Origin of the sequence: Pseudomonas sp. KCJK8993, assembly GCF_046230915.1 — a bacterium.
GTDB lineage: Bacteria > Pseudomonadota > Gammaproteobacteria > Pseudomonadales > Pseudomonadaceae > Aquipseudomonas > Aquipseudomonas piscis.
The window spans coordinates 1-57,671 of record NZ_JBJJLO010000023.1; the positions used below are offsets into that span (position 1 = coordinate 1).

Below are 57,671 nucleotides of genomic sequence, written 5' to 3' on the forward strand. Positions count from 1 at the left end.
GTGGACCAGAAGCCCATCGGGCGTACTCCGCGCTCCAACCTGGCGACCTACACCGGCTTGTTCGACCAGGTGCGCAAGCTGTTCGCCGCCACCCCCGAGGCCCGGGCCCGGGGTTATGACGCCGGGCAGTTTTCCTTCAACGTCGCCAAGGGCCGCTGTCCGGCCTGCGAGGGCGAGGGTTTCGTCAGCGTCGAGCTGCTGTTCATGCCCAGCGTCTTCGCGCCATGCCCGACCTGCCATGGTGCGCGTTATCACCCGCAGACCCTGGAAGTGACCTGGCAGGGCCTGAACATCGCCCAGGTCCTGCAATTGAACGTCGAGCAGGCCTTGCCGGTCTTCGCCGGGCAGCCGGCGATCCTGCGGGCTCTGCAGGTACTGAGCGACATCGGCCTGGACTACCTGCGCCTGGGCCAGCCGGCCACCGAGCTGTCCGGTGGCGAGGCGCAGCGCATCAAGCTGGCCACCGAGCTGCAACGCAATGCCCGTGGCGCCACCCTCTATGTGCTGGACGAGCCCACCACGGGCCTGCACCCAAGGGACGTGGACCGGCTGCTGGAGCAGTTGGACAAGCTGGTGGCCGCCGGACACAGCGTGGTGGTGGTCGAGCACGAAATGCGCGTGGTGGCGAGGGCCGACTGGGTCATCGATATCGGCCCGGGCGCGGGCGAGCAGGGCGGTCGCCTAGTGGCCTGCGGCACTGCGCAGCAGGTGGCCAGGCAGGGTGAAGGCCGTACCGCGCCGTTCCTGGCGGCGGCCCTGGGCGGGAATTGATCCAGGGCAGCCGGCGGCGACGAACGGTTACCGCTGGTCTGATTGGCGGTCGACAGACCCGGGGAGCCAAGGCCATGCTGATGGCTGGCAGGGGCGTGAGGACGCCCCTGCTGCCGATCAACCACGGAGGTGTTCCATGCCGGTGACCCACGATCTTTACCAGGACCTGAGCTGCAGCAAAGAAGACATTCAACAGCGTCGGGCCAAGGATCCCCACCTCAATGCACTGTTCGACAAGTACAACAGTATCGACGACCAGGTGCTCAAGGCCGAAGCAGCGGCCGCCGCAGACGATGAAGTAAGGAAGCTCAAGGAAAAACGCCTGCTGATCAAGGATGAGATCTCCCAGAAACTCACCGCCCGTTCCTGACCTCCCGCCCTTGGCGCCTGTGGCTCGACCACAGGCCGCCGGTAACCGACCTCGATTCCCTTGTGTTCTTGCGGCAACGGCGAGACGAAGCGTGCCTGTAGCCGTCGCCGAGCCTGCGGGGCCGGACCAGGGGCCGCAGGACCGCAGTTCAGCGCGTCCGGCTAGCCGTGCACAACCTGCGGCGCGACCCCACGGGGGGGCTCCAGGCCTCAGTGCTCCAACGCCTGCTGCAATGGCAAGCGCGCCATGTGCCGGGCACTCAGGGAGCCCAGGTACAACGCATCGCCGTACTCGCGCACCGTGGTAATCGGCGAATAGTTGCCGCTGCTGCCATCCTGCAGGTTGGCGATCACCCGGCCCTGGGTGTCCAGGCCCAGCACGAAGCCGCGCTTTTCCACCGGCTTGGGTAATACCTGCATGGCCCGCACCAGCATCTTGCGCACGAAAGGGTAGGCGGCGGTGCCGTCCAGCAGGGCATTGCGCGGTGCATACAGGGCCACCCAGAAGCGATCACGGCCATTGAAGCTGAGGTTGTCCGGCAGCCCCGGCAGGTTGTCGATGAACAGGTCGTGCTGGCCGGTCTTGTCGCCCTTGAGCCAATAGCGGCTGATGCGATAGGCGCCGGTCTCGTTGACCAGAACGAAGGCCTCGTCCGGGCCCAGGGCGATGCCATTGGCGAACTCCAGGCCGTCGAGCAGGAGCTCGGTCCGGCCACTCTGGAAGTCGTAGCGCAACAGGCGGCCATCGCCACCGTGTTCGATCACCGCCTCGCCGTCTTGGCCATAACCCCAACGGCTGCTGGCGTCGCTGAAATAGGCGTAGCGACCGGCGGCATCCACCGCAACATCGTCGGTGAAGCCGAATTTCAGGCCATTGGCCGTGTCGCTCAAGACCTGGATCTGGCCCTGCCCGTCCAGGGCCAGCAGGCCCTTGATGGCGTCGGCGATGATCAGGCGGCCGTCCGGATGCCGGGCCACGCCCAGGGGCCGGCCACCGGTATTGGCCAGTACCTTGAGGGCCGTGCCGTCGAGGCTGGTCTGGATCACCCGGCCATCATGCAGGCCGGTGAGCAACTGGTCGTTTTCCAGCAGTAGCGCCTCGGGGCCGGCGATATCCCGGGCACCGACCGCCTGCACGGCCTTGAGCTTCTGGTTCTCGGCGTAAGGGCCCTGGCTCATCGATGGCGCAGGCGAGGGCTGCCAGGCCACCGGCTGGACCTTGGTCGGCGCCAGCAGCAGGAAGGCCAGGATGGCGATGACCAGCAGCAGGATGATCCGGCCGAGGCCGAAGCGGCGAGGGGCGATTTGGTTCATGCAGTGACTCCTGTCGGTGTGCGGTTCAGGACGGGCTGGCAGCCGGCGCGGCGGGCTGCGCTGCGATGGTTTGTTGGGCCATCTTGCACAATGCCTGCATCGAGGCCGCGGACTCCCGTTCTATCCGTCGTTTGAATAGCAGTCGATTACCCAAGCGCATCAGCAGGTTGTCGAAGCCATATTCCAGGGTGCGCACGAAACGGGTGTGTCCGTCTGCCAGGGGCTGGCATTGGTAAGTGACCTGCAACCATAGACCATGATCGCCCCGGGCCGTGGCGCGCCAGCGCTGCCCCGCCAGGTACTCCTCGACCCGCCAGCTCAGGTGGCCGCTGCGCCCGCCGGCGTGGATGTCCTCCTCGAAGCCCTGGCCGCCGGCCAGGGGGCCATCGGCGCCTTCGACCTTGAGCGACGATGGATGCCATTGCGGCCAGCACCGTGGGCTGGCGGCGTAGGCCAGGGTGCTGGCGCTGCTGCGGGGGATGTCGACCTGATGCTGCATGCGGGTCAGGGACGTGGGCCTGGTCGCGCAGTGGGACTGCTCCGGGGGTTGCTCCGGCTGCCAGTACAGGGTGCCGAACAGCCAGTCCATCAAGGGCAGGACGATATTGAAGTTGCGTTCCTGCATCAGCTCGCGGCGGTGATGCAGTTCGTGCAGGCGCCGCATCTGGCGGATCCAGGGCAGGCGCGCCAGGGGATGGCCGGCCGGCAAGTGTTCGCAGGCATGGAAGATCTCGTAGGCCAGGTAGCCGATCAGCGTGCAGCTGGCGAACAAGGCCGCGACATTGGCGTTCCACAGGCGCAGCAGCCCCCACAGGGGCAGGGCGAACAGCAGGCTGTGGAGCACGATCAGCCAGGCCGGGAACAGGATCACCCGCCAATCCCGCAAGCCTTCGTAAGCCATCAGCCCCGGGGTGAAGAAACTGTGGTGATCGCCGGTATGCCGGGCATAGAACAGGCGTCCCAGGCGCCGCTTGTGGTGTCCCAGCCAGCGGTGCACCCCGTAGATGCACAGGTTGAAGAACAGCAGCGCCAGCGGTATCGCCAGCCATTCCAGCGGCTGTACCCGGTCCAGGGTGCTCCACAGCAGGCCGATGCACAGCAGGCCGTAGGCCAGGACGAAGCCGCCGTGCAGCCATGGGTTGTAGCGCGGGCTGACCGCGGCCCGGTATTGCTGGCGAAAGTGCTGGGTGGTGTCGCGCATGGCGCTGCTCCCGTTGTTGTTTTTATTGACCGCAGCCTAGCTCCCGGAGAATTATCCATCCAATGGATAGTAGGAATGAGCATTATTCATGAAGCTGAATATCCAGCGCCTGGACCTCAACCTGCTGCGGGTGTTCGATGCCTTGATGCAGGAGCAGAACCTGTCCCGGGCCGCCTTGCGGCTCAATCTCAGCCAACCGGCGGTGAGCAATGCCCTGGCGCGCCTGCGCCGACACCTGGACGAGCCGTTGTTCGTCCGCACGGCCCGGGGCATGCAACCGACTTCCCGGGCCCAGGGCCTGCATGTGTTGGTGCGCCAGGCCCTGCACTTGCTGCAACAGGGCCTGGACCCGGCTGGCGAGTTCGATCCTGCGGCGGCCGACCAGTTGTTCACCCTGTCGATGAACGACTACGCCCAGGCCCGCCTGTTACCGGCGCTATCGCGGCGCTTGCAGCAGGTGGCGCCGCAGGTACGGCTGGCGGTGCGCAGCGACAGCGCCGACTCGCTGGCGGCCTGGCTCAGTGCGGGCATGCTCGACCTGGCGGTGGACTACCTGTATTTCGACAACCCGGACCTGTGCTACCAGCCATTGCTGGAGGAACAACTGGTGGTGATCGGTCGCGCCGGACACCCGGCTTTCGTTCCCGAGCTGGACCTGGCGGCCTACCAGGGTTGCCAGCATGTGGCGATTCCCGATCGTGGCGGGCGTGGGTCGCCGCTGGAGATCGTGCTGGGTTCGGCGCGGGTCAGGCGCCAGGTGCAGCTGTTCGTACCCAACTACCTGAGCATCCCGCTGATCGTGGCGCAATCCGATCTTCTGGGCACGGTGCCGAGGCACCTGGCGGAGCATTTCGCCGCGTTGCTGCCGATCCGCATCGCCAGCTTGCCGTTGCTGGCAGCGCCGGTGCAGGTCAGCCTGATCTGGCATCGCCAGCAGCAACAGGCGCCGGGGCTGCAATGGTTGCGTGGCGAGATCGGGGCTCTGGCGAGCCAGGGGCCTGGCAGCTAGCGTCGCCCTCTACGGGGCTTACCTGTGCAGTCCAGGCCAGAGATTTTTCCTACTTCTATTCAGGATGTATCTTGAATTCAGCTCCAGGGCGCTTTGGCTAGCATGGGTTTTTGCCCGGAGCCGCAGTCCATGAAGACCCTGAGCGTATTGCTGTTGTGTTCGAACACCTTCAGGGCCCGGCGCTTTACCCGGATCCTGGACAGCACCGCCTTCGTCCAGCTCCAGGTGGTCTGTAGCGACGACGATTGGACCTGCTTTCCCCCCTGCACCCAGGCCCCGGACCTGGTGATCTGCGACTCCCTGGCATCCCCTGCGGCGATCCATTACCTGCGCCGGCTCTGCGAGTACTATCCCTTCTTCTCGATGATCGCGAGTACGACCCTGAAGGCCCCGTTCCGCTGGGGCCTGGCGAATTTCCTTGAGTATTCGGGCAAGCACGACCTGGGCAGCTTCGAAGAGCTGGATGCCCCCCTGCTGGGCGAGCTGCTGCTCAAGGCCCTGGCCCTCAAGTCCAGGAGGGCCGGCCAGGGCCACGGGCAGTCGGCGCCGCCCCCGCCGCTCACGCAAGAGCAGGCGTTGCTGGCCCTGGAACAACGGCAGATCGTGGCTTTTTTCCAGCCGCAGGTGTGCCTCAAGACCCGGCGCATCACCGGGGCCGAGACCCTGGTGCGCTGGCTGCATCCGAGTCGGGGTGTGTTGGGGCCTGGTGCTTTTCTCGCTCTGTTCGAGCGACCCGAACAACAGCGCCAGCTGTTCCACAGCCTGTTGCAACAGGGGTTGGACTTGCAGCGCCGGTTGCCGGCCGGCCATGGGGCTGGGCTGGTGTTTTCCTACAACCTCGAGGCCAGCCAGTTACGCGAGCCAGGACTCGCCCGGCAGATTCTGCAACGGATCGAGGCCGCCGCGGTGCCGGCCAGCCAGGTGACCCTGGAGATCACCGAGCGCGTGGCCCTGGTCCTGGATATGCCGGCTATCGAAAACATCAGCCTCTTGGTGAAAGGCGGGGTACGCCTGTCCCTCGATGATTTTGGCTGCGGGTATTCCTCGCTGACCCGCCTGGCGGACATTCCCTTCAGCCAGGTCAAGCTCGATGCAGGGCTCATCGGCAACGCCCATGGGCCCAAGGCAAGCCTGATCATCGAGGCTGTGGTCAGCTTGGCCCGATCCCTCGAGCTGGAGCTGGTGGCCGAAGGGGTCGAGACCCCAAGGCAGCGGGCACACTTGCGGCGCCTGGGGGTTGGCGCGGCCCAGGGCTACCTGTTCCACAAGCCCATGGATGGCGCCAGCCTGCTGCGCTTGCTGGCCGTGGAAGAGCCGGATCCTCGGTTATCGCCAGGACCCGGCGGCCGCTTGCTCAAGGCGCCTTGAGCATCACATAGGCTTCGCCGCCACGCCGATCGTGCATCAACAGGAACACCTTGCCGTCGATAGTGAGCTTGGCGGGCAGGCTCTGCTCCACCGGCGTGCTGGAGAACTTGCCGGCAACGCTGAGAAATTGCCGGGTCAGGGAGCTGTCGTTCTGGTTCGGGGTGGTGACGGCGCATTCCTGGTTGGCCCGCACCTGGACCCCAAGGGTCTGGTCCTGGTTCATGCCCATCCTGGCGAACCCCGCGTCGTTCAACTCCCCGATACCATGCTCGCGAGCAGCGGTGGCGGCGCCGTTGAAGGACGGAGCGGATTTCAGGCAGATATCGCGAAAGGCCAGGATCCCGGCGGAGGTGACCGTGGGCTCCGGATCGAGCTGGCGGGTGATGCTGCTACAAGCGCCAAGCTGTGCCAGGACGGCGAACAGCGTGGCAAGCAGGGCGGTGCGGGGCAGGGGGGGCATGGTCGGTCCTCGGGCGCGGCAGGGCTGTCTAGCAGGGTAGGCAGCGCAGGCCGGTAGATCAATGTTTGCGGCGTGACTCTCACTGGTAACAACGCCTTGGCTACCCGCGCTGGCGCAGTATTTGCCTGTTTCCCAATCCGTTCAGCGACAGGGATCGACAGCCATGCAATTACGCGCGTTGCGTTACTTTCACGAGGTGGCCCGGTGCGCTTCCTTGCGCCAGGCGGCGGAGCGCCTGTACGTGACTCCCACGGCCGTGAGCCGGCAGATCGAGCAGCTGGAACACTTCTTCGGCAGCGCCCTGATCGAGCGCGGCCCCCGGGGGATTCGCCTGACGGTGGAGGGCGAGTGCCTGGCCGAGCAAGTGGCCTCGACCTTGCGCGGCTTCGACCAGGTCCGCGATGTAATTGCCAGTCGGCAAAGCCAGGTCGCCGGTAACGTCAGTATCCATGTGTCGGAAAGTATCGTTTCCAGTGTGCTGGCTCCGGTGCTGGCGGCGTTCTATCGCAATCACCCCAAGGTGACCTTCAATATCGTGATCGCCAGTGCCGGTGCCACCCTCGATGCCCTGTGCAGTGGCGAGGCCGACCTGGGCCTGGCCTTTTACCTACAGGAACGTGCCGAGGTGGAGGTGACCGCCCAGTGCCAGTTGTGGCACCGGGTGCTGGTCAGCGCCGAGCACCCCTTCGCCCAGCGCCCAAGCATTCGCCTGGAGGATCTTGAAGACCAGCCCCTGGCGATTCCCGGCTCGGCCTATGGTGTGCGCCAGGCACTGGAAGGGGCGGCGAAGAAGCGTGGGCTGAACATCCTGCCGGTTTTCACCACCAGCTCCCTGGAAGTGCAAAAAAGCCTGGCGCGCCAGCGTGCAGCGGTGCTGATCCTGCCCCAGGTGGACGCCGAGGCTCGCGACCTGGGGGATGGCCTGGTGGCTGTGCCGATCGACGATGAGCACCTGGAGCGCATCCGTGTCGATCTGTGCGTGTATCGCAATCGCCCGTTGTCGGTGGCCACTCTCCAGTGCCAGGCGATGCTCGCCCGGGCCATGCAGCATCACGCCCTGGCCGACTGACCGGACAACCTGCTGTGCGTTGCCTTGCGGGGCGGTCGCGACCCTAGAACAGGTTGAACGGAAAGTTGCCCACCAGGCGCAGCTCGTCGTAGCTGCCGTCGATCTGCCCACCGCTGGCGCGATGGTTGTAGACGATGGTTCGCAGTACCGCGTCCTTGAACCTGCCGGACTGCACCACATAGGCCAGCGTCAGGCCGTTTTCGTCATGCTGGGCGCCGTCCAGGCCACGCACGTTGTAGCCTCGGTTGCGAGCGTTGCGGTCGCCACGGTAGTGCGTGCCGTCGATGTTCCAGCCCTTGGCATGCCACAGGCTGGCGCTCAGGCCCGGTACGCCGAAGGCTGCCAGGTCCAGGTCGTAGCGCAGTTGCCAGGATTTCTCGTTGGGGCCGTTGTAGTCCGAGTACAACGAGTTGGCCATGTAGTTGCCCGTGGATTCCCATACATAGTCGAAGTACTCGTCGCCGAACACCTGTTGCCAGGCCAGGGTCAGGCCGTGGGCCTGGTGGCTGGCGGTCAGTGCGAGGCTGAAGGCGTCGTTGGCGATGTAACCCAGGCGCTGCTGGCCCTGGTCCCGGGTGTGGTAGTAGTTGAACGCGGTCTTCAATGCCAGGTGGCTCTTATCGCCAGCGCGCTGGGTCAGCCCCAGGTAGTACTGGTCCCACATATTCTCGAAGCGCGAGGCATAGAGACTGCCTTCCAGGCCCAGCCCCGGCTTGAGTGTCGCCCCCAGGTAGCTGATGCGCTCGCCACTGTAGGCTCGATTGCCGAACGTGGTGGTCAAGCGCTCGGTGCCGGTGCCGGTCCGCGGGATCGCCCGGTCGAAGCTGCCGGCTTGCGGCGCCAGCCAGTCGGTTTCATTGCTGTACAGGCCCACGCCCTGGAAACTCGAAGGCAGGGCACGGTTGTCCTTGTAGCGCAGCACCGGGTTGTCGGTCATCAGGCGTCCGGCCTTGAGTTCGGTATTGGACAGGCGCAGGCGCACATCGCCGATCCCCAGGCGGCTCCAGGTCGGCAGGGCATCACCGGCACTGTCCACCAGCACCCGATCGCCGCCATTGGCCACCCGGCCGTGGCCGCGTTCCAGGTTGACCGCGCTGAACAGCCCGGCGTCGACACCGAAGCCGACCAGGCCTTGGGTGTAGCCCGAGCTGTACTTGAGCATGCCGGTCTGGACCCAGGTCTGTCGGGTACGGGTGCGTTCGAGACCCTCGGCTTTCTTGATCCAAAGGTAGGTATCACGCCGGGTGTGCTGGTTGGAGTAGTAGTGACGCAGATTCAGATCCAGGTGGCTGCCCTCGAGGAATCCCGGGGCTTGGGCCTGTGGGTTGTCCTGGGCCCAGGAGGGCGCGCTGGCGAACAGGGCCAGGCTGCAGAGTGCGAAGGGTTTCATGTGGCTTCCCTGAAAACGAAGGCGATGTCGGGCCGTCCGTGACCGCCAGGGCGGCACGGTAGCGAAAAGATCGTCGAGTGCAAAGCGGTCGGTTAGCGGGCTCGTGCCAGTCCTGCTTCCGGGTTGTCGCGCCCTGGAGTTTCGGGGCGGGTTTCCTTGGCGAACCAGGCCGCGGCCAGGCAGACCAGGTTGGCCAGCAACAGGTAGCCCACGGGGGACATGGGGTTGCCGGTGGTACCGATCAGCCAGGTGATGATGATCTGCGCCGTGCCGCCGAAAGCCGCCACGCCGAAGGCGTAGACGATGGAGAAACCCGTGGAGCGCACGGCCTTGGGGAAACTCTCCACCAAGAGCACGATCAACGCCGCGCCACTCATGCCATGCAGGCCCGATAGCACGGCCAGGGCGGTGAGAAAGGTGGTGGGGCTGGGGTGTTCGGTCATCAGTTGCAGGGCCGGGAACAGCACCAGTAGCAGCACTACCCTGGGGGCCATGAGGATGGTGCGCCGGCCGTAGCGGTCGCAGAGCATGCCACCGGCGATGGCGCACACCGCCATCGCCGCTCCGGCCACCAGGGTGGAGAGCATCGAGATGCTGGTGGGCAGCTTCAGCTCGGTGAGGGCGAAGGTGGTCATGTAGTTGATGAAGTACTGGGTGATGGTGCTCCCGGAGAGAATCAGCAAGCCCAGTACCAGTGCCCGGCGATGGGCACCGAAGACCTGGCGCACCAGGCTGCCGGTACTGGCCTGTTCGCCCTGGCCATGGAAGGTCTCCGCCAGGTTGCGCCGGATATAGATGCCGATGGGCAGCACCAGCAGGCCGAACACGAAGGGCACGCGCCAGCCCCAGCGGTTGAGGTCTTCGGCGGACAGCAGCTGGGTCAGGATATAGCCCACGGTGCCCGCGGCCATGGCGGCGACACCCTGGGCCACCACCTGCCAGCAGGCATAGGTGCCACGCTTGTGTGCCGGTGCGGCTTCGAGAATGTAGGTGGTGGCCGGGCCGGCCTCGCCACCCCAGGCCAGGCCCTGGATCAACCGGGTGAGCACCAGCAGGATCGGCGCGGCGATCCCGATACTCTCGTAGCCCGGCAGGATGGCGATGCTGCCGGTGCCCACGGCCATCATCACCAGGGTTAGCAGCATGGCGGGCTTGCGCCCGACGCGGTCGGCATAGGCACCGATCAGCACCGCCCCCAGGGGCCGCACGATAAAACCGACGCCAAAGGCCGTGACCGACAGCAGCAGGCTGACGAAGGCGCTGTCGGAGGGAAAGAAGGTATGCCCGATCATCACCGCGAAGGTGGCGTAGACCCCGAAGTCGAAGAATTCCACGGCATTGCCGAGGATCACCGCGAACACGCTGCGCTTGCCTCCCGGTGCATTCGGCGCTGGCGCATCATGGGGTAGGGAATGGGTGTGGTGGTGATTGTGCATACTGGCCCCTCGAATTTTTATTCATAGGTTGCCCAGGCTCCGGGCGGCAAGGCCCGGGGCTTGGGGTGAAGGTGGCAGTTACGGCTTGGCTGGTCAGTGCGACGGCGGGCTTGGCCAACGGTGGATCGCTCCACGCCAGCTCTCGTAGGTCTTGGCCACTTGCAGCAGCCATTGGTCGGCAAAGCGCGGGGCGATCATCTGCAAGCCGATGGGCAAGCCATCGGCACTCAAGCCACAGTTGATCGACAGCGCCGGTTGTTCGCCCATGTTCCAGGGCAGGGTGAAGACGATGTGTTCGAATGGCCGTTGCGGATCGTTGCTCGGCGATGGCCAGTGGGCGGGAAAGCTGTTGACCTGGTTGGTGGGCGACAGCACCAGGTCGAACTCGCTGAATACCTGTGCTGCGCGACGGCGCATCTCGAACGTCTGGTTGAAGCCTTGTACGGCCTCGACCCCGGACAGGTCGGCTCCAGGGGCGGCCCATTCGCGGATGTAGGGCAGCACCTTGGCGAACTGTTCGCTGCCCAGGGCCGAGAGTTCGGCCCACTGTCGGGCGCGCCAGAAGCGGTCCAGGCCATCCAGCAAGGGCCGGTCCATGATCGGCGCCAGGGCTTGTACCCGGGCACCGTGGCTTTCGAACAGGCGTGCGGCACGTTCCACGGCCTCGCAGACAAAACCCTCGGGTTGCAGACCGGCACCGGGTTGCAGCATCAGCCCGATCTTCAGGCCATTGACCGAGAGCGGTTGCTCGCTCCAGTCGCTGGTCAGCGGCGGCAGGCTGGTGGCATCGCGGGCATCGGGCCGTGCCAGGTGGCGCATCAGCAGGATCGTATCCTCGACGCTACGAGTCATCGGTCCGGCACAGCGCCCGGTGTAGTAAGGGTCGATGGGAACCCGCCCGAGGGTCGGCTTGAAGCCCACCAGGCCGCACCAGGCCGCTGGCAGGCGTATCGAGCCGCCGATGTCGGTGCCGATGTGCAGTGGACCATAACCGGCCGCTGCGGCAGCGCCGGCTCCGGAACTGGAGCCACCGGTATTGCGTTGCAGGTTCCAGGGGTTGCGGGTGAGGCCGTGGAAGCTCGACAACCCTGAGGACAACATGCCGAAATCCGGCACCGTGGTCTTGGCCAGGATGATCGCCCCGGCCTCGCGCATGCGTGCCGCTGGCGGTGCATCCTGGGTTGCCGGCGTGAGGGCGGTGGCAGCGCAACCCAGGGGAATCGGCGTGCCGCGGGTGGCGATCAGTTCCTTGATTGTCACCGGTATCCCGTCCAGCGGGCCGCAGGGGGTGCCCTTGTTCCAACGCTCGGTGGCAGCCCTGGCCTGCTGGCGCACCTGCTCCGGGTCGAAGGCGTAGAGCGCACGGATATGGGGCTCCCAGGCGTCGATATGGGCCAGCAGATGGTCGTAGTAGTCCAGGGGAGACAACGTGCGGTTGGCGAACAACGCCAGCAGTTGGGCGGCTTGGAGCTCGTGCAGATCAGTCATCGAACGCATCCTTGTGTCGGGCGTCAGGTGGGTTGCCGATGAACCGACTGTAGTCGCTCCTCCCGGCTCCAACCATCACAAAGGACGCAGCGTGGCGTTGCGTTTTTGTGTGCACTCGATGCGGGTCCGCACGCTCGGCGAGCGTTCGGGACATGGCCTTGCGCGCCTGTACCCGCAGGCCGCCTCGCCGCGGCGTCAGGGACCGAGGTCAAGCCGCGTCAGTTGAAGCCGATCGTGGTGCTTTGGCGGGTTTCGCGATCGTGCAATTGGTCGATATGGGTCTCATAGGTGCATTGCCCGCTGCACTTGTATTCGTAGCTCACCGAGGGCTTGAACTGCAGTTGAAGCTTATGGGGGGCGGGCTCGGTGGCCTGGGGCCTGGTGCTGCTGGGCGCCGCCAGTTCAGGCTCGGGGTAGCGCAGGTCGAGGCTCGCGGACTGGGCCGCAAGGGACAGGGTCGCGAGCAGCAACCCCGGGAGCATTGTTTTGCGATTGAACATCATGGGTTACGCACTGCCATACACAAGGTTGCCGATTATAACGAACCAGCCGACGCCGATTTAACCCAAAAGATCCGCGGGCCTGCATGAAGTATTTGTCACCGGCTCGGTCTGCGCCTGCTTCTACACTGCCACGGACTCCCGTGGCCCAGGACATTCCCCATGCCGGCAAGATCCCCGAGCAGCATCCTCGACACCCCCGAAGGCCAGCGCCTGCACGGACCGGACGCCGAACACTGGCGCCAGTGGGGGCCTTACCTGAGCGAACGGCAATGGGGCACGGTGCGCGAGGACTACAGCGCCGACGGCGAAGCCTGGAAGTACTTCCCCCATGACCATGCCCGCAGCCGCGCCTATCGCTGGGGCGAGGATGGCCTGGCCGGGTTCTCCGACAAGGACCAGCACTGGTGCCTGGGGCTGGCATTGTGGAACGAGCACGACGCGATTCTCAAGGAACGCCTGTTCGGCCTGGACAACGCCGAGGGCAATCATGGCGAGGACGTCAAGGAGCTGTACTTCTACCTCGACGGCGTGCCCAGCCATGCCTACATGCGCATGCTCTACAAGTACCCCCAGGGGGCCTTTCCCTATGCCGACCTGGTGGCGGAAAACGCCCGCCGTGGCCTGGATGATGCCGAGTACGAAATCCTCGACACCGGGATCTTCGAGGACGACCGCTACTTCGACGTGACGGTGGAGTATGCCAAGCACACCGTAGACGACCTGTTGATGCGGGTCACGGTGCACAACCGCTACCACCAGCCGGCGCGCCTGCGGGTCTTGCCCCAGGTTTGGGCGCGCAACACCTGGAGCTGGGGTGGTGGTCAGCCCCGGCCGAGCCTGCGCCTGGAGGGTGAGCGACTGCTGGCCCGGCATCCCAAGCTGCCCGAGCGTGAGGTCAGCGCCTGGGGAGCCGAGCCCTGCCAGTGGTTGTTCTGCCACAACCAGAGCAATTTCCAGCGGCTCGAGGGCCTGGCCTGCCCGGGGCCGTTCAAGGATGGGATCAACGATTACCTGGTGCACGGCCAAGCCACGGCGGTGACCTTCGACTCCGGCTCCAAGGCCGCCGCGCATTTCGCCCTGGAACTGGCCGGCGGCGAGAGCCGTAGCCTGTACCTGCGCTTCGCCCCGGCGGGCAGCGGGCCGGTCAACGCCCGCAGCCTGTTCGAGCAGCGCCGCGCCGAGGCCGACCAGTTCTACGGGGCCTTGCAGCAGGGCATCAGCGACGCCGATGCGCGTAATGTGCAGCGCCAAGCCCTGGCCGGGCTGCTGTGGTCCAAGCAGCTGTACTACTTCGATGTCAACCAGTGGCTCGACGGCGACCCCGGGCAACCGGCGCCGCCCGAGTCGCGCCAGCATTTGCGCAATAGCCATTGGCGACACCTGTCCAACTGCGACATCGTCAGCATGCCCGACACTTGGGAGTACCCCTGGTACGCCTCCTGGGACCTGGGCTTGCAGGCGGTGGCGTTCGCCCTGATCGACCCGGGGTTCGCCAAGCAGCAACTGCTGTTGCTGGTCAAGGACCGCTTCATGCACCCCAATGGGCAGTTGCCGGCTTACGAATGGCGTTTCGACGACGCCAACCCGCCGGTGCATGCCTGGGCCTGCTGGCGGGTCTACCAGCAGGAGCAGGCCCTCACGGGCGAGGGCGACATGGACTTCCTCGAACGGGTCCTGCACAAGCTGCTGCTGAACTTCTCCTGGTGGGTCAATCGCAAGGACTCGGAGGGCCGCAACCTGTTCCAGGGTGGCTTCCTCGGCCTGGACAACATCGCCCTGTTCGATCGTTCCGCGCCCTTGCCGCCGGGGTACAGCCTGGACCAGGCCGACGGCACCGCCTGGGTCGCGGCCTATGCCCTGGACCTGATGCGTATCGCCCTGGAACTGGCCCGGCGCAACCCGGTATACGTGGATATCGCGGTGAAGTTCTTCGAGCATTTCCTCTACATCGCCGGGGCCATCAACCGGGTGGACGACAGCGCCGAGGGCCTGTGGGACGAACAGGACCAGTTCTTCTACGACGTGCTGCAACGTCCCGACGGCCGCAGCGAGCCACTGCGCCTGCGCTCCATCGTCGGCCTGCTGCCGTTGTTCGCGGTGCAGGTGCTGGAACAGCACGAACATGAATGCCTGCCGGGACTGGCCCAGCGCCTGCTGGGCTTTTTGCACCATCGGCCGGACCTGGCCAACCTGGTGTCGCGCTGGTACGAGCCGGGCAAGGGCAACCGCCTGCTGCTGGCCTTGCTGCGCGGGGAACGAACCAAGGATTTGCTCAAGCGCATGCTCGACGAGAACGAGTTCCTCTCGGCATTCGGGATTCGTTCGCTGTCCAGGGTCTTCGAGCAGCCATTCGCCCTGCAGGTCGACGGCAAGCAGTTGTGCGCCCGTTACGAACCGGCCGAGTCCGGCTCACGCCTGTATGGCGGCAACTCCAATTGGCGCGGGCCGTTGTGGATGCCGATCAACTACCTGCTGATCGAATCCCTGCGCGAATTCCATCGCTACTACGACGTCAACTTCTCGGTGGAATATCCCCAGGGCTCGGGTTACCTGGCGTCACTGCAAGAGGTGGCCGACAGCCTGGGCCAGCGCCTGACCCGTTTGTTCCTGCTGGACGAGGATGGGCGGCGGCCGTCGATGAGCGGCTACCCGCAGTTGCAGGCCGATGCCCGGGATCGTGACCTGGTGCTGTTCCATGAGTACTTTCATGGCGATAGCGGGCGCGGGCTGGGGGCCAGCCACCAGACCGGCTGGACCGCCCTGGTGGCGCTGCTGTTGCAGCCGGGGGCCTGAAGTCGCCGCCCGGCAAGCCGGGCGACGGTTCAGGAGGGGAACGCGGTTCAACCCACCAGGGCGATATCCTGGGGCTTGGCCCAGTTCTCGATCAGGCGCTCGGGGGTGCAGCAGGCCTTGCGCTTGTAGACGAAGTTGCGGCACTTCTCGGCGAAGCCCTTGCGGTTCTGCACCATGTCCATGTGCATTTCTTCCAGCTCGGCGTTGCGGCAGTGCTGCATCAACTGCGGATCGGCATCGAGCTTGCGCTGGCGCAGATGCTGGTAGCGCGGGTCGCTGGGCACGGCGTTGGCCCGTTGCAGCAGCCACAGGCCGAACTCTTCGGGATCCCGTGGACCCACTTCCTGGACCATGCCCATTTGCAGGGCCTGGAGGGCGCTGATGGGCAGGCAGGCTTCGGTCAACTGGCGGGCCAGGGGCTGGCCCACGGCGCGGGGCAGGCTGTAGGTCCAATATTCGGAGCCGAACAGGCCCATGCTCTTGTAGTGCGGGTTGTACACGGTATCGGCGCGGGCCAGGACCACATCGGCGGCCAGGGCCAGCATCAGCCCGCCAGCGCCGGCATTGCCGGTCAGGCCGCTGACCACCAGCTGGCGGGCGGTGAGCAGCTCGCGGCAGACATCGTCGATGGCCTGGATGTTGGCCCAGGCCTCCAGGCCCGGCTCGGGAGCCGCCTGGATCACGTTCAGGTGCACGCCATTGCAGAATGCGCCACGGCCGCCGCGCACCAGCAACACCTGGGTGTCGCGGGCCTTGGCCCATTGCAGGGCGCTGACCAGGCGCTGGCATTGCTCGGTGCTCATGGCGCCGTTGTAGAACTCGAAGGTCAGCTCGCCGACCTTGCCGGATTCGCGATAGCGGATCGGCTGGTAGGCCTCGGTGCTGAACGGCGTGCTGGCCACCGACCAGTCCAGTACCGGCACTGCGGCCAGGCGTTCGCCGAGTACATGGCGCGCCGGACGCTTGAAGGTTTCTTCGCCGCTCTGGGGCTTGAGCCGCAGGGAGCCGATCCACAGGCTGCTGTCGCCGCAGGCCACCAGTACCGCGTCGTCGTGCACCGCCAGCAGTTCCCCCGGGGTGCCGGTGCGCGGGTCCAGGTGCGCGTCGTATACGTAGTACTGGCCGCCGGCGAGGCTGGCCAGGACTCCGGGCTGGCCATCGGCGGCATCGATGCTGCGCTTGATGAACCGGGCGCAGTCATGCCAGCTGAAGGTGCGGTCCGCTTGCTTCATGTTCGGTTGCAGGCGGCCGAGCACCGAGGGCTTGTCGTAGTCCAGCGGTTCGGGGGTGTAGCCGTTGCGGAACTTCTCCACCACATCGCGGATGCAGTGGATCGCCGCATCGCTGACCGGGCCGTTGTACAGCTCGGACTTGCGCATCCCGGCCGGCAGGTTGAATTCGTGGGTGGCCCAGATCGGCCCGGCGTCCATTTCTTCCACCGCCTGCAGGGCGGTGACGCCCCAGCGCTTGAGCTCCTTGCTGATGGCCCAGTCCAGGGCGCTGGCACCCCGATCGCCGACGATGCCCGGGTGGATGATCACCACCGGCCGCTTGGGGTTGCTCCACAGCTGCTGCGGCACCCGGTCCTTGAGGAAAGGACAGATCACCAGGTCGGCGCCGGCGTCCTCGACCTGCTGGCAGACTTGCTCTTCGCTGGTGAACAACACGACGCTGGGACGATGCCCGGCCTGGCGCAGATCGAGCCAGGCGCGTTGGGTCAGGCCATTGAAAGCGGTGGATAGCAGGATGATCTTCAGTGATCGCATGACAAGACTCTTCCTTGAGTGATCGGGTGGCAGGCGGCTTTCGATGAGCCGTCCATGGCCGTGATGGAGGCGCAAGAGTAGGGGGGCACAGGCAATCGTCTGCTGACCGAGATCAATCAAGCGGCACCCAGGGTGCAGGGGCCGCTGGATGGCTTATGTTTTTTAGTTAGTTGTAGAGAATTTTTAATTACTTCAAAACAGGGTCGGCGCTATTGCACAGTCGCTGCCTCAATCCGGGACCGGGACTGGCCCGGCGCAATCATCGGTGTGCCAGGCGCTCGAACGCCTGCCGAGGGAGCAAGGCATGGGTACGAATCCGAACCCTCATTACCCGCTGATCGGGCAGATGTTCAAAAAGGACTACCAATGGTTGTGCGCCTCCGTCGCCCGGGCCCTGGGCTGTCACCACAGCGCCCAGGACATCGCCTCGGAAACCTTCGTCCGGGTCCTGGCCTTGCCCGATCCGAGCGCCATTCGTGAACCGCGGGCATTGTTGACCACCATCGCCCGGCGCCTGGTCTACGAAGGCTGGCGCCGCCAGGACCTGGAGCGCGCCTACCTGGAAAGCCTGGCGCTGGCACCTGCGCCGGTGCATCCCTCGCCGGAGGAGCGTGCCCTGCTGATCGAGGCGCTGCTGGCGGTGGACCAGTTGCTCAACGGTTTGTCGGCCAAGGCCAAGGCGGCGTTTCTCTATCACCAGCTGGACGGCCTGACCTATGCCCAGATCGGCGCCTTGCTGGGGGTGTCCACCAGCCGGGTGCAGCAGTACATGGCCGAGGCGTTCAAGCGCTGCTACCTGGCATTGGTGGAAACATGAGTCGCTCGCGGATCGACCCGGCGGTGGTGGACGAGGCCGCCCAGTGGATGGCCCTGTTGCAGTCGGGCCAGATGAGCGCGGTGCAAGCCGAGGCGTTCGCCGCCTGGCGCAGCGCCGACCCCGCCCATGAGCAGGTCATCGGCCTGATGGGCGGCGGGTTCGCGGCCCTGCAGCACCCTGCCCTGCGCCAGCTGAGCCGCGACAGCCTGCTGCACAGCCTCAACGCCCCGTCGAGCCGGCGACGCTTCATTGGCAGCAGCCTGGGCCTGCTGGGCATGGCGTTGGCAGCGGGGCTACTGGGGCGCCAGCTGGAGGGGTGGGCGCCCGCCGGCGCGCTGTACACCGGCGTGGGCGAGCGCCGCAGCCTGAGGCTCGATGACGGCAGTGCGCTGGTGCTCGATGCCTGTACCCGGGTGGTGGCGCATTTCGACCCGGGCCAGCGCCAACTGGAGCTGCACAGTGGTGAGTTGCAGGTGGACGTGGCCAGGGACCCGTCGCGACCGTTCGTGGTGCAGACCGAGCATGGCCGCATGCGTGCCCTGGGTACTCGCTTCCTGGTGCGTCGCGACGAAGCCTCGACCCAACTGGTGATGCTGCATTCCCAGGTTGAAGTGCTGACGGCCAATGGCACCCGGCAGGTGGTGGCGGCGGGGCAGAGCCTGCGCTTCGATGGCCAGGGCTTGCTGGCCCTGGAGGCGGCCAAGGGCTATGAGAGCGCCTGGACCCAGGGCCTGCTGGAGGCGCGCGATCGGCCGCTGGGGGACATCGTCGAGCAGTTGCGTCGTTACCGACGTGGCATCCTGCGGGTCGATCCCGAGGTCGCCGGCTTGCGCCTCAGTGGCCTCTACCCGCTGGACGAAAGTGATCGCACCCTGCAACTGCTGGAGCGTTCGCTGCCGATCCGGGTGCGCTACCACAGCCCCTACTGGGTCAGTATCGAGCCGCGCCAAGGCGGGTTATAAGCTCATAGCCCCTTGGCCTAACCCGCGCCCTATAAAAAACCGCCTGCCGCCGCTCATTCCCTGCAACTGCATTCAACAGGGAAGGGCTTCGGGATGTCTTCACAGAACTGTTTCAACCGTCCGCTCCGGCATCTATGCCGATTGTCGTTGGCCGTAGCCCTGGGCATCGCCAGTTGCCCGGCGCCACTTCTGGCCCAGGAACCGGCGGCCGGAGTCTTCTCCTTCGATATCGCCAAGGGGCCGCTGGACCAGGTGCTGCTGGATATCTCGCGCCAGAGCGGGGTACCGATCTCCTTCCGCCAGGACCTGGTGCAAGGCAAGCAGGGGCCGGCCATCCGTGGCGCACTGGATGCCCGGCAGGCGCTGGAGCGGGCGCTGCAAGGCAGCGGCCTGGAAGTGGAGGCCAGCGACCAGGGCCTGGTCTTGCGTCCGGCAGCGGCCAAGCCTGCCCCGGCCACGGTCCGCGCCGATAGCTCCGCCAGTGCCAGCGAGCCACGGCTATCGAAGGTCACGGTCACCGGCTCGCGCATCGCCCGGGCGCAGACCGACGGCGCGACTCCGGTCACCGTGATCACCCAGCAGGAGATGGAGGCCCGCGGCTACCGCAACGTCTACGACGCCTTGGCGACCCAGACCCAGAACACCGGCATGACCCAGGGCGAGGACTACGGCAACACCTGGCAGCCAGCCGCCAGTGCCCTCAACCTGCGCGGCCTGGGGCCCAACCATACGCTGGTGCTGATCAACGGCCGGCGAGTGGCGGACTATCCGACCGCCTATGGCGGCCAGGTCAACTTCACCAACCTGGCCAACATTCCTTCGGCGGTCATCGAGCGCATCGAGATCCTCAGCAGCGGAGCCTCGGCGGTCTACGGCTCGGATGCCATCGCCGGGGTGGTCAACATCATCCTCAAGAAGAAGATCGACGGCATCGACCTCAACCTGCGCGGCGGCACCAGCGAACGTGGCGGTGGCGACAACCAGCGCCTGCAACTGAGCGGTGGCGGCAGTTGGGGCGACTTCGACGGCCTGTTCGGCCTGGAGCTGACCCGGCGCGAACCGATCTGGGCCGACGACCGCGGGTTCATGGACAGCAGCCCGGCGGTGGATGTCGGCTACCGGCGCAACCTCGATACCGGCCGCTACCTGGGCCCCGGGTGCGGCGCCTACCAGGGCACCTTCGGCAATCACCTGGGCGGCAGCGGCGGGCGCTGTACCACCGACCAAATGTACAACGACTACTGGACCTTGCAGACCCAGAAGGAAAACTACGACGGCTACACCCGCGGGACCTGGCACTTCAGCGACAGCGGCCAGTTGTACGCCGACCTGATGTACGGCCTGGACCATATCCAGAACAACACCCGCGGCCCGACCTTCACCTCCCCGGATTTCATCAACGCCAACACCGGCAACCTGGAGCGCTGGTTCCGGCGTTTCTCCGAGGAGGAGATCGGCGGGCGCACCAGCAACAACAGCAAATGGCGCGAGACTTCCTGGACCGGCACCCTGGGGCTGTCCGACCAGCTCGGCGACAGCGGCTGGAGCTACGAGCTGGCGGCCAACCGTTCGGAATACCGCAGCGTGCGCAGCACCCGCTACCGGCCGTTGTCGACCATCCGCGATTTCTACCTGGGGCCGCAACTAGGTACCCAGGATGGCCACCCGGTGTTCGCTCCGGACCCGGCGCGCCTGGACCGGCCGCTGACTCCCGACGAGTGGCGCCAGTTCCGCCGCAACCAGACCGAGACCAGTCGCTCGGTGTCGCAGACCTACAACGCCTCGATCAACGGTGATCTGTTCGACTTGCCGGCCGGGCCGGTGGGGTTCGCCGGGGTGTTGGAAATGGGCAAGCAGTCGTATCGCATCGAGCCCGACTCGGGGCTCAACGAGGGGTTGTTCTACGGCGCCGCACCGGCGCAGGAGTCCGGTGGCTCGCGCAAGCGCTATGCCCTGGGCGGCGAGTTCAGCGTGCCGGTCACCGATAGCGTGCTGGCGTCCCTGGCCGGACGCTGGGACCAGTACAAGTTCGCCGATCGCAGCGAACAGCAGAAGACCTACAACCTCGGCCTGGAGTGGCGCCCGCTGACCAGCCTGCTGGTACGCGGCAGCTATGGCACCAGCTTTCGTGCGCCGGACCTGAACTACATCTACCAGGCCGACAGCAACGGCTACTACCCGGACCAGATCGACTACTACGGCTGCAGCAAGGGGGTGGAGGGCGCCTGTGATCGCGGGCGGGTGGACTACGTGCAGAGTGGCACCAGCGACCTCAAGTCCGAGCGGGGCAAGTCCTGGACCTATGGCTTGGTGTGGTCGCCGTCGCGCAATTTCGATATTTCCGCCGACTACGGGCGGGTGCAGATCGATGACTTGTTGACGAGCGTGGATCAGAACCGCCTGTTGCAGGAAGAGAACGCCTGCCGCAGCGGCGCCCAGGACATCCACTCGGCCAGTTGCCAGGCAGTGCTGGCGCGGGTCCAGCGCAACCCCGGCAATGCCGCGGTGGACCCCAACAAGCTGCAGCAGGTGCGGGTCAATGCGATCAACGCCGCCAGCGAGCGGGTCAGCGGCCTGGATCTCAAGAGCAACATTCGCTGGGGCGCTGGCGACTACGGGGCATTCAGCTCGACCCTGGGCTACACCCTGGTGCTTTCGCATTACTACAAGGAGTCCGACCAGGCCGCGAGCCTGGATTTGCGCTCCGACCGCAGCAACCATGACTGGCGCAGCAAGGCCAACGCCAGCCTGACCTGGGACTATGCGCACTACAGCGCGACCCTGATGGGCATCCGCTACGGCAGTGTCACCAATGGCAACGGCGATGGCCGGCTGTCGCCCTGGACGGTGTTCAACGCCAGTGCCCGCTACAAGATCAACGACCGCGCCAGCCTCGGCCTGACCGTCAACAACCTGCTCAACCAGTACAAGCACGACGATTCCGGCGGCTGGCCCTATTACCCCACCGGCAACTACGACGCCTACGGGCGCCAATGGTGGCTGGACCTGAGCTACCACTTCGGCAGTTGAACCCCCGTGGCCCTGCGGGCCATGCGCAGCCTGCGGCAGCGGCGGTTCTTGTAGCCGCTGTCGAGCCTGCGAGGCCATGCTCCGCAGGCGCTTCAGCGGCCCGGCCAGCGGGGTATCCCGGCGGGTATAAGGTCAGCACCCAACGGTCTAAACCGGACCTATAAAAAACCGCTGGCCATTGCACATCCCTGCATGAACCTAACGCAGGGATGGTTATCCATGAGTCTGTCTGTACCCCGTAAATCCCCCTTGAGCCTGGCCTTGCTGCTGTCTCTGCAGATCGTGCCGGCCTGGGCCGCCAGCGAGTCGTTCGACCTGCCCGCCGGTCCGCTGGACCAGACGCTGCTGGGCATCTCGCGCCAGAGCGGCCTGCCGATCTCTTTTTCCCAGGCGCTGGTGGCCGGGCATACCGCCCCGGCGATCAAGGGCCAGCTAAGCCACAACCAGGCCCTGGCCCTGGCGTTGCACGGCACTGGCCTCAAGGACGAGGAGGGCGCCCAGGGCGTGGTGATCAGCGCCGCGGCGACCCCGGCCGCCAGCGTGGCGCCGACCCCGGCGACCTTCGCCGAACCCACCACCCAGTTGCAGCGGGTCGAAGTCACCGGTTCGGCGATCCGCCGGGTCGATGCCGAGACCGCGGTGCCGGTCACCATCCTGCGGGTCGAGAAACTGCGCGAGCAGGGCGTGACCAGCACCGAGGAGTTGATCAACCGCATTTCCGCCAACCAGTCCTCGGTGGGTTCCGGGCGTTCGGTGGGCTCCAGCAGCGGCGGCGCGGCCTTCGCCGACCTACGTGGCATCGGTCCGAACAAAACCCTGGTGCTGCTCAACGGCCGGCGCCTGAGCAACAACGCCACCAGCTCCAGCAACGGTTCCGGGGTGGACCTGAACACCATTCCCTTCGCCGCCATCGACCGGGTCGAGGTCCTGCGTGACGGTGCCTCGGCGCTGTACGGCACCGACGCCATCGGCGGGGTGATCAACTTCATCACCAAGACCAGCCTCACCACCGGCCAGGTCAGCACCAGCTACGACACCCCGACTCATTCAGGCGGTGGCCAGAGCAATAACTTCAGCGGCAGCTGGGGGTTCGGCGACCTGGAGGAGGATCGCTTCAATGTCTTTGGCGTGGTCAGCCACGACAAGCAGGAACGCCTGGCGGCCAAGGACCGTGGCTACACCTACAACTACCAGCCCGGTCGCGGCCTGGACTACACCTCGGGCACGGCCTTCCCGGCCAACTGGAGCCAGGGCGGCAACGCCACCAACCCCCTGGCCGGTTCCGGCTGCAACGCCCCGGGGTTGCTGTCGCGCAATGGCATCTGCCGGCAGAGCCTGTGGAGCTATCTGGACCTGGTGCCGGAAACCGAGAAGACCTCGGCCTTTGCCAAGGCCACCGGCAAACTCAGCGATGAACACAACGTCAGCCTGGAGTACTTCTGGGCGCGCAACCAGAACCGCACCCAGATCGGCCCCGGCACCTTGATGGGCAACCAGATCAACCCGGGTACCGCGTTCTACCCGGGCAATGGCATCACCCCGGGGCCCAGCGACTTTGTCCTCGACCCCTCGCAGCCGGTATCGGTGAACTGGCGTGAAGCCCCGGTCGGCGCTCGTCGGCATGAAGACGACAACAGCAACCAGCGCTTGCTGCTGAGCTTCGACGGCAACGTGGCCGGCTGGGACTACAACCTGGGCGCGGCCTACAACCAGAACAAGGTGACCAACACCATCCGCAGCGGTTATGTGCTCGATCAGGCGGTGCGCCAGGGGATCGCCAACGGGGTGATCAACCCCTTCGGGCCACAGACCAGCGCAGGCCAAGCCTTGCTGGCGGCCAACACGGTGAGCGGCGACTACGGCACCGCTGTGGGCCGGGTCAAGTCCATCGACGGGCGTGCCAGCCGCGAGATCGGCGACTGGTTCGGTGCGGGCCCGGCCGGCCTGGCCCTGGGGGGCGAGTATCGCAAGGAGGATTTCCATCAGGATTTCGCGGCCTTCGCCGGTGACTTGCAGAACCTGGGAGTCGATCCCAATGGCGCCGTGGCGGGCGATCGCAGCGTGCAGGCCCAGTACGCCGAGCTCAACGTACCGGTGCTCGACAGCCTGGAGTTGTCGGCGGCGGTGCGCCATGACAAGTACAGCGATTTCGGCAGCACCACCAATCCCAAGTATTCGTTCCGCTTCCAGCCGTTTCGCGAGCTGGTGGTTCGCGGTGCCTATAGCGAAGGTTTCCGCGCACCTTCGTTGTACGAGTTGTACAACCCGAGCTATACCACCTTCACCAACGCCAACTACAACGATCCGGTGCTGTGCGCCGGCGGCAATCCGAGCCATGGCGGGATCGCCAACCGCGACTGCGCCCAGCAGTTCAACCGCAGCTCTGGCGGTAACCGCAACCTCAAGCCCGAGACCGCGCGCAACGTGACCCTGGGGTTCGTCTACCAGCCGTTCGAGCGCCTGACCACCGGGCTGGACTTCTGGTGGATCGATATCGCCAACCAGATCGCCGAATTCCCCGAGTCCTCGCCGTTCGAGAACCCCGGCCTGTATTCCGATCGCCTGGTGCGCAAGGCCGATGGCTCCATCGACCATGTGGTCACCGGCCTGTCCAACCTGGGCAAGCTCAAGACCGAAGGGGTGGACGTCAACTTCGACTATCGCCTGCCGGCCCTGGCCTGGGGCCAGTTCGGCGTGGCGCTGCAAGGTACCTACGTCAACCGCTACGAGTACCAGCAAGAGCTCAAGGGCGCCTTCATCGACAAGCTGGGGGATTTTCGCGGCGGTGATTTCTCCTCCGCCGGTGCGGTGGCGCGCTGGCGCCACAGCCTGACCGCGACCTGGAACCAGGGGCCGCTGGGCGCCAGCCTGACCAACCGCTACACCAGCGGCTATCACGACTCGGACCCCAGCACCCACCACAGCGTCGGCGCCTACAGCGTCTGGGACCTGGCGGGCACCTACACCTGGCGCAAGTCCCTGGCCGTCACCCTGGGGGTGAAGAACCTGCTGGACCGCGAGCCGCCGTTCAGCAACCAGACCTACACCTTCCAGAGCGGCTACGACCCGCGTTACTCGGACCCCTTCGGGCGGACCTTGTACACCCGGCTCAGCTACAGCTTCTGAACGAGCCGATAACGGCAGTCCGAAGGCTTTTTAGTAACCAATGGATCTAGACCCCGCTCTATAAAAAGGCCGGCCTGGTTGCACAACACAGGCAGGAGCGGGGCGTTGCGATCATCGAGAATCGCGCCCGGGTGCCTGGCGCACGGATCATCTTGGCCCGTGCGCTCCCGGTCGCTGTCTAGAGGGGCTTGTTGCAATGCCGTTGCGAACCTTCTTCTTGCTCTGGCTGTGGGTGCTGCTGAGCCCGGCGGTGTCGGCTGCCGTGCAACCGTCGTTGACGGTGTACGGCGAGGCACCGAAGTATCCGGCAGGCTTCAGTCACTTCGACTACGTCAATCCGCACGCGCCCAAGGGCGGCAGCCTGCGCCGTTCTGCCCTGGAGAGCGGACCGTTCGATCACCTGGTGCCCTATATCGACAAGGGCACCGGGGTGGCCGAGGTCGACGGCTGGGTCTACGCGCCCCTGGCCTACCGCTCCCAGGACGAGCCCTACACGGTGTATGGCCTGGTGGCCCAGGGCCTGGAGCTGGCCCCGGACCGGCGCTGGTTGCGGTTGTACCTGAACCCGGCAGCGCGCTTCGCCGATGGCCGGCCGATCAGCGCCAGCGATGTGCGCTTCACCTTCGAGCTGCTGATGACCCAGGGCAGCCTCAAGTACCGCCAGCAGTTCGCCGACGTGGCCGAGGTCCTGGTGGAGTCGCCCAGCCAAGTGCGCTTCGTGTTCAAGAATGCCCAGAGCCGCACCTTGCCCCTGGACCTGGCGTCGTTGCCGGTGCTGCCGGAACACTGGTGGCGCGGACGCAATTTTGCCGATGGCGGGGGCTTCGAGCCGCCCCTGGGCAGTGGCCCGTACCGGGTGGCCAAGGTGGATGCCGGGCGCAGCGTGACCTTCGAGCGGGTCAAGGACTGGTGGGGCGAGCGCCTGCCGGTGGCGCGCGGGCGCTACAATTTCGATCGCCTGCGCCTGGAGTTCTTCGCCGATACCGATGTGGCGCGGCAGATCCTCAAGGCCGGTGGCTATGACTACAACCGCGAGTTCTCCGCCACTGCCTACACCATCGGTTATGCCGGTGCCGCCCTGGACGATGGCCGCCTGCAGCGCGAGCACCTGGCCCCTGGCGCGGCCCAGGGCACCCAGGGCTTCGTCTTCAACCTGCAGCGGCCGCTGTTCCAGGATCGCCGGGTACGCCAGGCCATCGCCTTGCTGTGGGACTTCGAGTGGAGCAACCGGCAGATGATGCGCGGCCTGTACCTGCGCCAGCGCAGCTTCTTCTCCCACAGCGAACTGGCGGCGGTGGGCCTGCCCTCGGCCGAGGAGCTCAAGATCCTCGAGCCCTGGCGCGGGCAGGTCCCGGATGAGGTCTTCAGCCAGGTGTTCGAGGCGCCCAGGACCGATGGCAGCGGGATCGTCCGTAGCCAGCAGTTGCAGGCGCTGCAACTGCTGCGCGAGGCCGGCTGGACCCCCAGCGGCGATCGCCTGGTGAATGCCGCCGGCGAGCCGCTGCAGTTCACCTTCCTCAATGGCCAGAAGGGCTTCGAGCGCCTGCTGTTGCCGTTCAAGCGCAACCTGGCGCAGATCGGCATCGGCTTCGACATTCGCCAGGTGGACAGCGCGCAGTACACCAACCGGGTACGCAGCCGCGACTACGACATGATCGTCGTCGGCTACCCGGTGTCCCAGGCTCCGGGGCGCGAGCTGTTCAACTACTACGGCGCCGAGGGAGCCGACGATCCGGGTTCGAACAACTACATGGTGCTCAAGAACCCGGTGGTGGATGCCTTGCTCGAAGGCCTGGTCCGGGCCGACAGCCGCAGCAGCATGCTGGCCCATGCCCGGGCCCTGGACCGGGTGTTGCAGTGGGGCTACTACTGGATTCCCAACTATTACCCACCGGGTATCTCCACGGTGTGGTGGAACCGCTTCGGTCGCCCGGCGGTCGCCCCGTTGTATGACGCCGGGCTGGACAGCTGGTGGGAAGTCAGCCCGACGGCACTGACCCAGGACCAGATGCACAAGCACAGCGCGGAGGTGGTCCATGCTGGGTTATAGCCTGCGGCGCATGCTGCTGATCGTGCCGACCTTGTTGTGCATCCTGCTGGTCAATTTCGTCATCGTCCAGGCCGCTCCCGGAGGACCGGTGGAGCAGGCCATCGCCCGTTTGCAGGGCATCGGCGCCAATGCCGCGGTGGGCGGCGGGCATGTGGAGAGCGTGGCCGGCGAGTCCCGCGCCAGCCGGGGCCTGGACCCCCAGCTGCTGGCGGACATCGAGCGCCAGTACGGCTTCGACAAGCCCGCCAGCGAGCGCTTGTGGCTGATGCTCGGGCAGTACGCCCGGCTGGACTTCGGCAAGAGCTTCTTCCGTGGCGCCACGGTCACCGAGCTGATCCTGGACAAGCTGCCGGTGACCTTGTCCCTGGGCCTGTGGGCGACCCTGATTACCTACCTGGTGTCGATTCCCCTGGGGATTCGCAAGGCGGTGCACAACGGCTCGGGGTTCGATGTCTGGAGCAGCGCGGCGATCATCGTCGGCTACGCGATGCCGGGGTTCCTGTTCGCCCTGTTGCTGATCGTGGTGTTCGCCGGCGGCACCCTGCTGGACTGGTTCCCGGTACGCGGCCTGGTCTCGGACGACTTCGACCAACTGAGCACCCTGGGCAAGATCGCCGACTATTTCTGGCACCTGGTGCTGCCGGTCAGCGCGCTGGTGGTCGGCGGTTTCGCCAGCCTGACCCTGCTGACCAAGAACAGCTTCCTCAACGAGATCTCGCGCCTGTACGTGGTCACCGCGCGGGCCAAGGGCCTGACCGAGCGCCAGGTGTTGTACGGCCATGTGTTTCGCAACGCCATGCTGCTGGTGGTGGCGGGACTGCCCCAGGCGCTGGTCACGGTGTTCTTCGGCGGTTCGCTGCTGATCGAGGTGATCTTCTCCCTCGATGGCCTGGGACGCATGAGCTACGAGGCGGCGGTCTCCCGGGATTACCCGGTGGTGTTCGGCTCGTTGTTCATCTTCACCCTGTTCGGCTTGTTGATAAAACTGCTGGGCGACCTGGCCTACACCCTGGTCGACCCACGCATCGATTTCGCGGCGAGGAAGCTCTGATGCCCCTGTCTCCCCTTGGCCGGCGGCGCTGGCAACGTTTCAAGGCGCACCGGCGTGGCTGGTGGTCGTTGTGGCTGTTCCTCGGCCTGTTCACCCTGAGCCTGGGCGGCGAGCTGATCGCCAATGACAAGCCGTTGCTGGTGGCGTGCCAGGGCCAGTGGTATTTCCCGGCCTTCAAGCGCTACACCGAGCAGGAGTTCGGCGGCCAGCTGCCGTTCCAGCCGGATTACCGCAGCGCCGCGGTTCGCCAGTTGATCGAGGGGCAGGGTGGCTGGTTGTTGTTCGCGCCGATTCCCTTCGGCTCCGACACCATCAACTACGAGCTGACGCAGCCGGCCCCCAGCCCGCCCAGTGGCGACAACTGGCTGGGCACCGACGACCAGGCCCGGGACGTGCTGGCGCGGGTGATCTTCGGGGTGCGGGTGTCGTTGTTGTTCGCCCTGTCGCTGACCGCCATCAGCGCCCTGGTCGGCATCGTCGCCGGCGCCCTGCAGGGCTACTACGGCGGCTGGGTCGATCTCTGGGGGCAACGCTTGCTGGAGGTCTGGTCGGGGCTGCCGGTGCTGTACCTGCTGATCATCCTGTCCGGTTTCGTCGAACCGAACTTCTGGTGGCTGCTGGGGATCATGGCGCTGTTCTCCTGGCTGGCCCTGGTGGACGTGGTGCGCACCGAGTTCCTGCGCAGCCGCAGCCTGGAGTACGTCAAGGCAGCCCGGGCGCTGGGGGTGGATGACCTGCAAGTGATGGGCCGGCACATCCTGCCCAACGCCATGAACGCCACCCTGAGCTACCTGCCGTTCATTCTCACCGGCGCCATCGCCACCTTGTCGGCCCTGGACTTCCTCGGCTTCGGCATGCCCGCCGGCAGCGCGTCGCTGGGCGAACTGGTGGCCCAGGGCAAGAGCAACCTGCAAGCGCCCTGGCTGGGGCTGACGGCGTTCTTCGTCCTGGCATTGATCCTGTCGTTGCTGGTGTTCATCGGCGAAGGCTGCCGCGATGCCTTCGATCCCAAGAGTTGAAACTGCGAGTGCCCAAGATGACCCAAGCCTTGATTGAACTGCGTGGCCTGAAGGTGGCCTTCGGTGCCACCGAGGTGGTGCATGGCCTGGACCTGGAGATCCGTCCCGGTGAGTGCCTGGCGCTGGTGGGCGAGTCCGGCTCTGGCAAGTCGGTGACCGCCCACAGCCTCCTGCAATTGCTCGACCCGCGTACGGCGCGGATCGCGGGCAGCATCCGCTATCGCGGGGAGGAGTTGCTGGGGGTGGCGCCGGGGCGTTTGCGCCAACTGCGCGGCAACCGTATCGCGATGATCTTCCAGGAGCCCATGAGCTCGCTCAATCCGCTGCACAGCGTCGAGCGGCAGCTGGGTGAGACCCTGCGCCTGCACAAGGGCCTGGCCGGGGCCCAGGCCCGGGAGCGGATCCTCGAGCTGCTGGAGCTGGTGGGTATCCAGAACCCCCGGGAACGGCTCAAGGCTTACCCGCACCAACTGTCCGGCGGCCAGCGCCAGCGGGTGATGATCGCCATGGCCCTGGCCTGCGAACCGGAGTTGCTGATCGCCGACGAACCCACCACTGCCCTGGATGTGACCGTGCAGCGCAAGATCGTGCTGTTGCTCCAGGCGTTGCAACAGCGCCTGGGCATGGCGCTGCTGATCATCAGCCATGACCTGAACCTGGTGCGCCACATTGCCCAGCGTGTGGCGGTAATGCGCGGCGGCTGCATTGTCGAGCAGGCTGATTGCCAGCAGCTGTTCCAGGCACCGCGACATCCCTACAGCCTGGAATTGCTCAATGCCGAGCCCGGCGGCCAGGCGCTGCCCCGGGGCAGCAGTGAAACCCTGCTGGCGGTGGAGCGGCTGAAGGTCTGGTTCGGCCAGGGCGGCGGCTGGTGGCGGCCACGGCGTTACCTGAAGGCGGTGGATGGCATCGACCTGCAACTGCAACGGGGCAAGACCCTGGGCATCGTCGGTGAATCCGGCTCGGGCAAGTCGACCCTGGGCCAGGCGATCTTGCGGTTGATCGCCAGCGAAGGGCACATCCGCTTCAATGGACAGGCCCTGGAGGGGCTTGAGGGGGCGCAGCTGCGGCCGCTGCGCCGACAATTGCAGGTGGTGTTCCAGGACCCGTTCGGCAGCCTCAGTCCGCGCCTGAGCGTGCAGCAGATCATTGCCGAGGGCTTGCGGGTGCACACCGACCTGGACCCCGGGCAACAGGAGCGGGCGGTGATCGAGGTGCTGCAGCAAGTGGGCCTGGACCCGGCCGCGCGGCATCGTTATCCCCACGAGTTTTCCGGTGGCCAACGCCAACGCATCGCCATCGCCCGGGCCCTGGTGCTCAAGCCTGAACTGATCCTGCTGGACGAGCCGACCTCGGCCCTGGATCGCACGGTGCAGAAGCAGGTGGTGGCACTGTTGCGGCGCTTGCAGCAGGAGCATGGCCTGACCTACCTGTTCATCAGCCACGACCTGGCGGTGGTCCAGGCCTTGGCCCATGACTTGATCGTGATGAAGGACGGCCAGGTGGTGGAGCGTGGCCAGACGCAGCAGTTGTTTGCCGCGGCGCGGCATCCTTACACCCGTGAGCTGCTGGCGGCGTCCGGCGTGGCGCCGCTGCCGGCTGGCGCGGGCTGAAAACGACGAATCCCGCCAGGGGGCGGGATTCGTGGATGGCCGGACCTTGCGGGGTCTTAGGCTGGGAACAGCTCGCTCAGTTTCATGGCCAGCATCATGTCGCCTTCGGTGCGCAGCTTGCCGCCCATGAAGGCCTGCATGCCGTCGGTTTCGCCGCTGACGATGCCGTCCAGGGTCTCGCCGTCCATCACCAGGGTGACCTGGGCGTCTGGGTTCTCGCCTTCCTTGAGTTCGCAGGTGCTGTCTTTCACTACCAGCGAGAAGTGCTTGGTGTCATCGATGCGGAAACCGAAAACCAGGTCCAGGCCGGCAGCGGCAGCTGGGTTGAACTTGGCTTGCATGGCTTTTACGGCGTCAGCTACGGAGGTCATGGTTCGATCCTTTTATGGGTGGTTACAGCAAGGGTTCACGGTAAGCCGGGCTCAGCGGAAAGTGATGAGCTCCGGTGCCTTCAACAGTTGCAGGTGCGTATGACCGTTGAAGGAGGCCAAGGACACTTCGCGACCGCGGAACTTCAGCTGGTTGAGCGAAGTGTTGACGATTTGCCAGTTCAGTTCGAAGGCCTGCTGGGCAGGCATCCGGGTGATCAGGTGGAGCAGGGCGGTGATGGTGCCGCCGGAGGTGAACACGGCGATCTTCTGCCGGTTGTCCGCCGCTTCGAGGATCCGCTGCAAGCCACCCTGGACGCGCTCGACGAAGCCCAGCCAGCTTTCCAGCCCAGGTGGGTCGTAGGTGCCGGCCAGCCAGCGCTGGATGATCAGGGCGAAGATGCGTTGGAATTCAACACGATTTTGCGCGGCGTTGCGCAGGGTGTTCAGCGCCTCGGGTTCCTGGGACAACAGGTCGGGCAGCAATGCGCGGATGATGGCGTCGGCGTCGAACTCGTTGAATGCCGGGTCGATCTCCAGGGCCGGCGTGGCCAGGCCAGCGGCAGCGAGCTGTTCCAGGGTGGTCTGGGCGGTGTGCTGTTGGCGTTGCAGGTCACCGGACAGGCAGCGATCGAAGTTCACTCCGAGGGCGGCCAGGTGATCGCCCAGGACGCTGGCCTGGCGCACGCCGATGGTCGACAGCACGTCATAGTCGTCTGCACCGAAGGAGGCCTGGCCATGTCGAATCAAGTAGATGCTGCCCACGTCCGCGTCATCCCGGCACGTTGAAAGTTTTGCGAGGTTATGAGGATGCCGGTGAGCTGTCAATGAAAAAACATACGCTTGTTTGAAATGATTGTTGGAGCGTGGCTACGCAAGGTTTCGCGACTGGTGGCCGACCGGTCGCGCCGGTATGCTTGGGCCCATTGCGCCGCCGGTGGGTGGCGATCATGCGTAAGGAGTTTCCGTGGAGTTTTTCATCGAGTACGCCAGTTTCCTGGCCAAGACCGTGACCCTGGTGGTCGCCATCCTGGTGGTGCTGATCACCGCTGCCGCGCTGCGCAGCAAGGGCCGGCGCAAGGGAGCCGGGCAGTTGCAGGTCAGCAAGCTGAACGATTTCTACAAGGACCTGCGCGAACGCCTGGAGCAGAGCCTGTTGGACAAGGACCAGCTCAAGGCCTTGCGCAAGGCCAAGGGCAAGGCCGAGAAGAAGCAGAAGAAGCAGGCCGCCGAGGATAAGCCACGGGTGTTCGTCCTGGATTTCAACGGCGATATCAAGGCCTCGGCGACCGAGGGCCTGCGCCATGAGATCACCGCGTTGCTGAGCCTGGCCACGCCCAAGGATGAAGTGGTGCTGCGCCTGGAAAGCGGTGGCGGCATGGTCCACAGCTATGGCCTGGCCTCCTCGCAGCTGGCACGCATTCGCCAGGCCGGGGTGCCGCTCACCGTGTGCATCGACAAGGTCGCGGCCAGCGGCGGCTACATGATGGCCTGCATCGGCGAGAAGATCATCAGCGCACCCTTCGCCATCCTCGGCTCCATCGGCGTGGTGGCGCAGTTGCCCAACGTCAATCGCCTGCTGAAGAAGCATGACATCGACTTCGAGGTACTCACCGCCGGCGAGTACAAGCGCACCCTGACGGTGTTCGGCGAGAACACCGAGAAGGGCCGGGAGAAGTTCCAGGAAGACCTGGACGTCACTCATCAACTGTTCAAGAACTTCGTGGCCCGCTATCGCCCGCAACTGGCCATCGATGAAGTGGCCACCGGCGAGGTCTGGCTGGGCGTAGCCGCCCAGGAAAAACAACTGGTGGACGAGTTGCGGACCAGCGACGAGTACCTGGCCGAGAAAGCCAAGGCGGCCGAGGTATTCCACCTGCACTACGCCGAGCGCAAGAGCCTGCAGGAGCGGGTAGGGCTGGCGGCCAGTGGTTCGGTGGACCGCGTGTTGCTGACCTGGTGGAGCCGTCTGACCCAGCAGCGTTTCTGGTAAGGCTGCGCGAGCTTGCAGTGGGTGCGCGCCTTGAGAACTATCGCGGGCAAGCCTCGCTCCTACAACGAAGCTCGAACCCAGGTTTCTGTGGGAACGTGCCCGCGATGACGGTCTAGAAGACGACCGATGCAAAAAAGCCCTGGAGCGGGAAACCGGTCCAGGGCTTTTTGTTGGCGCAGGCCTAGCGGCGGCGGAACAGCGGCAGTGGCTGGTCCGTGGCGGCCTGGTAGGTCACCGAGAAGTCCTTGAGGCTTTCCAGGGCTTCGTAGGGGTCCTTGTCGGCCCGCAGTGCATAAGCGTCGAAACCACAGCGCTGCAGGTAGAACAACTGGTCGCGCAGTACGTCGCCGATGGCCCGTAGTTCGCCCTTGTAGCCATAGCGATCACGCAACAGCCGCGCGTTGGAGTAGTTGCGGCCGTCGGTGAAGGCCGGGAAGTTCAAGGCGATCACCTGGAAGTTGTGGACATCGGCACCGATCTCTTCGGCTTCTTCGTCCGCATCCAGCCAGACGCCCAGGCCGCCATCGCGGGCCTTGAGGGCGTGGCCGTGGTCGCGCCACAGTGCCAGCGGCACGATCAGGTCGTCGCAGTTGGAGATGCCATCGAGGGTCGCGTCCTTGGGCAGCAAGTGCCAGGTTTCGTCGACGACCTGGTTGTTCTTAATGATTCGCTGCATAGACGCGTTCCTTGAAGAGGTCGATGCCAATACGTTGGTAGGTGTCGATGAAGCGCTCGTCCTCGGTACGCTGTTCCACGTACACGTCGATCAACTTGGAGATCACGTCCGGCATGTCGTCCTGGGCGAAGGACGGGCCGAGGATCTTGCCCAGGCTGGCGTCGCGGCTGGCGCTGCCACCCAGGGAGACCTGGTAGAACTCCTCGCCTTTCTTGTCGACGCCGAGGATGCCGATGTGGCCCACGTGGTGGTGGCCACAGGCGTTCATGCAACCGGAGATGTTGAGGTCCAGCTCGCCGATGTCGAACAGGTAGTCCAGGTCGTCGAAGCGCCGCTGGATGGATTCGGCGATCGGGATCGACTTGGCATTGGCCAGGGAGCAGAAATCACCGCCAGGGCAGCAGATGATGTCGGTCAGCAGGCCGATGTTCGGCGTGGCGAAACCGTTTTCCCGCAGTTCGCCCCAGAGGGTGAACAGCTGGCTCTGCTCGACGTCGGCGAGGATCACGTTCTGCTCGTGGGAGGTACGCAGCAGGCCGAAGCTGTAGCGGTCGGCCAGGTCGGCGATGGCATCGAACTGCTTGTCGGTGACATCTCCCGGGGCCACGCCGGTAGGCTTGAGCGACAGGCTCACGGCGACATACCCCGGCTTCTTGTGGGCCAGGGTGTTGCGTGCGCGCCAGCGGGCGAAACCCGGGTGCTGCTGGTCCAGGGCGGCGAGGGCGGCGTCCTGGTTGTCCAGGGTCTTGTAGTCCGGATCGACGAAGTGCCGGGCCACGCGATGCACCTCGGCCTCGGTCAGGGTGGTCTGGCCGCCACGCAGGTGGACCATCTCGGCCTCGACCTTCTCGGCGAACACTTCGGGAGTCAGGGCCTTGACCAGGATCTTGATCCGCGCCTTGTACTTGTTGTCGCGCCGGCCATAGCGGTTGTAGACCCGCAGGATGGCGTCGAGGTAGCTCAGAAGATCCTGCCAGGGCAGGAACTCGTTGATGAAGGCGCCGACCACCGGGGTCCGGCCCAGGCCACCGCCCACCAGGACCCGGAAGCCCAGCTCGCCGGCGGCGTTGTAGTGCGGCTCCAGGCCGATGTCGTGCACCTCGATGGCCGCGCGGTCGGCGGTCGAGCCATTGATGGCGATCTTGAACTTGCGCGGCAGGTAGGCGAATTCGGGGTGGAAGGTGGTCCACTGGCGGACGATCTCGCACCATGGGCGCGGGTCCACCAACTCATCGGCAGCGACGCCGGCGAACTGGTCGGTGGTGACGTTGCGCAGGCAGTTGCCGCTGGTCTGGATGGCATGCATCTGCACGGTGGCCAGCTCGGCCAGGATCTCTGGCACGTCTTCCAGGGCCGGCCAGTTGAACTGCACGTTCTGCCGGGTACTGATGTGCGCGTAGCCCTTGTCGTAGTCGCGGGCGATCTTGGCCATCATTCGCGCCTGGCGCGAGTTCAGCTGGCCATAAGGCACGGCGACCCGCAGCATCGGGGCGAAGCGTTGGATATAAAGCCCGTTCTGCAGGCGCAGGGGGCGGAATTCTTCTTCGCTCAGCTCGCCTGCCAGATAGCGTCGGGTCTGATCACGGAACTGCTTGACGCGGTCCTCGATGATCCGCTGATCGTACTCGTCGTATACGTACATATAGGTCCAGTTCTCAGGCTACAGGTGGCTTGCAGGCGCACTCGGCAAATACTGCGGTGAACAGGTTCATCAGGGGACTTTGACTGGCGTCGATCGCGGTCCGTCACCGCCTCCACCTCGTCTTGCCTTCGTTGACGCTCAACACCACCTACGTAAGCAAATCTGCGCGCACGGCCGCGCACTCCGATCGGAGCCGCCGAACGATACCAGTTTGCGGTTATGCGCAAAAGTGAAGTTTTAGTATATGTAAAGAACCAAAACGACTAACGCTAAGGCTTTATCAGTAACCACATTTGTGATGTGGGAAATCCTGGTCTTAACTGTGGGCGTGTCTTTGAGCAGTCACCGATAAAATCCACTAGAGGCGATGCTATGAGCCATCCAACCAAAGCCAGGAAAAGTGACAGCAGTGTCGACGCTTGGGCCATTCTCTTTCTGATCATACTGGTCGTGGGGACGGCCGTGTTCTGGGTCAGCCACCAGTAGTAGAGAGGCAGCGAAGAGCCTGGATTGTCGGACAATCACGACAATTTACCGCTATTGGCCAGCATCTTGCCAGTTATACTGCTGGGATCATTCTGGGGCTCTTTTCGTGATGTTCAAGCTGTTGTGCAAGTGTGTGGTGTGGTTGAGCCTGCCGTTCTGGAGCCTGGCTCAGGCGACATCGGTGGTCTTCCTCAATCCGGGCCATTCGACCGAAACCTTCTGGGTCAGTTATTCGCATTTCATGCAGGCCGCTGCGCGCGACCTGGGCATGGACCTGCGTATCCTCTATGCCGAGCGCGACGCCGGCCGGACCCTGGAACAGGCGCGGCAGGTGTTCCAGAGCGAACATAAGCCGGACTACCTGGTGCTGGTGAACGAGCAGTACATCGCCCCGCAGATCCTGCGCTTGTCCCAGGGCACCGGGATCAAGCTGTTCATGGTCAACAGCGCGTTGACCCAGGATCAGCGCGAGTTGATCGGCCAGAGCCGGCACAAGTATTCCGACTGGATCGGCAGCATGCTCGGTAACGACGAAGAGGCCGGCTACCTGATGCTCAAGGAGTTGTTGCGCCAGCATGGCCCGGTGCCTGCTGGGCAGAGCGTCGAGTTGCTGGCGTTTTCCGGTCTCAAGGTCACGCCTTCGGCGCAACTGCGCGAGCAGGGCCTGCGCCGGGCCCTGGCCGAATTCCCGCAGGTGCACCTGCGTCAGCTGGTCTATGGCGAGTGGAACCGTGAGCGTGCCTATCGCCAGGCCCAGCAGTTGCTGCGGCGTTACCCGCAGACCCAGCTGGTCTGGGCGGCCAATGATGAAATGGCCCTGGGGGCCATGAGCGCGGCTCGCGAGCTGGGCCGCAAGCCCGGCAAGGACGTGCTGTTCAGCGGGCTCAACAGTTCACCGCAGGCGCTGCAGGCCTTGATCGATGGGCAATTGTCGGTCCTGGTCGCCGGGCACTTCACCCTGGGCGGCTGGGCCCTGGTGACGCTCCACGACGACGCGCTGGGCCTCGACACCCGGCGCCAGGGCGGGCCGGACTGGCGCTTGCCGCTATTGCAACCGCTGACCCCGGGCCAGGCGCAGCAACTGCTGCGCCTGGGAGACCGTGCAGGGGCCGGGGTGAATTTCCGCGCCTTGTCCGCCCAGGGCAAGCCGGACGGCTATCGCTATCCCTTCGGGTTGCAGTTGCTGCTGCACTAGCGCTTCAGACCCCCGCCAGATGCATCGCCAGCTTGGCGATGCCCAGCAGCACCAGGACGAACAAGGTGGTGAACAGGATACCCAGCGCGATGAAGTGGCTGGGCTTGCCGTGGGTGAAGTCGCGGGCGCGATTCTTCCCGCTTTGTACGCCGAAGGCTGCCGCCAGGACGCTTTGCAGCATTTGCAGGAAGGTCGGTGGCTGGTTGTTGCTTGGATCGTCCATAAATCCCTCGACACGGTTGGGTGTCAACAGAGCATAGACAATACCGGCGGGCATCAGGGGGGCCTGGTGCCCCCTGTACAAGCGGCTGCGATCAGTCGTCGTAGCCCAGGTTCGGCGCCAGCCAGCGTTCGCTCACGGCCAGGTCCTGGCCCTTGCGCTGGGCGTAGCTCTGCACCTGGTCCTTGTCGACCTTGCCCACGGCGAAGTACTGCGCCTGCGGGTGGGCGAAGTACCAGCCACTGACCGCCGCCGCCGGGAACATGGCGAAGTGTTCGGTGAGGAACACGCCGCTGCGCCCGGCCTTGCCTTCGCTGGCCTCGGGGTCGAGCAGGGCGAACAGGGTGCTCTTCTCGGTGTGGTCCGGGCACGCCGGATAGCCCGGGGCAGGGCGGATACCGCTGTACTGCTCCTTGATCAGCGCCTCGTTGTCCAGGTGCTCGTCCCTGGCGTAACCCCAGTACTCCTTGCGCACCTGTTCGTGCAGCCACTCGGCGCAGGCTTCGGCCAGGCGGTCGGCCAGGGCCTTGACCATGATCGAGCTGTAGTCGTCGCCTTTGTCCTGGTAGGCCTTGGCCACTTCCTCGGCGCCGATGCCGGCGGTGGTGATGAAGCCGCCGACGTAGTCGGTCACGCCGCTGTCCTTGGGCGCCACGAAGTCGGCCAGCGACAGGTTGGGCTTGCCGTCGGGCTTGATGGTCTGCTGGCGCAGGTGGTGCAGGGTGGCCAGGGGCTGGCCATGGTCGCCGTAGACTTCGATGTCGTCATGGTTGACCTGGTTGGCCGGCCAGAAGCCGAATACCGCCCGGGCGCTGATGAGCTTCTCGTCGATCAGCTTGTCGAGCATCTCGCGCGCATCCTTGTACAGCGCCGACGCTGCCTCGCCGACCACTTCGTCGGTGAGGATGCGCGGGAATTTCCCGGCCAGGTCCCAGGAGATGAAGAACGGCGTCCAGTCGATGTACTCGGCCAGCTCGCGCAGGTCGATGTTGTCGAGCATCTTCACGCCAGTGAAGGACGGGGTCGTGGCCTGGTAGGCCGCCCAGTCATATTGCGGCTTGGCCGCGATCGCCTGCTGGTAGCTCAAGCGCTCGGTGCGGGCGCTGCGGTTGGCGGTGCGCTCGCGCACTTCCACGTATTCCTGGCGGGTCTTGTCGACGAAGCCGGGCTTGAGTTCCCTGGACAGCAGTTGGGTGGCCACGCCCACGGCGCGGGAGGCGTCGGTGACGTAGATCACCGCGTCGTTGTTGTACTTGGGTTCGATCTTCACCGCGGTGTGGGCCTTGGAGGTGGTGGCACCACCGATCATCAGCGGCAGGTGGAAATCCTGGCGCTGCATCTCGCGGGCGACATGGACCATCTCGTCCAGCGACGGGGTGATCAAGCCGGACAGGCCGATGATGTCGCACTTCTCGTCGCGGGCGGTCTGCAGGATCTTCTCCGCCGGCACCATCACGCCCAGGTCGACGATGTCGTAGCCGTTGCAGCCCAGCACCACGCCGACGATGTTCTTGCCGATGTCGTGCACGTCGCCCTTGACCGTGGCCATGAGGATCTTGCCCTTGGCTTCGGGCTTGTCGCCTTTCTCGGCCTCGATGAACGGGATCAGGTGGGCCACGGCTTGCTTCATGACGCGGGCCGACTTGACCACCTGGGGCAGGAACATCTTGCCGGCGCCGAACAGGTCGCCAACCACGTTCATGCCGCTCATCAGCGGGCCTTCGATGACCTCGATCGGGCGCGCGCATTGCTGGCGGCACTCTTCGGTGTCCTCGACGATATGGGCGGTAATGCCCTTGACCAGCGCGTGTTCCAGGCGCTTGTCCACTGGCAGCGAACGCCAGGCCTCGTCCTCGACTTCCTTGCTGGCGCCGCCGCCCTTGTAGTCGTCGGCGATGGCCAGCAGCGCGTCGGTGCCTTCCGGAGTGCGGTTGAGCACCACGTCCTCGACCTTGTCGCGCAGGGCCGGCGGGATCTCGTCATAGATCTCCAGCTGGCCGGCGTTGACGATGCCCATGGTCAGGCCGTTCTGGATCGCGTGGTAGAGGAACACCGAATGGATCGCCTCGCGCACCGGGTTGTTGCCACGGAACGAGAACGACACGTTGGACACCCCGCCGCTCGACAGGGCGTAGGGCAGGTGGTCGCGGATGTAGGCGCAGGCTTCGATGAAGTCCACGGCGTAGTTGTTGTGCTCTTCGATACCGGTGGCCACGGCGAAGATGTTCGGGTCGAAGATGATGTCTTCCGGCGGGAAGCCCACCTCGTTGACCAGGATGTCGTAGCTGCGCTGGCAGATTTCCTTCTTGCGCGCGGCGGTGTCGGCCTGGCCGACCTCGTCGAAGGCCATCACCACCACGGCGGCGCCATAGCGCTTGCACAGGCGGGCATGGTGCTTGAACTGCTCGACGCCTTCCTTCATCGAGATCGAGTTGACGATGCCCTTGCCCTGGATGCACTTCAGGCCGGCTTCGATCACCTCCCACTTGGAGGAGTCGATCATGATCGGTACGCGGGAGATGTCCGGCTCACCGGCGATCAGGTTGAGGAAGCGGACCATGGCGGCCTGGGAATCGAGCATCCCTTCGTCCATGTTGATGTCGATCACCTGGGCGCCGGCCTCGACCTGCTGCAGGGCGACTTCCAGGGCCTCGGTGTAGTTCTCTTCGCGGATCAGCCTGGCGAACTTGGCGGAACCGGTGATGTTGGTGCGTTCGCCGACGTTGACGAACAACGACTGGCGATCGATGGTGAACGGCTCCAGGCCCGACAGGCGGCAGGCCTTGGGGATGTCCGGGATCTGCCGCGGCTTGTACTTGGCCACGGCCTCGGCGATGGCCTGGATGTGCGGCGGGGTGGTGCCGCAGCAACCGCCGATGATGTTGAGGAAGCCGCTGGCGGCGAACTCCTCGACCACCGCGGCCATTTCCGCCGGGGTCTCGTCGTATTCGCCGAAGGCGTTGGGCAAGCCGGCGTTGGGGTGGGCCGAGACATGGGTGTCGGCCTTGGTCGACAGTTCTTCCAGGTAAGGACGCAGGTCCTTGGCGCCCAGGGCGCAGTTCAGGCCCACGGAGATCGGCTTGGCGTGGCGCACCGAGTTCCAGAACGCCTCGGTAGTCTGGCCCGACAGCGTGCGGCCGGAGGCGTCGGTGATGGTGCCGGAGATCATGATCGGCAATTCGACGTTGTCCTCCTCGAACACCTGCTGCACGGCGAAGATCGCCGCCTTGGCATTGAGGGTGTCGAAGATGGTCTCGATCAGGATCAGGTCGGCGCCGCCCTCGATCAGGCCGCGGGTGGCCTGGGTGTAGTTGCTCACCAGTTCGTCGAAAGTGACGTTGCGGTAGCCCGGGTCGTTGACATCGGGAGAGATCGAGCAGGTGCGGCTGGTCGGGCCCAGGACGCCGGCGACGAAGCGCGGCTTATCCGGGGTCTCCAGGGTTTTCGCGTCGGCCACCTTGCGGGCCAGGCGGGCACCTTCTACGTTCAGTTCGTAGACCAGCGCCTCCATGCCGTAGTCGGCCTGGGACACTTGGGTGGCGTTGAAGGTGTTGGTCTCGAGGATGTCGGCCCCGGCGTCCAGGTAGGCTTTCTCGATCGCGCCGATCACGTCCGGACGGGTCAGTACCAGCAGGTCGTTGTTGCCCTTGACGTCGCTGGGCCAGTCGGCGAAACGCTCACCGCGGTAGTCCCGCTCCTCGAGCTTGTAGCTCTGGATCATGGTCCCCATGCCGCCATCGAGGATCAGGATGCGCTCCTTGAGGGCTTGCTGGAGAGCGTGGAGGCGAGTACTGCGGTCGGACATGGGGGCTACCTGGAAAGGCCATTACGGAGGGCGTGGAGAATAGCAAACCTGCGTGGTTTTGCGGCATGCGCCGGTTTTGCATGAATATCGTTCATGTTGGTTCGCCGGGCGGGCCGGTAGAATCGCGACGTTTTTACTTTCGGGACCAGGGACATGCCGTATCGTTTTGCCGTCAGCAGCGTGCTGCTGCTATTGAGTTCACTGTGCATGGCGCAAGGTCCGGCGCCGGCGATTTCCTATACCCGCGACATCCAGCCGATCTTCACCGAGAAGTGCGTGGCTTGCCACGCCTGCTACGACTCGGCCTGCCAGCTCAACCTGGGCAGTGGTGAGGGCGCTGCCCGTGGCGCCTCGAAGGCGCCGGTATACGATGGCGAGCGGAGCAAGGCCCAGGAGCCGACCCGGCTGTTCTACGATGCCAGCGGCAAGGCGGCCTGGCAGAGCCGCGGATTCTATTCGGTGCTCGACGCCCAGGGCAGCCAGGCGGCGCTGATGGCCCGGATGCTGGAGTTGGGGCACCGTACGCCGCTGCAACCCAATGCCAAGCTGCCCAGTGAGATCGTCCTGGGCCTGAACCGGGAAAACATGTGCCCGCAGCCGGCCGAGTTCGACGGGTATGCCGGCGCCCACCCCAAGGAAGGCATGCCCCTGGCGGTCACCGGCCTGACCAGCCAGCAGTACCAGACGCTACAACGCTGGCTGGCTTCCGGGGCTCCGATCGATGAGCAGGGCCTGGCCCCCAGTGCCCGGGAAAGCCTGCAGGTGGTGCAATGGGAAAACCTGCTCAACGCCCCTGGCGCCCGGGAAAGCCTGGTGGCGCGCTGGCTCTACGAGCATTGGTTCCTGGCGCACATCTATTTCGAAGGCGGTGAGCCGGGGCATTTCTTCCAGTGGGTGCGCTCGCGTACCCCCACTGGCCAGCCCATCGACCTGATCAATACCCGACGCCCCAACGACGACCCGGGCACCCAGGTGTACTACCGCCTGTGGCCGGTGCAGGGGGTGATCGTGCACAAGACCCACATCACCTACCCGTTGGGCGCGGCGAAGCTGGCCCGGGTCAAGACCCTGTTCTACAGCGGCGACTGGCAGGTCAACGCCTTGCCCGGTTATGGGCCGGCGCGCCGGGCCAACCCGTTCGAGACCTTCGAGGCGATCCCGGCCAAGGCCCGCTACCAGTTCATGCTGGATAACGCCGAGTACTTCGTGCGTACCTTCATTCGTGGCCCGGTCTGCCGTGGTCAGATCGCCACCGATGTGATCCGCGACAACTTCTGGGCGCTGTTCCAGGCCCCGGAACATGACCTGTACATCACCGACCCGGCCTATCGCGGCCAGGCTACGCCCCTGCTGGCGATGCCGGGGCAGAACGACGATGTCGGCAGCGTGCTCAGCCTGTGGCTGGCCTACCGCGACAGGCGCAACGAGTACGAGGTCCTGCGCCGCGACTCGTACGCCGAGGCCCCGGCGCCCAGTTGGTCGACCCTGTGGGCCGGCAACGACAACGCGCTGTTGAGCATCTTCCGGCACTTCGACAGCGCCTCGGTGACCAAGGGCCTGATCGGCGAGATTCCGCAGACGATGTGGCTGTTCGACTATCCATTGCTGGAGCGCACCTATTACCAACTGGCGGTGAACTTCGACGTGTTCGGCAACGTCTCGCACCAGGCCCAGACCCGGCTGTACTTCGACCTGATCCGCAATGGCGCCGAGCAGAACTTCCTGCGCCTGATGCCCGCCGGCACCCGCGAGGACTTCCTCGACGACTGGTACCAGAACAGCGGCAAGTTCAAGATGTGGCTGGACTACGAGTCCATCGACGACAGCAAGCGCAGCGCCCTGAAGCTGGACGCCAAGGATCCGAAAAAGGATTTCGCCAACCAGTTGCTGGTGCGCTACGGCGAGCTCAATGCCAAGCCGGACCCGATCAACCGCTGCGACAGCGCCTATTGCTCGCGACCCAACATCGACCCGGCCCTGCAGGATGCCGAGCAGGCCCTGAGTCGCCTGGCGTCGCGGCCGGCGGCAGGGCTCAAGGTCATCGAGCAATTGCCTGAAGCGACCCTGTTGCGGATCCAGGCACCTGGAGGCAAGCGCGAGTTTTACAGCATGCTGCGCAACCGTGCCCACAGCAACGTGGCCTTCATGCTCGGCGAGTCGCTGCGCTACCAGCCGGGCCTGGACACCCTGACGATCTTCCCGGGTATCCTCAGCAGCTACCCGAACTTCATGTTCGACATACCGTCCGCCGAGGTGCCGGAGTTCGTCGCGGCCATGCAGCAAGCCCGCGATGCCGAAAGCTTCGAGAAGATCGTCGAACGCTGGGGCATCCGCCGCAGCCATCCGCAGTTCTGGCAGTACTTCCATGACCAGACCCGCTATCTGCAGGAAACCGATCCGGTCGAGGCCGGGATCATGGACATGAACCGCTACGAGAACCTCTGAGATAGAGCGGTTGCCGTCCCCGGATGCGCAGAGGTGTCCGGGGGCGTGTCAGACCAAGGTCTATCCCGACAAAAACACTAGGACTTTTTCCGTGGCATCGATTGGCGTAAACTGCGCCCACGTCTGCGAGGAACCACCATGAGCGCCATAACCATTACCGACGCCGCCCACGATTATCTGGCTGATCTGCTGTCCAAGCAGAACACCCCGGGGATCGGCATCCGCATCTTCATCACCCAACCAGGGACCCAGTACGCCGAGACTTGCATCGCCTATTGCAAGCCGGGCGAAGAAAAGCCCGAGGACAAGGCCCTGGGCCTCAAGAGCTTCACTGCCTACATCGACTCTTTCAGCGAGGCCTTCCTCGATGATGCAGTCGTCGACTACGCCACCGACCGCATGGGCGGCCAGCTGACCATCAAGGCTCCTAACGCCAAGGTGCCCATGGTCAATGCCGACAGCCCGATCAACGAGCGCATCAACTACTACCTGCAAACCGAGATCAACCCCGGGCTGGCCAGCCACGGCGGCCAGGTCAGCCTGATCGACGTGGTCGAAGACGGCATCGCCGTGCTGCAGTTCGGTGGCGGCTGCCAGGGGTGTGGCCAGGCCGACGTGACCTTGAAGGACGGCATCGAGCGCACCCTGCTCGAGCGTATTCCTGAGCTCAAGGGCGTGCGCGACGTCACCGACCACACGCAGAAAGAAAACGCCTACTACTAAGGCGTTCGCTGCGACACAAAAAAACGGCGCCCCGTGAGCGCCGTTTTTTTATGCCTGGGGCCAAGCCCTCAGGGTCGATAGAGGTGGGCGTGGCCGGCGCGGTACAGCGACGACTCACCGAAGGCATCGCTGGCCAATACCCGGCCCACCAGGATCAGCGCGGTGCGCCGGAAGCCCCTGGCGGCCACCTTGGCGGCGATATCCGCCAGGGTCCCCTGTACCCAGTCCTGGTCCGGCCAGGTGGCCCGGTGCACCACCGCGATCGGGCAGTCGGCGCCGTAGTGGGGCAGCAGTTCGGCAACGATGCGCTCGATGTGGTTGACCCCCAGGTGGATGGCCATGGTGGCGCCATGGGCCGCGAGGCTGGCGAACTCTTCGCCGGCCGGCATGCTGGTCTTGTCCGCGTAGCGGGTGAGGATCACGCTCTGGGAGACATCGGGCAAGGTCAGCTCCGCTCCCAGCAATGCGGCGCAGGCGGCGGTGGCGGTGACTCCGGGGACGATCTCGAAAGCAATCCCCAACTCCCGCAGGCAACGGATCTGCTCGCCGATGGCGCCGTACAGGCTCGGGTCGCCGGAGTGCACCCGGGCTACATCCAGACCCTGGGCATGGGCTTCGCGGATGACCTCGATGATCTGTTCCAGATGCAGCTCGGCGCTGTTGATCACCCGTACCGCGTTATGCCCCTCGAGCACCGCCTGGGGCACCAGGGAGCCGGCATAGATGATCACCGGGCAGCGATGGATCAGGCGCTGGCCCTTGACGGTGATCAGTTCCGGGTCGCCGGGGCCGGCACCGATGAAGTAGACAGTCATGGCAGTGTCCTGTGAAAAAAGGGGGCGAGCGGACTTCATGATGAAGATCGCTCATGATCGAGGGCGGGGATTATCGGTGATTCTAAGGGCAAACAGCCAATGCCAGGGTGGCTTCGGCGGATTTTTGCCGGGGCACCAGCAGTTGCGCCGAGCCTGCTTGCAGGCATTCGGCCATGGCCAGGGCGGCGCTTTCGGCGACGCCATGGCAGCCGGTGCGTTCGAACGCGACCTGCGACCGGTGGCTCAGGCGCGAGTCGTAGGGCGCCAGCTGGGCACCGCTGAAGAATGCCAGGCGTAGCGATAACTGCTGCGCCAGCTCCAGCAGGCCCGGTTCATCCTGCTTCAGGTCGATGCTGGCCAGGGCCCGTACCTGGCCCAGGTCCAGGCCATGGGCCTGCAGTACCTGGTCCAGCAGGGTGCGCAAGGCGCTGGCCGGGCAGCCCTTGCGACAACCCAGGCCGACCACCAGGGCCGGCTCGGTGATCATGCCCGCTGGCCATTCTCGCCCTTGCGCCGGAACAGCCAGGCGCTGATCAGGCCCAGGGCCAGCCAGAAGGCGGCATTGGTCAGTTGCGAGGCGATCTTGAACTGCGCCTCCAGTGCCTCGGGGGCCAGCATCGAATGCACCTCCGGTTGGGGAGCGCCGATCACATGGGGCACGGCGATGATGGCCGCGCCCAGCAACTTCAGCAGCCAGTTGCCGGCGAACACGATCAGGGCCAGGCCCACGGCAGTGGACGCGGCGGCACCGACCCACCAGGTCTGGCGCTGTACCAGGTCGGCCGCCGCCGTGCCGGGCAGTTCCGGTGGCAGGCCCAGGGTGGGGGCCAGGCAGAAGGTGGCGTAGCCGGCCAGGCCCCAGAGCAGGCCCTGGGAGGTGCGGCTCGGTGCGCGCAGGGTGTAGAGGCCTGCCAGCATCAGGGCGAAGCCCACGGCGACCACCAGGTTGCCGCCGGTGGTGGCCAGCACTCGCTGCCAGCCATCCTCCGGTTCCCAGGCTTCTTCGTCGTGGACATGCCCGGTCATGGCGCCCGGCCCGTGTTCATGGACTGCTTCGGTGGCCGGGGCCTTTTCGTAGGTTTCCGCCTGGAGAATCAAGGGGGCGACCCACAAGCTTTGCAGCAAGGTCAGCAGCAGGGCGGCCAGCAGTCCGGTGAAGCCCGCGGTTTGCGCGATACGCTTGATCATCGGGGCAGGTCTCAGTGGCAAGGGAAGGCGGCGCTGTGGCGGGTGTCGTGGGCAGCGTTGTGCACCGCCTCGATATGCGAGAAGCCGGCGAAGTACACCAGGCAGGCACCGAGGATAGAGGCGCCGATGGCGACTACCAGGCGCTGGCCCAGGGTGGAGGTACTGCTGGCGGAATGGCTGGTGCTGCTGATGGTCGACATGGCGCGTTCCCTTGGGTTTGTCGGCGGGGGAGCGGCGCAGGAGAACCCCGCGCGGCGTTCACGCAGGGTTGGCAACAGCGCCCGCCCACCGCGGGTTTGTTATTCGTGTATGGCGGGCCGGTCTCCGGGCTCGCGAGGGACAGGGCGGGTCATGCCATGCCGGCAAGTGTCGCCTTCCCATGCCCGGGGGCACAGTGGATCTGACACTTCGCTCGCTTACCGTTGCGGGGGCAGCACCGGACTGGTCACCGCTGGCAAGCGCGTGATTCACCGGTTTCCCGTTTCACCCTGTGAAGGGCACCCGTAACAAGTTGTGTAGCAAATCATGGGCAAGGGAGCGCCGTCAATTGCCGGCTGGCACGGGAAACCGCCGCATATGCGCATTGACCGTCCTCCGCGCTCTGCGTAGCCTTGCGCCTTCGAGGTTCTTCGGCCGGCGGTCGAAGCTAAGACGGGAACGCGGTAGAAGCCGCGGCTGCCCCCGCAACTGTGAAGGGTTCCATTCCTGCAGGGCCACTGCCTGGCGCACATGACGCCGGTGGGAAGGCACAGGAAGCGTCAGTCCTGGGACTGGCAAGCCCCCAGCCAGGAGACCTGCCTCGACCCAGATTCTCACTACAACCGGGCGGGGTGATCCGGTGGCGAAATCAGCACCTGGCCCACGCCGGGCCTGTCGTCCCGTATGCCCGCCTCCTTCGCCAAAAGGGCATCCGATGAAAACACTGGCCAAACTTCCCGTCACCATCGTCACCGGCTTCCTGGGCTCGGGCAAGACCACCCTGCTGCGGCACATGCTGGACAACGCCCGGGGCCGCCGCATCGCGGTGATCGTCAATGAATTCGGCGAGCTGGGCATCGACGGCGAGATCCTCAAGCAGTGCTCCATCGGCTGCACCGAGGAGGAGGCCAGCGGCCGGGTCTTCGAATTGGCCAACGGCTGCCTGTGCTGCACCGTGCAGGAAGAGTTCTTCCCGGTGATGCGCGAACTGGTGGCCCGCCGTGGCGACCTGGACCATATCCTCATCGAAACCAGCGGCCTGGCCCTGCCCAAGCCCCTGGTGCAAGCCTTCCAGTGGCCGGAAATCCGCAGCGCCTGCACCGTCGATGCGGTGATCACCGTGGTCGACAGCCCGGCCGTGGCCGCCGGCACCTTCGCCGCCTTCCCGGACCAGGTGGACGCCCAGCGCAAGCTCGACCCCAACCTGGACCACGAGTCGCCGCTGCACGAGCTGTTCGCCGACCAGCTGTCCAGCGCCGACCTGGTGATCCTCAACAAGACCGACCTGATCGACCCGGCCGACCTGGCCAAGGTCCGCCTGGAAGTGGCCGAGGAACTGCCGCCGGCGGTCAAGGTGATCGAGGCCAGCAGCGGGCGCCTGCCCCTGGATGTGCTGCTGGGCGTGGGTGCCGGTTCCGAGGAGCACATCGACAGCCGCCACAGCCACCATGACCACCATCATGACGGCGACGATCATGACGACCATGACCACGACGCCTTCGACTCGATCTCCATCGAGCTGCCCGAGGCCGACGAAAGCTTGCTGCTCGATGCCCTGACCCAACTGGTGGTCAAGCACGGCATCCTGCGGGTCAAGGGTTTCGCGGCGATCCCCGGCAAGCCGATGCGCCTGCTGCTCCAGGGCGTGGGCACCCGTTTCGACAAGCACTTCGACCGCAAGTGGGGCGCTGATGAGAAACGCATCACCCGCCTGGTGCTGATCGGCCAGGAACTGGACGCAACCCAGCTGGAAGCGCAACTGCGCGCTGCCCTGGGCGCCTGACCCATGCACCTGCTCAGGACCCAGCCCGGCGGATTCGTGTCGGATGACAACATCGCCGACCTTGGACAAACCCCCGCCGAGCTGGTGATCCTGTGCAGCGGCGACTCCAGCCTGGCGCTGCTGGCCGAGGCCGCCGAGCAACTGCCAGCGGACTACCCCAGCTTTCGCCTGGCCAACCCGATGCAGGTGCAGAACCACGCCTCGGTGGACCTGTACGTCGACCAGGTGCTGCGCCATGCCAAGGTCATCCTGATGTCCCTGCACGGTGGCATCGCCTACTGGCGTTATGGCGTCGAGCAACTGGTGGAGCTGTCCCGGCGCGGGGTGCAGCTGATCCTGGTGCCGGGGGACGACCGGCCCGACCCGGAACTTAGCGACCTGAGCACCGTGTCGGCCGTGGAGCGCGACCGCCTGTGGCAGTTCCTGCGCCAGGGTGGGCGGGACAATGCGCTGAATTTCTACCGCTGCCTGAGCGGCCTGCTGGGGCGCGACTATCCCTGGAGCGAGCCGCAGGTACTGCCGCGCACGGCGCTCTATCACCCGGCCAGGAGCCAGGCCAGCCTGGCGGATTGGCAGGCCCACTGGCAGCCCGGCCAGGCGGTGGCGGCGCTGCTGTTCTATCGCTCGCACTTGCAGGCGGCCAACACCGCATTCATCGATCTGTTCTGCCTGCGCCTGGCGGCTGCCGGTCTCAACCCCTTGCCGATCGCTGTGGCCAGCCTCAAGGAGCCTGGCTGCCTGGCGCAGGTGGAAGACTGGCTGGATGAGACCGGCGCGGGAGTGATCCTCAACACCACCGGTTTCGCCCAGTCCAGCCCCGAGGCGCCGCACCTGCGGCCGTTTCGCCGCGACATCCCGGTGATCCAGGCGATCTGCGCCCAGGACAACGAGCCGGGCTGGCAGGCCAGCGAGCAGGGCCTGGGCCCACGGGACCTGGCCATGCACATCGCCTTGCCCGAACTGGACGGGCGCATCATCAGCCGCCCGATCAGCTTCAAGGACCTGGCCTGGCGCAGCGAGCGCAGCCAGTCGGACGTGGTCTGCTATCGCGGCCAGCCCGAGCGCATGGACTTCGTCGCCCGGCTGGCAAGCAACTGGGTCGAGCTGGGCTGCCTGGACAACCAGCACAAGCGCATCGCCCTGGTCCTGGCCAACTACCCGACCCGCGACGGGCGCATCGGCAATGGCGTGGGCCTGGATACCCCGGCGGCGGCGCTGAACATTCTCAAGGCCTTGCAGGCCGAGGGTTATCCGCTGCCTGGCGAGCTGCCGGCCAGCGGCACCGAGCTGATCCGGCAATTGCTCGGTGGCGTCAGCAACGATCTGGACAGCCTCGACCTGCGCCCTTGCCAGCAGAGCCTGGCCCTGGACGACTACCAGCGTCTGTTCCAGGCACTGCCCGAGGCCAATCGCCAAGCGGTGCTGGAGCGCTGGGGCGCCCCGGAGCAGGATCCGATGTTCCGCAACGGGCGGCTGATGGTCGCCGGCCTGCGCCTGGGCCTGACCTTCATCGGCATCCAGCCGGCCCGGGGTTACCAGGTCGACCCCAGCGCGGTGTACCACGACCCGGACCTGGTGCCGCCCCATGCCTACCTGGCGTTCTATTTCTGGCTGCGCCAGGTCTACGGCGCCCACGCAGTGATCCACGTCGGCAAGCACGGCAACCTCGAGTGGCTGCCGGGCAAGGGCGTCGGCCTGTCGGCCCACTGCTGGCCGGATGCCTTGCTGGGGCCGCTGCCGAACATCTACCCGTTCATCGTCAATGACCCAGGGGAGGGGGCCCAGGCCAAGCGCCGGACCCAGGCGGTGATCATCGATCACCTGATGCCGCCCCTGACTCGCGCCGAGACCTACGGCCCGCTGCGTAACCTGGAACTGCTGGCCGACGAATACTACGACGCCCGGTTGCTCGACCCGCGCCGCGCCCGCGAGCTGCAGCGGGACATCCTGCGCCTGGTGCGCGAGACCCAGATCGACCGCGAGCTGCAACTGGACGGACCACTGGAGGGCGAAGCCGATGCGGCGCTCTGGCTGCCACGGCTGGACACCTACCTGTGCGATCTCAAGGAATCGCAGATCCGCGACGGCTTGCATGTGTTCGGCGAGTCACCAGCGGGGCGCTTGCGCATCGATACCTTGCTGGCCCTGCTGCGCATCCCCCGGGGCGATGGCAAGGGCGCCCATGCCAGCTTGCTGCGAGCCCTGGCCAAGGCCTTCGAGCTGGGGTTCGACCCGTTGGATTGCGCCCTGGCCGAACCCTGGACCGGGCGGCGACCACAGCCCTTGCAACAGCTCAGCGATGCCTTGTGGCGCACCGCTGGCGATGTGCGCGAGCGTCTGGAAATCTACGCCGGGCGCTTGATCGAGGCGGCCTTGCAAGGTCCGGTGGCGCAACTGGACGAAGCCGGCTGGGAGCCGGTGCGCAGCATCATCGAGGGCTTGCGCGAGGTGGTGGCGCCGCGCCTGGATGCCTGTGGCCCGGCAGAGATGCGCGGCCTGCTCGAGGCCCTGCAAGGCCGCTTCGTGCCGGCCGGCCCCAGCGGCGCGCCCAGTCGCGGGCGCCTGGACGTGTTGCCCACCGGGCGCAATTTCTATTCGGTGGATGTGCGCAACCTGCCCACCACCACTGCCTGGCGCATCGGCTTCCAGTCGGCCAACCTGATCCTCGAACGCCATCTGCAGGATCACGGCGATCACCTGCTGCAACTGGGCTTGTCGGTGTGGGGCACGGCCACCATGCGCACCGGTGGCGACGATATCGCCCAGGCCATGGCGCTGATGGGCGTGCGGCCCGTCTGGGCCAGCGGCAGCCAGCGGGTCGACGACTTCGAGATCCTGCCCCTGAGCCTGCTGGACCGGCCCCGGGTCGACGTGACCCTGCGGATTTCCGGGTTCTTCCGCGATGCCTTCGCCAACCTCATCCGCTTGTTCGACGCGGCGGTGCAGGCGGTGGCGGCCCTGGACGAGCCGGCCGACCTGAACCCCCTGGCGGCCAGGGTCCGAGCCGAACGTGAAGCTTTGGAGGCCAGCGGCCTGGACCCGGAAGCGGCGGCGCGCCAGGCCGGCTGGCGGATCTTCGGGGCCAAGCCCGGGGCTTATGGCGCCGGGGTCCAGGGCGCCATCGACGGCCGGTTGTGGCAGAGCCGCGAGGACCTGGCCGAGGTCTACCTCAACTGGGGTGGCTACGCCTATGGCGGCAGCGATGAAGGCACCGACGCCCGCGAGCAGTTCGCCGCTCGCCTGGGTCGGGTCCAGGCGGTAGTGCAGAACCAGGACAACCGCGAGCACGACCTGCTGGATTCCAACGACTATTACCAGTTCCAGGGCGGCATGCTGGCGGCGGTGGAAAGCCTGGGCGGGGCCAAGGTCGCCAGCTACCACGGCGATCACAGCCAGCCCGACCTGCCGAAGATCCGCAGCCTCAAGGAAGAGCTCAACCGGGTGATCCGTGCCCGGGCGGTCAACCCGAAATGGATCGAGGGGGTCAAGCGCCACGGTTACAAGGGCGCCTTCGAAATGGCCGCGACCCTGGACAACCTGTTCGCCTTCGATGCCACCACCGAACTGCTCGACGACCACCAGTACGCCTTGCTGGCCGACGCCTACCTGCTGGACGACTCGACCCGCGAGTTCGTTCGCCAGCATAATCCCCACGCCCTGCGCGATATGACCGAGCGCTTGCTGGAGGCCCAGCAGCGCGGCCTGTGGCAGGAGCCCGGCGCGTATCGCGAGGCCCTGGAACACCTGTTGCTGGATATAGAAGAAGACTCCTGAGGGCACCTCTGAAAACTACCTGCGTTGTTGTCATCGCTGCGTTAAAAACAGGCTGGTGCGCCAGCCCGGTCAAAATGCTCATTTACTCCTTGTAAACTGCGCTTTTTCGCCTGTTTTTGCCTTGCGCTGACTGCCTCGCCTACGTTTCTAGAGGTGCCCTGAGGCGGCGAATGCTGTGCACTCGATCGCGAGCTGGCTCGCGAAATCGTCCTTCGGGACACCCCCGATCCAAGCGAGAACCCCAGATGAGCGACACCCCGCATTTCCCCTTGTCGGCCGTGGTCGGCGCCGATGCCCTGAAATTGGCCCTGTGCCTGACCGCCATCGACCCGAAGATCGGTGGCGTGCTGATCGAGGGGCCACGGGGCATGGCCAAGTCGACCCTGGCCCGGGGGCTGGCGGATTTGCTGGCCAGCGGGCAGTTCGTCACCTTGCCCCTGGGGGCCAGCGAAGAGCGGTTGGTGGGCACCCTGGACCTGGATGCGGCCCTGGGCGAGGGGCGGGCGCAGTTCTCCCCGGGCGTTCTGGCCAAGGCCGACGGCGGGGTGCTGTATGTCGATGAGGTCAACCTGCTGCCCGACCACCTGGTGGACTTGCTGCTGGACGTGGCGGCCAGTGGCACCAACCTGATCGAGCGCGATGGCATTTCCCATCGGCATTCGGCGAAGTTCGTGCTGATCGGCACCATGAACCCGGAGGAGGGCGAGTTGCGCCCGCAACTGCTGGACCGCTTCGGCCTCAACGTGGCCTTGAGCGGCCAGGTCCTGCCCCAGGAACGCGGGCAGATCATCCGTCGGCGCCTGGATTTCGACAGTGATCCGCAGGGCTTCTGCAACCAATGGGCCCAGGCCCAGGCCAAACTGCGCCAGCGCTGCCAGCAGGCACGGACGCTGCTGGAAGGTATCGCACTGGATGACCAGGCCCTGGCGCAGATCACCGAGCGCTGTTTCGCCGCCGGGGTCGACGGCTTGCGTGCCGACCTGGTCTGGCTGCGGGCCGCCCGGGCCCATGCCGCCTGGCGTGGCGCTTCGGCCATCGCCGAGGAGGATATCGACGCGGTGGCGGAATTCGCCTTGCGCCATCGGCGCGGGCAGGCGCCCGCGGCACCGGTGCAGCAACCCCAGTCGCCGGCACCGCAGCAGTCCGGGGCGCAGCGCGAGACCAGCGAAGGCGCGGGCCAATGGGGTGACATGCCGGCCCAGGCACTGCCCACCGGCGCCCGGCGCGAAGTGCCCAGCTGGCCAAAAAAGCCCTAGGCATCCGTTCCCGCTCTGGCCCGGGGGCGGATGCCAAGCCCCGGCCGGGGCGCTTGGACCAGGGACGACAAGGCCGCAGCCGGGCGGCGAGTTGCGGTCGCATCAACTGGCCCGGCACCTTGCTCAAGGGGCGTCCACGCCTGGTCGAGGACCTGCTGTGGCAACTGCGCAGTCGCACGCCCCATGAGTTGTGGCTGGTGATCGTCGACGCCTCGGCCTCGACGCGCCGGCACCAGGCCCTGAGCGATGCCAAGGGCCTGCTGGCGCAACTGTTCGACGATGCCTACCGGCAACGGGCGCGCCTGGCCTTGCTCACCGCCAGCGGTCGAGCGCCTCGCTGGCAGGTCCAGGGGCTCAAGGCGTCCAGGGACCTGCGGCATTGGCTCGATGGCCTGGGCGCCGGCGGCGGTACGCCATTGCCCCAGGCCCTGGCCGAGGCCCGGCAGTGGCTGGAGCAGCGGCAACGGCGCTGGCCGGCGGAACAGCAGCGGGTGCTGCTGATCACCGACGGGCGCCTGAAGACCCTGCCGCCGGTCGACGCTCTGAATTGTCCGACCCTGTTGCTGGACATCGAGCGCAGCCCGATCCGCCTCGGCCGCGCCCGGGAACTGGCGCAACGCCTGGGCGCCGACTACCACCATATCGACCTGTAGCCCCCAAGCCCCGTGGCTCGTACGAGCCATGCGCAGCCTGCGGCAGCGGCTACACTGCCTGCGCCAATCAAGGGGAGCGACGCCATGCGGGTACTGGTGCACAACGACAAGGACGATTTTCGGGTCAAGGCCTACGCCGGCACCAATGGCGTACTCCTGGCCATGGACCTGGATGCCAGTCGCCGCCAGGGCTTGCTGGGGTTCGCCATCGAAAAGCAGACCGGTAGCAAACCCTGGTTGTTCCTGTTCAACAGCCTGACCTTTCCCGGCAAGACGCACACTTTCCCGCAGTACAACGCCACGCCCAGCGACCAGGCGCCATTGCAGAAGTTTCGCTGGGCCGACTATGCCGTCAACCCGGGCGCCACCCTCAACTATCGGGTGTACCTGGTCTATGGCAGCGCCGCCGCGCCGCAGTTGGGAGAAATGCTGCCGCTATGCATCACCGCCGACAACGGCCAGCCTCCCGGGCAGCGGGTGATCTTCAATCGCGCGGTGGCCGCCAGCCAGGCGTTCTCGCGCAAGTTTCCCGAACTGGACACTTTGCTCAGCGCCAATAAGAACCTGCCCATCGAGGCCTGGCCAGAGGCGCCCCGGCAATGGCTGAAGAACGGCTTGCTGGAGCAGTTGCTGGGGTTCATCCAGCGCGCCAGCGACGCCAGTTGGAGCCTGGATATCGCCATCTACGAATACCAGCTGCCGGCCATTGTCGATGCGGTCAACGCGGCCTTCGATCGCGGGGCCAAGGTCCGGGTGCTGTATCACGCCGGTCCCGGGGACGATGACACGGCGTTGAACCAGGCCAGCCTGCAGCACCTGCCCGAGGGCAGCAAGCGTGCACGGGTGACCCACGCCATCTTCCACGACAAGTTCATCGTCCTCGGCCGCCTGGATGCCGGCGGGCAGCGCCAGAATGTCGCGGTGCTGTGCGGCAGCACCAACTTCACCGCCAATGGCGTGTACCGCCAGGCCAACGTGCTGCACTGCCTGGACAACCCGGACATCGCCGACCGCTACCTGCAGGTGTTCGAGCAGATCTGGGCGGCGCCGGCGGAGGTCGGTGCCACCCGCCAATGGTTGACCCAGCACAACCCCATGCAGCCTGCGGCGGCGCTGTTCGCCGGTTTCTCGCCACGGACGGGGCAGGGCGACCTCGATGAGTTCGTGCGGATCATCAATGGCGCCCGCCGTGACTTGCTGTTCGTCACCGCCTTCGCCTTGCCCGACCGGATCCTCGATGCCTTGCTCGGCCAGCCCCACGACGACGTGTTGCGCTATGGCCTGCAGAACACCGCCAGCCGCATCACCGGTTTCCATGCCGATCGCACGGCGGAGTTCGCCGCCACCGCGTTGCTCAACAACGGCCTGGAAGGCTGGCTCAAGGAAGGCCTCAAGGGGCAGAAGGGCAACTTGCTGGTGCACACCAAGGCAGTGGTCACCGACTTCACCAGCGACGCCCCGGTGATCATCAGCGGCAGCCACAACCTCAGCGTCGGCGCCAGCCAGGACAACGACGAGAACTTCCTGATCATCCGTGGTGACACCGACCTGGCGGACCGCTACGGCCTGGAACTGCTGCGCTTCTACGAGCACTACCGGTTCCGCTACTTTGCCAGGCAGCTGGCGCTCAAGCAGGTCCAGCCTTTGGCGGCGGATGATAGCTGGAGCAACGATTACTACCTCGCAGGCGATTTGCGCATGCTTTCGCGCCTGCGCTTCTCCGGGCGCTGAAGCCAAGGTGTCCAGCCTGGCGGGAAGCTGGCGCAGGTTGCATATCGGCGGGTGACTGCGTAGGTTTCAGCGACTGCGCACAAGGACCCCGCCATGTCTCCGGACCTGACCTCCATCGAGTTGTTCCTCAAGGCCCTGACCCTGGGCAACCTGTCCCGGGCCGCCGAGCAGTCGCACCTGTCGCTGTCGGCCGCCAGCCGCCGGTTGTCCTTGCTGGAGCAGCATTTCAAGGTGGCGCTCCTGGTGCGCACGTCCACCGGAGTGCAGCCCACGCCAGCGGGCCAGGCCCTGGCCGATCACGCGCGGAGCATCCTGCGGGCCGTGGACGTGATGCATGCCGACCTTGCCGACTTCGCCAAGGGGGCCACGGGCCGGGTCAGCCTCTACGCCAACAGTTCGGCCATGAGCCAGGAACTGCCCAGGCAGCTGACCCAATGGAGCGAGCTGCATCCTGGCATTCGCATCGACATTCGCGAGGAGCGCAGTCGCGAGATTCTCCTGGCTGTGCGTGACGGGGTGGCCGACGTCGGCATCGTCACCACCTTGCCTGAGGCGCGGGACCTGTATTTCAAGGCGTATTGTCGCGACCGCCTGTGCCTGATCGTGCCCCAGGGGCATCCGTTCAAGATGAGCCATGCACGCTTCGAGGACCTGTTGGGCTACGACTTCGTCGGCCTGGAGGACAACGCCGCCATTACCCCGCTGATTACCGAGGCTGCCGCCGCCGTGAGCATGCCCTTGCGCCTGCGGGTGCAGGTGCGCAGCTTCGAGGCCGTGTGCCGGCTGATTGCCGCGGGGCAGGGCGTCGGTGTGTTGCCCCAGGGCGCGGTACAGATCTTCCGCAAGGAAATGGACTTGCGTTTTATCGAAATCGATGACCCCTGGGCCGATCGCCAGATGTACTTGTGTCGCCGCCGTGAGCCGCCGTCCCTGGCCAGCCACGCACTGTTCGACTACCTGGCAGGCTTCCAGCAGGACGGGGCAGCGGCCCGTGAGGGCGATCGGTAGCAGCCATCGCTCATCCGGCCTTCGAATTTTTCGAAGGCGGTTTCCGTAATGAGCAATTCCCACTGGCCCGGCTCCGTGGCCAGAATGGGCACGCCTGTCCGCTTGACCTGCCTCGCTAACAACAACACGTCAGACCAGGAGATATGGCTTGTCCAGGATCAATCCCCCTGTAAAACCCGTCCACCGCATCGCGGTGATCGCCGGTGATGGTATCGGCCGCGAAGTGGTGCCCGAAGGCCTGCGGGTGCTCGATGCGGTCGGTCGGCGCTTCGGCATCGACTGGCATTTCGATCATTTCAACTGGTGCAGCGAGCACTACCAGGCCCACGGCAGCATGATGCCCGAGGACTGGGCCGAGCAGATCGGCCATCACGAAGCGATCTTCTTCGGCGCCGTGGGAGCCCCGGATATCGTCCCCGACCATGTGGCGGTCTGGGACTCGCTGCTCAAGATCCGTCGCCAGTTCGACCAGTACGTCAACATCCGCCCCGTGCGCCTGATGCCCGGCGTGCCCTGTCCGCTGGCCGGGCGGGTGCCGGGCGACATCGACTTCATCGTGGTGCGGGAGAACACCGAGGGCGAGTACTCCAGTGTCGGCGGGCGCATGTGGCCGGGTACGCCTCGGGAGATCGCCTTGCAGGAGTCGGTGTTTTCCCGGCATGGCGTCGACCGGGTGCTCGAGTACGCCTTCGAACTGGCCAGCCGCCGGCCTCGGCGCAATCTGGTGGCGGCCACCAAATCCAATGGCATCGCCATCACCATGCCATTCTGGGACGAGCGCCTGGACGCCATCGCCAAGGCCTATCCCGAGGTCGCCAGCCGCAAGTTCCATATCGATATCCTCTGCGCGCACTTCGTCCAGCATCCGGACTGGTTCGATGTGGTGGTGGCCTCCAATCTGTTCGGCGACATCCTTTCCGATCTTGGCCCGGCCTGTACCGGCACCATCGGTATCGCCCCCTCGGCCAACCTCAACCCTGAGCGGCTGTATCCCTCGCTGTTCGAACCCGTGCACGGCTCGGCGCCGGACATCGCCGGGCTGGGCGTGGCCAACCCGATCGGCCAGATCTGGTCGGCAGCGTTGATGATCGAGCACCTGGGTCAGGG

General features: G+C 65.7%; 42 protein-coding genes, 1 pseudogene and 2 riboswitches (1 of these 45 running past the window's edge). Of the genes and pseudogenes, 25 read left to right on the plus strand and 18 right to left on the minus strand.

Going from position 1 to position 57,671, the window contains the following annotated elements:
* A pseudogene (locus ACK6AU_RS10240) lies at positions 1-771 on the plus strand (excinuclease ABC subunit A); the annotation flags it as partial.
* 136 nt (positions 772-907) lie between these two features.
* Entirely contained in the window at positions 908-1,141 is a 234-nt protein-coding gene (locus tag ACK6AU_RS10245; RefSeq protein WP_022639428.1) for a DUF465 domain-containing protein, read from the plus strand.
* Between the two features lie 209 nt (positions 1,142-1,350).
* Here the strand turns inward: ACK6AU_RS10245 and ACK6AU_RS10250 are convergent, their stop codons facing one another.
* On the minus strand, positions 1,351-2,454 hold the full coding sequence (locus ACK6AU_RS10250) for an SMP-30/gluconolactonase/LRE family protein (RefSeq protein ID WP_409299136.1): 1,104 nt from the start codon (positions 2,452-2,454) through the stop codon (positions 1,351-1,353).
* Positions 2,455-2,479: 25 nt separating this feature from the next.
* Entirely contained in the window at positions 2,480-3,655 is a 1,176-nt protein-coding gene (locus ACK6AU_RS10255) for an SRPBCC family protein (protein WP_409299138.1), read from the minus strand.
* Between the two features lie 88 nt (positions 3,656-3,743).
* On the opposite strand from ACK6AU_RS10255, the gene ACK6AU_RS10260 reads away from it, so the two are divergent.
* Positions 3,744-4,664: a LysR substrate-binding domain-containing protein gene (locus tag ACK6AU_RS10260; protein WP_409299140.1), complete on the plus strand. Its 921-nt coding sequence runs from the start codon at positions 3,744-3,746 to the stop codon at positions 4,662-4,664.
* A 129-nt stretch (positions 4,665-4,793) separates the two neighbouring features.
* Entirely contained in the window at positions 4,794-6,032 is a 1,239-nt protein-coding gene (locus tag ACK6AU_RS10265) for an EAL domain-containing protein (RefSeq protein ID WP_409299142.1), read from the plus strand.
* On the opposite strand, the gene ACK6AU_RS10270 is transcribed toward ACK6AU_RS10265, so the two are convergent.
* Positions 6,019-6,492, minus strand: coding sequence for a hypothetical protein (locus tag ACK6AU_RS10270; protein ID WP_409299144.1), 474 nt, complete (start codon positions 6,490-6,492; stop codon positions 6,019-6,021). The genes ACK6AU_RS10265 and ACK6AU_RS10270 overlap by 14 nt on opposite strands.
* 163 nt (positions 6,493-6,655) lie before the next feature.
* Between ACK6AU_RS10270 and ACK6AU_RS10275 the strand changes: the two genes are divergently transcribed.
* Positions 6,656-7,561, plus strand: a complete 906-nt coding sequence (locus tag ACK6AU_RS10275) for a LysR family transcriptional regulator (RefSeq protein ID WP_185700831.1) — start codon at positions 6,656-6,658, stop codon at positions 7,559-7,561.
* A 43-nt stretch (positions 7,562-7,604) separates the two neighbouring features.
* On the opposite strand, the gene ACK6AU_RS10280 is transcribed toward ACK6AU_RS10275, so the two are convergent.
* The 4 genes from ACK6AU_RS10280 to ACK6AU_RS10295 all read right to left on the minus strand — a co-directional run bounded on the left by ACK6AU_RS10280 (position 7,605) and on the right by ACK6AU_RS10295 (position 12,378).
* The gene (locus ACK6AU_RS10280) at positions 7,605-8,951 is read right to left on the minus strand and encodes an OprD family outer membrane porin (RefSeq protein ID WP_409299147.1); all 1,347 of its coding nucleotides are present in this window, start codon (positions 8,949-8,951) and stop codon (positions 7,605-7,607) included.
* 92 nt (positions 8,952-9,043) lie between these two features.
* Complete coding sequence (locus ACK6AU_RS10285) at positions 9,044-10,387, minus strand: citrate-proton symporter (protein ID WP_221775363.1); 1,344 nt, start codon at positions 10,385-10,387, stop codon at positions 9,044-9,046.
* A gap of 93 nt (positions 10,388-10,480) precedes the next feature.
* On the minus strand, positions 10,481-11,875 hold the full coding sequence (locus tag ACK6AU_RS10290; protein ID WP_409299149.1) for an amidase: 1,395 nt from the start codon (positions 11,873-11,875) through the stop codon (positions 10,481-10,483).
* 218 nt (positions 11,876-12,093) lie between these two features.
* Positions 12,094-12,378, minus strand: coding sequence for a hypothetical protein (locus ACK6AU_RS10295; RefSeq protein WP_185700834.1), 285 nt, complete (start codon positions 12,376-12,378; stop codon positions 12,094-12,096).
* A 159-nt stretch (positions 12,379-12,537) separates the two neighbouring features.
* Here ACK6AU_RS10295 and ACK6AU_RS10300 point away from each other — a divergent pair, with 159 nt between their 5' ends.
* Entirely contained in the window at positions 12,538-15,171 is a 2,634-nt protein-coding gene (locus ACK6AU_RS10300; protein ID WP_409299151.1) for an MGH1-like glycoside hydrolase domain-containing protein, read from the plus strand.
* 47 nt (positions 15,172-15,218) lie between these two features.
* Here the strand turns inward: ACK6AU_RS10300 and ACK6AU_RS10305 are convergent, their stop codons facing one another.
* Complete coding sequence (locus ACK6AU_RS10305; RefSeq protein ID WP_409299153.1) at positions 15,219-16,937, minus strand: hydrogenase maturation protein; 1,719 nt, start codon at positions 16,935-16,937, stop codon at positions 15,219-15,221.
* Positions 16,938-17,241: 304 nt separating this feature from the next.
* Here ACK6AU_RS10305 and ACK6AU_RS10310 point away from each other — a divergent pair, with 304 nt between their 5' ends.
* From ACK6AU_RS10310 to ACK6AU_RS10345, 8 genes are all read left to right on the plus strand, one after another.
* The gene (locus tag ACK6AU_RS10310) at positions 17,242-17,754 is read left to right on the plus strand and encodes a sigma-70 family RNA polymerase sigma factor (RefSeq protein WP_185700837.1); all 513 of its coding nucleotides are present in this window, start codon (positions 17,242-17,244) and stop codon (positions 17,752-17,754) included.
* Complete coding sequence (locus tag ACK6AU_RS10315) at positions 17,751-18,716, plus strand: FecR domain-containing protein (protein ID WP_185700838.1); 966 nt, start codon at positions 17,751-17,753, stop codon at positions 18,714-18,716. Before ACK6AU_RS10310 ends, ACK6AU_RS10315 begins: the two co-directional genes overlap by 4 nt.
* A 93-nt stretch (positions 18,717-18,809) precedes the next feature.
* Positions 18,810-21,746 carry a TonB-dependent receptor gene (locus ACK6AU_RS10320; RefSeq protein WP_409299156.1) on the plus strand — a complete coding sequence of 979 codons (2,937 nt, stop codon included), beginning with the start codon at positions 18,810-18,812 and terminating at the stop codon, positions 21,744-21,746.
* Positions 21,747-21,965: 219 nt separating this feature from the next.
* Positions 21,966-24,872, plus strand: a complete 2,907-nt coding sequence (locus ACK6AU_RS10325; RefSeq protein WP_260498068.1) for a TonB-dependent receptor — start codon at positions 21,966-21,968, stop codon at positions 24,870-24,872.
* Positions 24,873-25,068: 196 nt separating this feature from the next.
* Positions 25,069-26,922 carry an extracellular solute-binding protein gene (locus ACK6AU_RS10330; RefSeq protein WP_185700840.1) on the plus strand — a complete coding sequence of 618 codons (1,854 nt, stop codon included), beginning with the start codon at positions 25,069-25,071 and terminating at the stop codon, positions 26,920-26,922.
* Positions 26,909-27,973 carry a microcin C ABC transporter permease YejB gene (locus ACK6AU_RS10335; RefSeq protein ID WP_409299159.1) on the plus strand — a complete coding sequence of 355 codons (1,065 nt, stop codon included), beginning with the start codon at positions 26,909-26,911 and terminating at the stop codon, positions 27,971-27,973. Before ACK6AU_RS10330 ends, ACK6AU_RS10335 begins: the two co-directional genes overlap by 14 nt.
* A complete protein-coding gene (locus ACK6AU_RS10340; protein WP_409299194.1) occupies positions 27,970-28,992 on the plus strand; it encodes an ABC transporter permease in 1,023 nt (340 codons plus the stop codon). The genes ACK6AU_RS10335 and ACK6AU_RS10340 overlap by 4 nt, the downstream gene beginning before the upstream one ends.
* A gap of 17 nt (positions 28,993-29,009) precedes the next feature.
* Positions 29,010-30,605, plus strand: coding sequence for an ABC transporter ATP-binding protein (locus ACK6AU_RS10345; RefSeq protein ID WP_409299161.1), 1,596 nt, complete (start codon positions 29,010-29,012; stop codon positions 30,603-30,605).
* A 56-nt stretch (positions 30,606-30,661) separates the two neighbouring features.
* Here the strand turns inward: ACK6AU_RS10345 and ACK6AU_RS10350 are convergent, their stop codons facing one another.
* Positions 30,662-30,976: an SCP2 sterol-binding domain-containing protein gene (locus ACK6AU_RS10350; protein ID WP_068581441.1), complete on the minus strand. Its 315-nt coding sequence runs from the start codon at positions 30,974-30,976 to the stop codon at positions 30,662-30,664.
* Between the two features lie 51 nt (positions 30,977-31,027).
* Positions 31,028-31,738 carry a histidine phosphatase family protein gene (locus ACK6AU_RS10355; RefSeq protein ID WP_409299164.1) on the minus strand — a complete coding sequence of 237 codons (711 nt, stop codon included), beginning with the start codon at positions 31,736-31,738 and terminating at the stop codon, positions 31,028-31,030.
* Positions 31,739-31,940: 202 nt separating this feature from the next.
* On the opposite strand from ACK6AU_RS10355, the gene sohB reads away from it, so the two are divergent.
* Complete coding sequence (sohB, locus tag ACK6AU_RS10360) at positions 31,941-32,966, plus strand: protease SohB (RefSeq protein ID WP_185701127.1); 1,026 nt, start codon at positions 31,941-31,943, stop codon at positions 32,964-32,966.
* Between the two features lie 181 nt (positions 32,967-33,147).
* On the opposite strand, the gene ACK6AU_RS10365 is transcribed toward sohB, so the two are convergent.
* Together ACK6AU_RS10365 and ACK6AU_RS10370 are read right to left on the minus strand one after the other, a co-directional pair.
* Positions 33,148-33,642, minus strand: a complete 495-nt coding sequence (locus ACK6AU_RS10365) for a DUF934 domain-containing protein (protein WP_185701128.1) — start codon at positions 33,640-33,642, stop codon at positions 33,148-33,150.
* Entirely contained in the window at positions 33,626-35,284 is a 1,659-nt protein-coding gene (locus ACK6AU_RS10370; protein ID WP_185701129.1) for a nitrite/sulfite reductase, read from the minus strand. The genes ACK6AU_RS10365 and ACK6AU_RS10370 overlap by 17 nt, the downstream gene beginning before the upstream one ends.
* A 595-nt stretch (positions 35,285-35,879) precedes the next feature.
* Here ACK6AU_RS10370 and ACK6AU_RS10375 point away from each other — a divergent pair.
* Entirely contained in the window at positions 35,880-36,965 is a 1,086-nt protein-coding gene (locus ACK6AU_RS10375; protein WP_409299196.1) for an ABC transporter substrate-binding protein, read from the plus strand.
* Between the two features lie 4 nt (positions 36,966-36,969).
* On the opposite strand, the gene ACK6AU_RS10380 is transcribed toward ACK6AU_RS10375, so the two are convergent.
* Complete coding sequence (locus ACK6AU_RS10380) at positions 36,970-37,188, minus strand: DUF2970 domain-containing protein (RefSeq protein WP_022639447.1); 219 nt, start codon at positions 37,186-37,188, stop codon at positions 36,970-36,972.
* 91 nt (positions 37,189-37,279) lie between these two features.
* Positions 37,280-40,990, minus strand: a complete 3,711-nt coding sequence (metH, locus tag ACK6AU_RS10385; protein WP_185701130.1) for a methionine synthase — start codon at positions 40,988-40,990, stop codon at positions 37,280-37,282.
* Positions 40,991-41,143: 153 nt separating this feature from the next.
* On the opposite strand from metH, the gene ACK6AU_RS10390 reads away from it, so the two are divergent.
* Together ACK6AU_RS10390 and nfuA are read left to right on the plus strand one after the other, a co-directional pair.
* A complete protein-coding gene (locus ACK6AU_RS10390; RefSeq protein WP_409299167.1) occupies positions 41,144-43,435 on the plus strand; it encodes a fatty acid cis/trans isomerase in 2,292 nt (763 codons plus the stop codon).
* Positions 43,436-43,573: 138 nt separating this feature from the next.
* A complete protein-coding gene (nfuA, locus tag ACK6AU_RS10395) occupies positions 43,574-44,158 on the plus strand; it encodes a Fe-S biogenesis protein NfuA (RefSeq protein ID WP_185701132.1) in 585 nt (194 codons plus the stop codon).
* 68 nt (positions 44,159-44,226) lie between these two features.
* Here the strand turns inward: nfuA and cobM are convergent, their stop codons facing one another.
* The 4 genes from cobM to ACK6AU_RS10415 all read right to left on the minus strand — a co-directional run bounded on the left by cobM (position 44,227) and on the right by ACK6AU_RS10415 (position 46,361).
* Entirely contained in the window at positions 44,227-44,973 is a 747-nt protein-coding gene (cobM, locus tag ACK6AU_RS10400; protein WP_409299170.1) for a precorrin-4 C(11)-methyltransferase, read from the minus strand.
* 82 nt (positions 44,974-45,055) lie between these two features.
* On the minus strand, positions 45,056-45,460 hold the full coding sequence (locus tag ACK6AU_RS10405; RefSeq protein WP_409299172.1) for a cobalamin biosynthesis protein: 405 nt from the start codon (positions 45,458-45,460) through the stop codon (positions 45,056-45,058).
* Positions 45,457-46,161: a CbtA family protein gene (locus ACK6AU_RS10410; RefSeq protein ID WP_409299174.1), complete on the minus strand. Its 705-nt coding sequence runs from the start codon at positions 46,159-46,161 to the stop codon at positions 45,457-45,459. Before ACK6AU_RS10410 ends, ACK6AU_RS10405 begins: the two co-directional genes overlap by 4 nt.
* 11 nt (positions 46,162-46,172) lie before the next feature.
* Positions 46,173-46,361, minus strand: a complete 189-nt coding sequence (locus ACK6AU_RS10415) for a CbtB-domain containing protein (protein ID WP_185701136.1) — start codon at positions 46,359-46,361, stop codon at positions 46,173-46,175.
* Positions 46,362-46,458: 97 nt separating this feature from the next.
* A riboswitch (cobalamin riboswitch) is annotated at positions 46,459-46,681 on the minus strand.
* Positions 46,682-46,766: 85 nt separating this feature from the next.
* A riboswitch (cobalamin riboswitch) is annotated at positions 46,767-46,978 on the plus strand.
* A 96-nt stretch (positions 46,979-47,074) separates the two neighbouring features.
* On the opposite strand from ACK6AU_RS10415, the gene cobW reads away from it, so the two are divergent.
* From cobW to ACK6AU_RS10450, 7 genes are all read left to right on the plus strand, one after another.
* Positions 47,075-48,142: a cobalamin biosynthesis protein CobW gene (cobW, locus tag ACK6AU_RS10420; RefSeq protein WP_409299176.1), complete on the plus strand. Its 1,068-nt coding sequence runs from the start codon at positions 47,075-47,077 to the stop codon at positions 48,140-48,142.
* A 3-nt stretch (positions 48,143-48,145) separates the two neighbouring features.
* Complete coding sequence (gene cobN, locus ACK6AU_RS10425) at positions 48,146-51,916, plus strand: cobaltochelatase subunit CobN (protein WP_409299178.1); 3,771 nt, start codon at positions 48,146-48,148, stop codon at positions 51,914-51,916.
* Positions 51,917-52,161: 245 nt separating this feature from the next.
* On the plus strand, positions 52,162-53,172 hold the full coding sequence (locus tag ACK6AU_RS10430; protein WP_409299180.1) for an ATP-binding protein: 1,011 nt from the start codon (positions 52,162-52,164) through the stop codon (positions 53,170-53,172).
* 53 nt (positions 53,173-53,225) lie between these two features.
* Positions 53,226-53,825 carry a VWA domain-containing protein gene (locus ACK6AU_RS10435; protein WP_185701198.1) on the plus strand — a complete coding sequence of 200 codons (600 nt, stop codon included), beginning with the start codon at positions 53,226-53,228 and terminating at the stop codon, positions 53,823-53,825.
* A gap of 84 nt (positions 53,826-53,909) precedes the next feature.
* Complete coding sequence (locus ACK6AU_RS10440; RefSeq protein WP_409299182.1) at positions 53,910-55,556, plus strand: phospholipase D-like domain-containing protein; 1,647 nt, start codon at positions 53,910-53,912, stop codon at positions 55,554-55,556.
* 93 nt (positions 55,557-55,649) lie between these two features.
* Positions 55,650-56,564, plus strand: a complete 915-nt coding sequence (locus ACK6AU_RS10445) for a LysR family transcriptional regulator (protein ID WP_185701141.1) — start codon at positions 55,650-55,652, stop codon at positions 56,562-56,564.
* A 148-nt stretch (positions 56,565-56,712) separates the two neighbouring features.
* Positions 56,713-57,671 carry the 5' portion of a tartrate dehydrogenase gene (locus ACK6AU_RS10450; protein ID WP_185701142.1) on the plus strand. 148 nt of this gene lie beyond the right edge of the window, so 959 of the gene's 1,107 nt are visible here — the first part of the coding sequence; it begins with the start codon at positions 56,713-56,715; its stop codon lies off the right edge, out of view.

What these genes read in the sequence shown, in the direction of transcription:
- ACK6AU_RS10245 (WP_022639428.1), top strand. Translation starts at nt 908, where the DNA reads ATGCCGGTGACCCACGATCTTTACCAGGACCTGAGCTGCAGCAAAGAA.
- ACK6AU_RS10250 (WP_409299136.1), bottom strand. Translation starts at nt 2,454, where the DNA reads ATGAACCAAATCGCCCCTCGCCGCTTCGGCCTCGGCCGGATCATCCTG.
- ACK6AU_RS10255 (WP_409299138.1), bottom strand. Translation starts at nt 3,655, where the DNA reads ATGCGCGACACCACCCAGCACTTTCGCCAGCAATACCGGGCCGCGGTC.
- ACK6AU_RS10260 (WP_409299140.1), top strand. Translation starts at nt 3,744, where the DNA reads ATGAAGCTGAATATCCAGCGCCTGGACCTCAACCTGCTGCGGGTGTTC.
- ACK6AU_RS10265 (WP_409299142.1), top strand. Translation starts at nt 4,794, where the DNA reads ATGAAGACCCTGAGCGTATTGCTGTTGTGTTCGAACACCTTCAGGGCC.
- ACK6AU_RS10270 (WP_409299144.1), bottom strand. Translation starts at nt 6,492, where the DNA reads ATGCCCCCCCTGCCCCGCACCGCCCTGCTTGCCACGCTGTTCGCCGTC.
- ACK6AU_RS10275 (WP_185700831.1), top strand. Translation starts at nt 6,656, where the DNA reads ATGCAATTACGCGCGTTGCGTTACTTTCACGAGGTGGCCCGGTGCGCT.
- ACK6AU_RS10280 (WP_409299147.1), bottom strand. Translation starts at nt 8,951, where the DNA reads ATGAAACCCTTCGCACTCTGCAGCCTGGCCCTGTTCGCCAGCGCGCCC.
- ACK6AU_RS10285 (WP_221775363.1), bottom strand. Translation starts at nt 10,387, where the DNA reads ATGCACAATCACCACCACACCCATTCCCTACCCCATGATGCGCCAGCG.
- ACK6AU_RS10290 (WP_409299149.1), bottom strand. Translation starts at nt 11,875, where the DNA reads ATGACTGATCTGCACGAGCTCCAAGCCGCCCAACTGCTGGCGTTGTTC.
- ACK6AU_RS10295 (WP_185700834.1), bottom strand. Translation starts at nt 12,378, where the DNA reads ATGATGTTCAATCGCAAAACAATGCTCCCGGGGTTGCTGCTCGCGACC.
- ACK6AU_RS10300 (WP_409299151.1), top strand. Translation starts at nt 12,538, where the DNA reads ATGCCGGCAAGATCCCCGAGCAGCATCCTCGACACCCCCGAAGGCCAG.
- ACK6AU_RS10305 (WP_409299153.1), bottom strand. Translation starts at nt 16,937, where the DNA reads ATGCGATCACTGAAGATCATCCTGCTATCCACCGCTTTCAATGGCCTG.
- ACK6AU_RS10310 (WP_185700837.1), top strand. Translation starts at nt 17,242, where the DNA reads ATGGGTACGAATCCGAACCCTCATTACCCGCTGATCGGGCAGATGTTC.
- ACK6AU_RS10315 (WP_185700838.1), top strand. Translation starts at nt 17,751, where the DNA reads ATGAGTCGCTCGCGGATCGACCCGGCGGTGGTGGACGAGGCCGCCCAG.
- ACK6AU_RS10320 (WP_409299156.1), top strand. Translation starts at nt 18,810, where the DNA reads ATGTCTTCACAGAACTGTTTCAACCGTCCGCTCCGGCATCTATGCCGA.
- ACK6AU_RS10325 (WP_260498068.1), top strand. Translation starts at nt 21,966, where the DNA reads ATGAGTCTGTCTGTACCCCGTAAATCCCCCTTGAGCCTGGCCTTGCTG.
- ACK6AU_RS10330 (WP_185700840.1), top strand. Translation starts at nt 25,069, where the DNA reads ATGCCGTTGCGAACCTTCTTCTTGCTCTGGCTGTGGGTGCTGCTGAGC.
- ACK6AU_RS10335 (WP_409299159.1), top strand. Translation starts at nt 26,909, where the DNA reads ATGCTGGGTTATAGCCTGCGGCGCATGCTGCTGATCGTGCCGACCTTG.
- ACK6AU_RS10345 (WP_409299161.1), top strand. Translation starts at nt 29,010, where the DNA reads ATGACCCAAGCCTTGATTGAACTGCGTGGCCTGAAGGTGGCCTTCGGT.
- ACK6AU_RS10350 (WP_068581441.1), bottom strand. Translation starts at nt 30,976, where the DNA reads ATGACCTCCGTAGCTGACGCCGTAAAAGCCATGCAAGCCAAGTTCAAC.
- ACK6AU_RS10365 (WP_185701128.1), bottom strand. Translation starts at nt 33,642, where the DNA reads ATGCAGCGAATCATTAAGAACAACCAGGTCGTCGACGAAACCTGGCAC.
- ACK6AU_RS10370 (WP_185701129.1), bottom strand. Translation starts at nt 35,284, where the DNA reads ATGTACGTATACGACGAGTACGATCAGCGGATCATCGAGGACCGCGTC.
- ACK6AU_RS10375 (WP_409299196.1), top strand. Translation starts at nt 35,880, where the DNA reads ATGTTCAAGCTGTTGTGCAAGTGTGTGGTGTGGTTGAGCCTGCCGTTC.
- ACK6AU_RS10380 (WP_022639447.1), bottom strand. Translation starts at nt 37,188, where the DNA reads ATGGACGATCCAAGCAACAACCAGCCACCGACCTTCCTGCAAATGCTG.
- metH (WP_185701130.1), bottom strand. Translation starts at nt 40,990, where the DNA reads ATGTCCGACCGCAGTACTCGCCTCCACGCTCTCCAGCAAGCCCTCAAG.
- ACK6AU_RS10390 (WP_409299167.1), top strand. Translation starts at nt 41,144, where the DNA reads ATGCCGTATCGTTTTGCCGTCAGCAGCGTGCTGCTGCTATTGAGTTCA.
- nfuA (WP_185701132.1), top strand. Translation starts at nt 43,574, where the DNA reads ATGAGCGCCATAACCATTACCGACGCCGCCCACGATTATCTGGCTGAT.
- cobM (WP_409299170.1), bottom strand. Translation starts at nt 44,973, where the DNA reads ATGACTGTCTACTTCATCGGTGCCGGCCCCGGCGACCCGGAACTGATC.
- ACK6AU_RS10405 (WP_409299172.1), bottom strand. Translation starts at nt 45,460, where the DNA reads ATGATCACCGAGCCGGCCCTGGTGGTCGGCCTGGGTTGTCGCAAGGGC.
- ACK6AU_RS10410 (WP_409299174.1), bottom strand. Translation starts at nt 46,161, where the DNA reads ATGATCAAGCGTATCGCGCAAACCGCGGGCTTCACCGGACTGCTGGCC.
- ACK6AU_RS10415 (WP_185701136.1), bottom strand. Translation starts at nt 46,361, where the DNA reads ATGTCGACCATCAGCAGCACCAGCCATTCCGCCAGCAGTACCTCCACC.
- cobW (WP_409299176.1), top strand. Translation starts at nt 47,075, where the DNA reads ATGAAAACACTGGCCAAACTTCCCGTCACCATCGTCACCGGCTTCCTG.
- cobN (WP_409299178.1), top strand. Translation starts at nt 48,146, where the DNA reads ATGCACCTGCTCAGGACCCAGCCCGGCGGATTCGTGTCGGATGACAAC.
- ACK6AU_RS10430 (WP_409299180.1), top strand. Translation starts at nt 52,162, where the DNA reads ATGAGCGACACCCCGCATTTCCCCTTGTCGGCCGTGGTCGGCGCCGAT.
- ACK6AU_RS10440 (WP_409299182.1), top strand. Translation starts at nt 53,910, where the DNA reads ATGCGGGTACTGGTGCACAACGACAAGGACGATTTTCGGGTCAAGGCC.
- ACK6AU_RS10445 (WP_185701141.1), top strand. Translation starts at nt 55,650, where the DNA reads ATGTCTCCGGACCTGACCTCCATCGAGTTGTTCCTCAAGGCCCTGACC.